This is a genomic window from Salinimicrobium tongyeongense, assembly GCF_026109735.1.
GTDB classification, from domain to species: domain Bacteria; phylum Bacteroidota; class Bacteroidia; order Flavobacteriales; family Flavobacteriaceae; genus Salinimicrobium; species Salinimicrobium tongyeongense.
This window is the reverse complement of record NZ_CP069620.1, coordinates 1,669,953-1,727,623: the sequence shown is the minus strand read 5'-3', so window position 1 is coordinate 1,727,623 and position 57,671 is coordinate 1,669,953. Positions and strand designations below refer to the sequence as shown.

Here is a 57,671-nt window from a genome sequence, read left to right as displayed (position 1 = left end):
TCTGCAGGTGGAAGAAAGCCAGACCTTTACAGACTTGATAAAGATATGTTCTACGTCATGGGAATCCAGCTGGAAAGATCCAGGCTCAAAATTGCCATTTTTGACAACCACAACAAAAAAGTAGCCGACTTTAAAGATCTTTTTGAGCTCGAAACCGGGGACGGACTGGTTGATCACATTTTTGAAGAAGCAAATAAACTTATAGAAACTTCGGGCATAGACCTGGATAAGCTCCTTGGGATAGGGATAAGTATGCCCGGGTTGGTGTCTTCAAAAGAAGGACGGAATTTTACCTATTTTATCAAGGAAGAGGAGTCTGAATCTCTTGAAGACATCCTGGAACGAAAGTTCAACAAGCCTATTTTTATTCTGAACGATGCCAAGAGTGCCTGTGTGGCAGAATCTAATTTTGGGATGGCCACCAACAGGGATAATGTACTGGTGATCTCTATGGACTGGGGAATTGGACTGGGTGTTATCATTGACGGAAAGGTTTATGAGGGTTCATCGGGCTTTGCAGGGGAGTTTGGTCATATTCCCCTCGTTGATGACGGGCAGTTGTGCCATTGCGGTAAAAGAGGCTGCCTGGAGACAGTGGCTTCAGGGCTGGCTTTAACAAGAATGGCCCAGGAAGGAATAAAAGCCGGGGAAAGCACAAGTTTGAACCTCCTTTCCGAAGAAGACCTGAAAAACCTACAACCCGAAAAGATCATTGAAGCAGCCAATATGGGCGATCAATTTTCTATAAATATACTTTCAAAAGTGGGCATTAACCTGGGAAAAGGCCTGGCCATCCTCATCCAGCTCTTCAACCCAGAACTTATCATTCTGGAAGGAAAGTTTGCGAAGGCCAGCCAGTTCATCACCATTCCTATACAACAATCCATAAACACTTATTGTATGGCGCAGTTGAGGGAAAAGACCAAAATCTCTCTTTCCAACCTGGGTGATGATTCGGTGCTCCTGGGATCTGTGGCTACAGTGATGGAAAATATTTTCGGGAAACAAATTAGCCTGATAAACAATAGTTAAACTGAACCAACATACTACAATTTTACCTCTACAAATATTATGGCAAGATTAAATCTTCTTGAAGAAACACGTTTTGAAAAAGTACCCGTAAGTGTCTATGAAAATGCACAGATTGCCTCCCTTAAAGTGGCCGACCGCATTGCCAACCTCATAAAAAGAAAGCAGGACAGGGAAGAAATGGCTGTTCTAGGGCTGGCCACAGGGGCCACTCCTGTACAGGTTTACGAAGAGCTGGTGCGCCGTCACAAAGAAGACGGGTTAAGCTTCCAGAATGTCATCACCTTTAACCTGGACGAATATTACCCCATGAACCCCGAATCACGTCAAAGCTACGTGACGTTTATGAACGAGAACCTTTTTGATCATATTGATATCAAAAAGGAAAACATACATATTCCCGACGGCACCCTCGAAAAAGAGGAGATCGCCGATTTCTGTATCGATTATGAGAACCAGATAGAAGCTCTGGGCGGTTTGGATCTACAAATCCTGGGAATTGGTAGAACCGGGCATATTGGTTTTAATGAACCAGGGTCGGCACCTAATTCGGGTACCAGGCTTGTAACGCTAGACGACCTTACCAGGCGTGATGCCTCTCGGGATTTTGGGGGAAAAGAAAACGTTCCTACCAAAGCCATTACGATGGGAATTGGAACCATTTTCAAAGCCAAGGAAATTATCCTGATGGCCTGGAACAGGAAAAAAGCATCTATCATTAAAAAAGCTGTGGAAGGGGAAATTTCAGGCGAAGTTCCTGCTACCTATCTTCAGCTTTCAGACAATACCGAATTTGTGCTCGATCATGATGCCGCTGCCGAACTAACCCGCTTCAACACTCCGTGGCTTGTAAAAGACTGCAGCTGGGATGATGATCTTATCAGGAAAGCGGTGATATGGCTTTCAGCAGAAGTTAATAAACCAATCCTGAAGCTTACCGATGAAGATTATAATACCCACGGCATGGCACAGCTGGCTACAGAGAAGGGGCCGGCGTACAATATCAACATCAACGTATTCAATCAGCTGCAACACACTATCACCGGCTGGCCCGGTGGAAAACCCAATGCCGATGATTCACAACGCCCCGAACGAGCTGAACCCGCTCAAAAACGTGCACTTATCTTTTCACCCCACCCAGATGATGATGTGATCTCCATGGGAGGAACTTTCATTAGGCTGGTAGATCAGGAGCATGATGTGCATGTGGCTTATCAAACCTCCGGAAATACCGCAGTGTGGGATACCGATGTTTTACGCTATGTGGAATTTGCGATCGACTTCAATAAAAGTATAGGTGAAGACAGCAGCAAACTGGAAAAGATCTATGATGAAATGCGGAATTTCCTGAAAACGAAGCAGCCAAACCAGCTCGACCTTCCTGAAATAAGGAATGTAAAAGGCTTCATCCGTAAAACTGAAGCTATTGCCGGTGCACGTTATGCCGGCCTGGCCGATGGAAATATCCACTTTATGGCCCTGCCTTTCTATGAAACCGGAAAAACCGTGAAGAACCCTCCCACAGATGAAGATGTGAGAATTACCATGGACTTGCTGAAGAAAGTAAAACCACACCAGGTTTTTGCAGCAGGAGATTTTGCCGATCCACACGGCACCCACCTGGTATGTTTCAATATTGTGGTAGAAGCCTTAAAGCGACTAAAAGAAACTGAAGACTGGGTCAAAGATACCTGGCTATGGTTATACCGTGGGGCCTGGCACGAATTTGAAACTCATGAAGTACAAATGGCAGTTCCTTTATCCCCGCAGGAAGTGGAAAGAAAACGGAATGCTATCTTTCAGCATCAGTCGCAGAAAGACCGTCCTGTATTCCCCGGAGATGACGAAAGGGAGTTCTGGCAAAGAGCCGAAGACAGAAACCGTGAGACCGCCAGGGCCTATCATAAACTAGGTTTGGCAAATTACGAAGCAATGGAAGCCTTTGTTAAGTGGCAGTTTTAAAATGAAGCAAAAAGAGAGTCCGTAATAAAAAAAAATTATCATGGACTCTCTTTTTACTCAAATTAAATTGAGCTTCTTTATAAGTAAGTTTTACTTTTCATTTCTCTGTTTTCTAAATTTTCATATTTAAGATAAGTAAATCCGGGATGGATACAGAAAGAGCCAACTTCCCCTTTTTTATTAAGGGCAATAAATGCTACCTGGAAATTCTTATAATCAGGATTCTTTTTGATTATTCTATCCATAGCAATCTCACAAGCTTCCTGAGGACTTTTCCCTGAACGCATAAGTTCAACTATGAGAAAAGTACTTACATTCTTAAGGATCTCTTCTCCAAGACCTGTGGCCACTGCTCCTCCTACTTCATTATCAATAAAAAGACCTGAACCAATAATGGGCGAATCTCCCACCCTACCTCTCATTTTGTAAGCCAGGCCAGAAGTAGTACAGGCTCCTGCTATATCTCCCTTTTCATCAAGACAAAGCATCCCAATAGTATCGTGATTCTCGATATTTATTATTGGTCTATACTCCTTTTGTTCAAGCCATTTTTCCCAATTAGCTTCTGATTCAGGTGTTAAAAGATTTACTGGTTCAAAGCCTTGTTTTATTGCAAATTGATATGCTCCTTCACCAACCAGCATATTGTGCGGAGTCTCTTCCATAACTTTTCGTGCTACAGAGACAGGATGTTCAATATTCTCAAGAAAACAAACACTTCCAAAATTTCCATTAGGCGCCATGATACAGGCATCAAGTGTCACGTTTCCATCCCTGTCTGGCGCTCCTCCCTTTCCAACAGTTTGATTTTTAATATTTGACTCCTCAACACGTACTCCCTGTTCTACAGCATCAAGGGCAGATGCGCCTTTGCTCAACAACTCTCCTGCAGTGCGATTAGCCTCGGCAAAATTCCAGGTGGTAACACTAATGGGTCCTGATGCTGTTTTATTTTCAAAAAGAGGCAGGTCCATAAATACATTTGCGTTGATTAATGGCAGACCAACACCGGCTGCACTAACTTTTGTTAGGAAATTTCTCCTTTTCATAATGTTCACTTAGGTAAATATTTACTGATCATATTATAGTAACAATCTTACTAATTTAATCTTAGTTTTAAGTATTTTATTCTTTCACGCTCATAGGTGTATGTAATGTGTATATCCCCATTATTATCCTGTATAATGGCAGGATAACTATATTCTCCTTTAACTTCGTCTTCAAGTTTTAGAATAGGCCTCCAATTCTCTCCATTCGATGATATTGCTACGTATAGCTTATTACGTCCATTGTGCCAGTCTTTACCACTCTTCAAAGGATTGTATACCAATAAATGATGACCGTTAGCTAAGGTGACAGCATCAACTCCTGAATTAGGATTAGCAATAGATGTTTTTTCCAGTTTTGTCCAGCTCTCTCCAAGATCTTTGCTCAAACTCTCCATTAGAACATCCTGATCACTTCGGAAAAAGGCTTTTAATACGCCATTATATTGAATAATAGCAGGTTGTATTGTTTTGAAATCAGAAATTGAATCTATAGGTACTTTTCGCCAGGTTTCCCCGTCGTCTTCAGATATTTCTACATGTGATTGCCAGGTTTCCCCATCTGAGCTCTCCACACTGGAAGGGCTTATAATCCTACTACCGATCTGAAGGGGTTTATTTCTAATAGGCCCCAGAATATTATCGGGGAGCCTCAACGGAAGTGTCCATGTTTTACCGTCATCTTGTGAAACTTTGTACATGCCCCACCACTGTGAAGGGGAAGGCCCAATTTTGTAAAACAGAAACAATTTTTTTGAATCTGATTTGAAAAGAACCGGATTCCAGGTGGGATAGTTGAGGGAATCATTCACTATTCCATCTGCTACTTTACGGGGTAATGACCATCCCGAGCTTGATTTAACACTGGTGTAGATACTCACTTCAGGATGCCGTTCATATTCTCCCCCAAACCAGGCAGCAATAATTTCACCATTTTCCAATACTTCTATAGTTGAAGCATGACATTGAGGGAAGTCAGCCCTCTCAAAAATAAATTCCTCTTCTAAAATAGTAAGTGAATTATTTTTATTCTGAGCCCACATACCCGTAGATATTAGCAGAAAAAAAAGCTTAAAAGTGAAAAATAAAGTTTCATTAATAACAATAAATTTAATCATTATAATTATTGGTTTTTCTTCAAGATTTCCTATAGTTAATCAATTGTAATTGGCTTTCGCTCTAATTAGTTAATATATATCCTGAATATTAAATTCTGAGATTTTCCAGGAGCAACATAATTTCTGTTTCAGAAGAAAATTTAATTAATTCACTAAGGAGTTCCTTACATTCCAATGCTGTAATCTTCCCCAGGATGATAATATTGCTTTTTTTAAATCTGAAGATATTAGAAAAATTATTAATTAAATGAAAACGTCAATGCTGCAGTTGTTCCATTATATTTTGCAGGTAAATTGACAAAAACTTCTTTATTTCTAACTTCCCATTTTACTTCTTCTCCAGTTTCTAAAAGTTTCAAATTGCTGCCTTTTTTAGGTAAGTTCCCTTTCCAGGAAATAGATCTAGGGATTTTTGTTCCTTTTTCCAACAGAACAATGGCATATTTTTTATCATCTTTCTGGGTGAAATAGGTAGTACCGTCGTTGTAAAAATCCATAGAACGGGTGCTATAAATAGCTTCTCCGTTCTTTTCAAGCCACTCCCCAATCTCCTCCATAATAGCAACTGCGTCAAGGGGTAAAGTTCCATCAGATTTTGGTCCAACTCCCAATAACATATTACCACCCTTTGCTACTACTTCTATTAGATTATGGATCACCTCATGAGATGTTTTAAAATTATCATTAGGAACATAACCCCAATTATCGCCAAGTGGCAGGCAACTCTCCCACGGATAATTAAGTTTTACATCTGGAATTTTCCGCTCTGGGGTTTGATAGTTTTCATAAGGTCCATGAACTGTACGATCTGCAAAGATAATTCCCGGCTGGGCCTTTCTGGCCATTGCAGCAATCTTATCCATATCTATATCCTGACTCCATTCCGGAATAGGTGCCCCCCAAGCCCTCACTTCATCGTTAACCGTTTCCTTTGGCCTAACCCATCCTCCATCAAGCCACAAAACATCAATAGATCCATAATCGGTCATTAGCTCATAGAGCTGATCAAAAGTAAAATCTTTAAACTTGTTCCATCTCCAGGGATACCTGTTGATATCGTAATTATTATTTCGGTTGGGAGTGGCATATTTATCCCACCAATAATATTGGGAATGCCAATCGGGCTTGGAGAAATAAGCACCAATCATAAAATCTTTTTTCCGGAAAGCTTCAAAAATGTGCTTTGTAACGTTCGCTTTGGGATGATTTTTAAAAGGCCCGGCAGTTATTTTATAATCTGTTTGTCGAGTATCAAACATATTGAAACCGTCATGATGTTTGGTAGTAAACACCAGATACTTCATTCCTGCAGACTCAGCCGCTTCGGCCCATTGATCAGGGTTAAAATTCACAGGATTAAAAACCTTTTCTAGATTCCAGTACCACTTCTTGTAGTCGTTATAAGCAATTGTACTATCCCTTTCTATCCAGTCTTCAGAACAAATTGACCATGACTCAATGATACCTGGTACAGAGTATATTCCCCAGTGAATCAAAATTCCGAACTTTTGATCACGCCAATTTTCCAGTTTAGCTTTTACTAAAGGATCTACAGGGGCCTGGTACTCTGAAGACCGCTGGTGCACATTATCTTTCTGTGCGTAGCCAGAATAGGATAATGAGGTACACACCAATCCTAGTATTATTGTCTTTATAGTTCTATTTTTCATATCCTAAACAATTATAATTCTATAACTTTATTGACTTGGTAATCTCGAATTCCTCTTTTAAACGAATATCTTGAGAAGAGGAACCAATCATAATTTCAAAAGTTCCTGCTTCCACTGTTCGCTGATTTTGAACATTAAGAAGAGCCAGGTCATTTACAGATAACTGTAGCTTAACAGTTTTGCTTTCTCCCGGAGCAATAGAGATTTTTTGAAAATCCTTTAACTGGCGGGAAGGAGTGACCACGCTAGTCACCACATCATTGACGTATAATTGAACTACCTCTTCTCCGGTCACTGCTCCAGTATTCTTCACCTGTAACTGCACGTCAACAATGGTTTGGAGCTCTTTTTCCTGAACATTCACACTCAACGCTGAATATTCAAAGTCAGCATAGCTAAGGCCATGACCAAATGGATAAAGTGGCTGAGCGTCTATTTCAACATAATCCTGATGCTGTGGAACAAGGTGATTATAATAGACTGGCAATTGACCTACAGATTTTGGAACTGATACTGGTAATTTACCAGAAGGATTGTAATCTCCAAAAAGTACATCGGCTATGGCATTACCACCCTCCTGGCCGGGGTACCATGCTTCCAGGATAGCCGGGATATTTTCGGCGGGCCAGTTTAAAAGCAAAGGCCTGCCTTTTATGGTAATTAAAACTGTGGGTGTACCCGTAGATTTTACAGCCTTGAGAAGTTCTAACTGTTTTCCCATTACCTGTAAGGTAGCTCTATCATAGCCTTCCCCACTTTCCATATCACTAATAATACCCTGATCATCCTCTACTACTGCAGCACCGGTTTCAATGTATTTAGTCTTAAAATCACGTGCACTGGAGCCACCCAATACCACTATTGCGACTTCTGCATTTTTTGCGACTTTTACCGCGGCTTCAATATCAGTTTGTGTGGTGTCTCGAATAGCCGTTCCTTTTACATAAGTTACCTGCGCCCCGGGGAGTTTATTTTTGATACCCTTAAATACTGTCACAATATTATCCTCTGGTTGAGGCGCGGTATAATCTCCTAACTGGTTATATATATTATGCGCATTAGGACCTATTACGGCCACCTTTTTTACATTTTTGTTGAGAGGGAGAATTTTGCCTTCATTCTTCAGTAAAATAAGAGATTGCTGTGCTACCTTCCTTGCCAAGGCTTTGTGCTTTTCGTTTCTTACTTTTTTTCCAACATTTAAAGTGTCAACAAAAGGATTTTCAAAGAGACCCATCCTGAATTTCAAAGCGAGAACCCGACTTACTGCAGAATCTACTACTGAAACTGAAACCTGATTATTCTTTACCGCCTCAATTAAAGCTGCTTCAAACCCATTACCTCCTAAATCTACGTCTACACCTGCATTAATTGCCATTGCTGCAGCATCTTGAGGAGATTTAGCCACGTTGTGACTACCTACCAAGCCTTCAATGCTTCCCAGGTCTGAAACTACAAACCCATCAAATCCCCACTTTTCCTTTAAGGTCTGGTCCAGAAGTTTATCGTGAGCCGTACTTGGTATGCCGTCAATGGAGCTATAGGCAGTCATTACAGAAAGTGCTCCTGCCTTTACTGCCTGTTCAAAGGGATATAAATAATTCTGAAGATCTCTGTCTCCAATGATCACCGCAGCACCATTGTGCCCCCCTTGAGAAACACCATATGCCGCAAAATGCTTTAAAGTAGAAATGACCTTCTTACCACTAGAAATATCTTCCCCCTGAAAACCTTTTACCACCGCAATGCCAAGTTGTGCATTTAAATAAGGATCTTCCCCAAAGGTTTCTTCAACCCGAGACCATCTTGGTTCACGGGCCAAATCGAGAATAGGTCCGTACCCAATATGTGCTCCCTGTGCCCGAGTTTCAAGTGCGATAGCAGAAGCCATTTCATAAAGCAAGTCTGGATTCCAGGTGCTTCCCTGCCCAATGGCCGAAGGAAAGACGGTTGTGCCAATAGCCATGTGACCGTGCATACATTCTTCTGCCAAAAAAACGGGAATTCCAAGGCGACTGTTCTCAATGACATACCTTTGCAATTCATTTGTAAGCCTGGCTGCAAGCAGAGGGTTTAACCCATTCTCCAGGTTTTTTTTTGTCCAGGGGTCAGCTCGAAGTGTTCCCCATAGTGAACCAATTTTTCGATCTTTTACTGCGTCTTTAAATTCCTGGCTTACTTCTACCGTATGGTCATTAACTTTTTGATACATGGGCCATCCCAAAAGTGTGGATAACTGCCCTACTTTTTCGTCCAGGGTCATTCTCTTTAAAAGATCGTTTACTCTTTCATCAACACTCCTTGAAGGATCTTTATATATTGACATTGTTTTTACCTGCTGTGCATTTATAGCAGCCACGGGAAAAAAAATACACAAGAAAAAAACTGTGATGGTAATGTAGGAAAAAGAAAATCTCATTGGGAGTTCAATTTTATAAATGGTAAATATTTATACCTCTCTCTTAAAACCTGAGATCTCTAAAATAGTAAATTCAAAGAAGGTTTTTTCTAAAAAAAGAAGGGTGATTTGTAGGTTTTAAAGCATATCTAATAGAAAGGAATTGCAGAAGGCATTCTTCTACAATTCCTTTTAAAGTGATCATTTATTCTCTCCAATAGAAGTCTCCGCCTTCAACATTCCATGAATTATCAAAAAACCCACTATACTTAAGTCCCGAAATACCATTTTTCATCATTGTATCATCAAAAATCATAACATCAGGAAAAAAGGTGCCATTTTCAAGGTAGTCATTTGCATATGCCCCTTTCATTCCTCTCTCACCTGTTGCAGTTATCACACCTACACTAGCTATATCACTATCTCTTCTTGGGAAAATAAAATAAGCACCCCATTGTTCCCCAGAAAAGGTTTTATCTCCAACCTGAAGCTTATTTTTTGTGACCTGAATGGGAGAGTCTTTTAAGAGCCTGTTCCAGGCAGCATTATTGCTTTTATTTCCATAAAGAATCACGTTCCTGTCACTGTATTTATCAGCCCTAAAATCTACATCCCTTACTAACTCAACATTGCCGTTTGCCCTGTAATAGAACTTTTCTGCATCAAATTTTGCTCTATTGTAGTACCATTCATTCTCCTCCTTTGAGCCTTTTGTTGCAAAAACGAAAACCATGTTATTTCTGAAAGCATCCTTGAATCCGCCGTACCGGTGTGGTCCTTTTTCTGCAACTGAAGGTGTTGAAGCAATCTCCCAAACACCTGCATTCTTTCTAAAAAAGGCATTTTTTGTTGATGTTTTGATGGGGAGAATTTCATTGTCAATACTCAAAGTGTCAAGTGAAGAGACACCCATCTCCTTAAAATTCAGTTTTAAAACTTCTACGTTCTCTGTCTCTAAAGACACCTTACCGTCTTCTTTATCAAACCTAAAAGAGCTAATCTCAAAAGGTTTTTCCTGTTGATAAATAGTGATAAAATGAGAAGTTGCAGAAACGCCGGGAGAACCGGTAGAAAATTCAATTTCATCTATTTCTTCCGGAGATTCTATTTTTCGTGCCTTAAAGAAATCGAAAATAAGAGGCCAATCTACACTGTGATCTCCATACCAGTGGGTTCCATCTGGATATTCATAATAAGCAAAATCATTGTGAAATTTCCCTAAACGTTCGCGCATTTCGCGAGCAATAAAAGTAGGTACTACCGAATCTGCTTCTCCGTGAAGCACATAAATTCCGAAGTGAAGATAATTGTTTTCCAGCTTCAGGGTTCTACTTGGATTTCCAGCTCTTCTAACCATGGAATCCATTAACCGGTCAGATTCCTTTTCATAGCCAGCAGATATACCTTTAAGGAATTCAGATTTACTCATACCGAACCTTTCAAAGTATTCTTCAGGTCTTTCTGCAGCCCTTTTAATAAAACTGTGCCTGTACTCGAGTAAATCTGGGTATCCCGCAGCAGGTGCGATGGCCGCAAACCTATCTGGATATGTAACACCCAAATACCATGTGCCGTGTCCCCCCATTGAATGGCCAGTTAGGTAAGTATGCTGCGGATCTGTCTTAAATAGCTCCTCGGCATGCTCCAGTACTTCCAGTGCATCCAAGCGCCCCCAATCTTCCCATGCGAAACCAAAGGGCCTCCGATTGGTAGGAGCCACCAAATGGCCCCAGTCTTTTTGTTTATAGGCGTTGGCTTGATTAACAGCTTCTACTGAAGCACCATGAACAGAAAGAAATAAAGCCTGTTGTTCTTTATCTTTTGTAAGTGATGGAGCAACACTATAGTACTGCACACTTCCATCAATATCACTAATGAAGGTCTTTTTATGATGGGCATGTTTTGATTTTATTGCCAATTCAAGATTTTTAGAATCTATTATTTTCCCTCTCCTATCCTTTAACTGGATAACTACCCTAAACGTATCACCTGCAGGAAGAATTTCGGGAACAGGAATGCTAAAAGGCACCTTTCTCACATTTAAGGGAGAAACAGAGGGTACATTAGTTTCATTTTCATTAGACCCTGCAATTGTTACTATCTTAGCGTCCTTGAGCCACGAATCATTGCTGTTCATAATCCTGATTGCACCTATTAAAGCTTCTTTGTCTTCTCTCTGAACATCTGGCAGAGTCATGTCTCTTGTGGTAAACTGTACCGGTTGGTTGGGCTTTAATAGTCTTGCACGCATATGAGAAAACCTGCCTCCGGTTAAAATAAATTCATTTTTCCCTTTCTGAAGTTTTACGGGAATAAGACTCCAACCGAAATCATAATGATCTCCTTCGTGAGGCAGACCATTAATTAAGGCTGCTGTATGCCCAGAAGCTTCGAATATCACTGTCTTTTCTGAATCTGAATCATACTCCAGGTAGAGATAGCCATTTCTAAAGCCATCATTATCGAATTCACTGTTTTCACTTACCTTAATTCTTTCCCATTTAGCCGCCTTAGTGTCAACATCAGCAAAAGCTTCTTCTCCTTCAGAGATAACCATGGTTTTATCCTGAAGTAAATTTGCAAAAAATGGATCACTTAGAACTGATTTTGCTTCACCAGGAAGTCTCTTCCTCGAAAGGATTAAACCTTCCTTAAAGAGATGGATTACCTCTCCTTCATTGATATCTTCAACTTTTTCTTTTCCAAAATATTCTACAATATTACCCTGTCTTTTCTGGGCAGATAAATGACTCACCGAAAGAAGTAAGCTGAAGAATATAAGTAATTTGGTTATTTTCATTTCGTTTATTTTTGAATTAAAAAAAGGGAACCTCTAAATAGAAATTCCCTTTTAATGATAATCTGGTTTTCAAATATTCTCTTGGTAATATTGCTAATTCAAACACTAGTAGATATTTGCAACTAGATTGATCCTGTTTGAGTTTTATTGTTTAGGACCTGCACCATAATCAGGGTTTGGTTCATCAAACCAAATTCTTTCCTCATTAAGAATAAGTGGATTAACCGATCCTGGAGTGAAGCCCTGACTAATGTATGCAGCCTCTGTATTCTCAAAGTTCTTGTTGTCTTCAGTAGGTATTTCTACACTAAATCTACGGGGGATAACCAATTCCGTTCCACCTGCAACAAGAGGATCCCATGGGAAGATGTTACTATTCCTTACCGGAATACCTGACCTTCTCACAGTAGTCCAGAGATCACCAGGAGTAGCTGCAAAATTGATGTACTGTTGAATATAGATTTTTTCAAGTCCATCAGAGCTTAAATCGTAGGCAGGTTGATCCAGTAAGGCCTGAATTTCACCATCTCTCAGAGCTGTACTTCCCTCAGATGCAAGCTCGGAATCCAAATAAACGGGATCTTCATCATAATAAGGATAACGGTTGTTTTGTGCCATTAGATCCAGTCTTCTTACAGATAATTCCACACCTTTATCAAAATATTCCTGAGCTGAACCGGAAATATTTGCTCCAAGTAATTTAAATTCTGCCAGGTAAAACATAGTCTCTGCCGATGATCCTAAAATAACTTTCAATGAAGGGAAATTGTCAACAACCTCCAGAATACGTCCTCCAGGCTTAGTAGGGTAGGTGAAGTTAATAGCGGTACGTACTAATCTCTCATTGAAATTTGAAGTTGAAGCATACACTTTTTCTACACCATCAACGCCAATTCTATTATTAACGCTTTGATTAAAATAAAAATCATTGTCGCCATCTATAGTTGCATCAGGCGCAAGAGGAACCCCGTGGTATCGAACCCATGGTTCACCCGGTCCAGACCATCCAGCAAAATCACCATTTGAATCAGTTTCAACATATTCTGCGACATAAGGCGGTAATGGCTTACCGGCATCTAAAAATGCCTGTACGACTTCACCATTAAAGGAGTTCTTTTCAAAAAGTACTCTTAACCTCGGATCCTTATTCTCAAGCAGAAAATCAATAAAATTCTCTGCTCCCATTCCTACACCTACGCCTTCCCCGGTACCAAAGTAATCAACACCTTTGTGGTAAAGAAAATCATCTGAAAGTTGATCCATATATCCTGCGGGAGAATTGACAACTTCCTCTACTATTTCTATCGCTTTAGCCCTATCTTTATTTACAAGTCTTGCAGCGATCTTTAATTTAAGAAGATTGGCAAACTGAGCCCATTTTTTATAATCACCTCCATAAATAAGATCCTGATCTCCCACATCGAATTGATCCTCTGCCATAAGGTCAACAATAGCAGTATCGAGCTCATCAAGCCAAATATTAAACAATTCGGATTGCAAATCATAGACAGGAGTTAACAAAGGAGGAGTAGTGTATGGAGCCATTCCAGCCTCACTATAAATTATTGCACCGTAATGGTCTGTAAGTGTCATAGCAGGAAGAATCTGGATAGGATAAGTCATGGCTCTCATGGCTCGTCTTTCTTCTTGCTCATCAGGAGCCATAGCATCAATTCTTGCTCGAATTTCTCTCACTGTAGGAATTAGGGAAGAGTAAATATTATGGTCACCTTTGGGGCCCATCTCCACTACCTGCTCTGTATTCCCGGAATTCACTCCTCCTGTCACCACTTGTGACCACGGATAAGTGTAATCAAAGGCATTGTAGAACCATGTAGTATAATCGTTTTCATACATCTGCTCAATAGCCTGAGTCATTGAAAGCGTCAACTCTGGCTCAGCAACCTGGGATGGATCACTATTCAAGTCTGCAAAATCTTCTTTCTCACATCCTACCGTAAAGATGAGTGCAGAAAATAAAGCTAATTTAATTGTATTTTTCATAAATCATGATTTTTAAAAGTCAATAGAAACTGTCATGGAGTAAGAGGCTGTGTACGGAGTAAAAGATCTCTCCAAAAATGAAGCAGAACTCGTTGTTCCTCTAAATCCTTCAGGATGAATATCATTTGGCAATGAATTGTGTAAGTAGCCAAGATTATGTCCATTAATTCCAATATACAGATTTTGTGCTTTGATTTTATCACTGATATTAGATGGAAAATTATAACCAATACTAATGTTTCTTAAAGCGATATACTCTAATTCTGTAAACCAGTCATCATTAACTACCCCAGAACTCCAGGCATTATTAAAGTAATGATAGTAGCCCGCGTGAGTAGGTTCAACATAGCCCTGATCATAAGCTTCCTGAAATGTCATCCCGCCTACATTAACAATTGTTCCATCAGGTGCAGTGACCGACTGGTCAGGACCAAAAACTCCTTCAGGAATAATACCATCTTCAAATACCTGTCCTTGAGTATCAGCATATTCAGATGTCCATGTTACACCGCCATATTCAGGAGCTCGTCCATCAAGCGATTCTTCTAAATATCCATAAGCTGTACCATATTTACTAGAGTAAGAAGCAATATGACCACCAAAACGAGCATCTAACAGCACGGATAATGTAAGCCCTTTATAAGAAAATTCATTGCTCCATGAACCTTCAAAGTCAGGCTGAATTTTACCAATCTCTTCAACAACACCACTACGTGTATAAACCGCTCCACGGTTAGCATCACTATATTTTAAGATAGGCATTCCATTTCTGGGATCGTCTATAGGATTCCCATTTGCATCAGTAGACTGCCATAACTTTTTAGAACTATCAGACATTAATACTCCGTATTCACCACCTTCAAATGCAACAGAACCTATTCGATAGTTCCCATAGTTAGTATAACCTCCTAATACTTTATATTCTCCGTAATCTTCATGTAACTCGGTAACTTTTGTAGTGTTATCCCAATAGTTAAAAGTAGATCTCCACCTAAAGTTTTCTGTTCTAATTGGATCCACAGTCAAACTAAGTTCCAATCCATAATTCTTAAGTGTTCCTACGTTGGTAAACAGATTATTATAGCCTGATTCCCTTGGAATTGGAACAGAACCAATTTGATTTTTGATAGTCTCATCATAATAGGCAACGTCTAAACCTATACGATTTTCAAGGAACCTAAGATCTGCACCTATTTCAAATGAATTTTTTCTTTCTGGCTCAATGCTCCTATCCACTAAGGTAGTAGAAATATTATTCCAGGGAACAAAATTCCCATTTTCCATTTCAAAGCTACCTATTTGGTATCCAGGGTTAATCAGGTATGGATCTGTATCACTACCTACTTGTGCCCAAGAAGCTCTCAATTTTCCGAAAGTAACCCATTCAGGCATTTCAAAGGTCTGATCAAATATCCACGATGTAGAAACGGAAGGATAGAAATACGAGTTATTTCCTGTACCATCTGTATAAACGAGAGCCGAAGACCAGTCATTTCTACCTGTTATATCAAGAAAAACCTGATCCTGATATCCAAAACTAGTAAGGAAGTACAACGAATTAATTTGTTTAGTTCCAAATACACTTGCAAATCCTATTGGATCTCTTTTAGAGTTATCAATAAAGAAATTACCAGGGAAAACAAGTCCACCATCTGTTCTCACATTACTTTGTGATTTTTCCTGATCCCAAATCTCTCCTCCGAGTAAAACCTGGGCAGAGAAATCTTCATTGATCTGGGTATTTGCATTTAAGGTAATCTTACCTGTTCTGCTCACGTTTCTTGTATGGTTCAACTCGTATCCCCCACCTTCATTTGCCAAACCACTTCCTAAATTTTTATTTTCGAACCGGGTGGTATAGTAATTCATATTTCCTTCTACAGCAAGAGTAAGCCAGTCAGTAAGAGAAGCCGACAAACTTACTACAGGACGAACAACAGTCTCTTCTTGCACAGCATTTGCAGTATTAAAAGAGAACCACAAACCTGCATTGGGTGCATAAGCATACTCGTCACCATAATCAGAATTAGGAATTCCGCCATGTTCAGCCTGCCAATATCTTCTCTGAGAATATTTACTAGTATTATAAATTCTTTCAAAACCACCCGTTGCAAAAATTTCAGAAAAATCATTTCTTGCATTTTTAGACGCAGATTGGGTAAATGTAACAGAACCATTAGCTTTTAACCACGGGGCTACTTCATAACTAGCTCTAAAAGCTAAAGTGTTTCGATCAAAACTATTGTTAGGTAGAACGCCTGTTCTATAACTGTAAGAATCTGATAAGTAGAACGTCGCTTTTTCATTCCCACCTTTTATAGCAAAGTGGGTATTACTGTTCCACCCAGTGTCGTACGCATCTTTCATGTTATCCTCATTAGCCACGTAAGGAATCAGATTGCCGTCATAATCTTCGATCATCACACTACTATCAAACCTTGGCCCGTAACTAAGCCCACCACCTGCATGATTAATTAAAGTGGGATTTCCATCAGTATTATAATAGAATTCAGGGCTAAACCTGTAGTAATCCCCATTTGAATCCTGTCTTCCATAACCCACATATCCGGGAAGTGTTCCTGGACCAAATTCATTCTGTAACGCCGGTTGCCTGTATACATCTTCAATACCGACTGTTTGGCTTACGGTGACACCTAATCCTCGAACACCAGAACCATCTTTTGTTTGAATTATTACCACCCCGTTAATACCGCGAGAACCATACAAAGCTGTCGCAGCTGCACCCTTTAGCACCGATACACTTTCATAGTTGTCAGGGTTTAGGTTTTTAAGAATATTTCCGTAGTCATTCGCACTTGCAGACCAATCTGCCGCTTCATCAGCAACTGAATTTTCAAGAATAACTCCGTCTATTACGAAGATTGGCTGGTTATTGTTTGAATTTAAAGAAGAAATCCCCCGAATTTGGATTTTGGAATTTCCAAATAATCCTCCATCTGAAGATCCGATGCTTACACCAGCAACCTTCCCCTGTAGCCCTCTTACAGGACTCACAGTGTTGGTTTTACTAATTTCATCTCCTTCCACTTCACTCATTGCATAGCCGAGTTTCTTAGTCTCCCTCTTGATTCCCAGAGCAGTTACCACTACCTCATCCAGGGCTTGAACATCTGCTGTTAATTGAACATCTATAGTACTTTGTTGCCCAACAGTAATTTCTCTAGTGGTAAATCCTACCATAGAGAAAACAAGAACAGCATCAGAAGGAACGTCAATCATGTAATTCCCATCCATATCTGTTACTGCACCATTCATGGTACCTTTTTCCACAACTGTTACACCCGGAAGTGGCATTCCATTCTGAGCGTCTGTAATAGTTCCAGATATTGTCTGATCCTGCGCTACCATATTCTGACTAAAAAGCCCGAGCGCAAAACCAAACAAGATAAATAATTTGATTTTCATGGTTTGTTGTAATTTGATTAAATAATGTCTACAAGATGAAGTAAATATACTGCAAATGTTACAGGAGTGTTAAGGGAAAAATCGAATTTCGACGAATAGCAGCGGTGGATAGCTCAACAACTTCCTGGGTTCGAAAACGATATAGATTTACACATTTTAAACGGTTTTCAATGCATTTCAATTAATGATGCCTCTATTAATTTTGAGTGAGAAATAAACATTTTTTTATTTTTTTCTCCGTCTATTAAAACATATTTTAGAGGTTCTCCAGCCTTAATAAAAGATTTTATCACAACTTCATGATTATCTTTCAGGTGAAGAGTTACTTTTTTAAACTTAGGTGCAAAGAGTGTATAGGCCGGATCTGCCGGGGTCACTGGATAAAAGCCCATCATGGCATAAATTACCCAGGCACTCATTGTACCTGTATCATCGTTTCCAGGTAGTCCTGCAGGCGCATTAGAATAGTACCTACCAAGTAAATCATTAATCCTTTTCTGTGCTTTATCATTTTCTCCCATTATAAAGTTGTAAAGAAAAGGGTAAGCAAAATCAGGTTCATTTGCCATATCGTAATGACCTGCATCAAATATATAATCCAGTTGTTGAATGAAATTTTCTCCACCTCCTTTTAGCTTGATCATTCCCCAGATATCATGCGGCACCATATAAACATATTGCCAGGCATTCCCTTCAATATATCCTACATTTTTAGTGAAATTTGCACCGGCATTGGGGTCAAAAGGTTCATACCAATCTCCATTAGCTCTTTTTGGTCTTAACAGTCCGGTTTTACTGTCATACAATTTTCTGTAAGACAGTGAGCGTTTATAAAATTTTTTATAGTCCTCTTTTTTTCCAAGGGCTTTGGCTAGTTGTGCAATAGCAAAATCAGATATATTATATTCCTGGGTCGTTGAAACAGGTCCTGCTATTCCACTCTCAACACTTAAATATCCTTTTTCTACATACTCAGCATTTCCAGGACGAAGAGGATTGTTTTCTGTAACTGTAGCCCCTTTGAGCATAGCTTGGTAAGCCTTTTCTACATCAAAATTTCTAAGACCGCGCAGGTAAGAATCAGCAATAACTACAGAAGCAGGATCTCCAACCATTGTAAAGGTCTCTGTAGAATTTAATTCCCATTTTGGCAACCATCCATTCTCATCATACATCGCTAACATGCTATTGATCATTTCCGTCTGTTCCCCGGGATAAAGCAGGGTCATTAATTGATGGTAATTCCTGTAAGTATCCCATAATGAAAACACGGTATATCGGCTACCTTCGGTTTGTCCTATTTTCCCAGTTGCTATTTCAGGATACTCTCCATTGACATCACTGATTATATTTGGATGAATTTGGGTGTGATATAAAGCTGTATAGAATACCGTTTTGTCTTCAGCACTTCCCCCTTCCACTTCAGCCACCGAAAGTTTTTCATTCCACGCATCTCTTGTTTCTTCATATATTTCATTAAAGCTTCGATTCCCAACTTCCTTCTGAAGGTTCTCTCTGGCATTTTCAATACTCACATATGATACCGACACTTTTAATTCAACTTCTGTTGGCTGCTGGAAATCATATGAAAAATATGCTCCAATACTGTCCCCTACAACTTCGCGTGTAAAACCTTTTTTAATTCTTACCTTATCATTATAAGTCATCCATTGTGCTTCCACCCCCTCATAGTTATAAGGGTTCTTCCACGCACCGAATTCCTTTGAAGGTTTAGATAGTTGTGCGACAAAATATACCGGATAAGAAGCTTCAGGATTGTTATAACAAAAAGAACCTACTGTTCTCACCCCTTCTACCTCACTTGGGGAGTTTATTTTTAACATTCCGCCCTGTTCATTTGTTAGCCCCAAACCTAGATTGATTAAGATATTAGCCTTTCCTTTTGGAAAAGAATATTTGCTAACTCCTACCCTTGTAGATGCTGTTACTTCTGCTTTTATTTGATATTTATCCAGTTCTACAGCATAATATCCCGCTTTAGCGGTTTCGTTCTTGTAAGTTGTACCATAGGTTTCATGGTTTGTCTCAACATCACCTGTGGTAGGCATGGCCAGTATAACCCCAAGATCGGGACAACCAACCCCACTAAGGTTCACATGACTAAACCCGGTCAAAAAAACATTTTCATGAACATAAGGGTTCGATAACCACTGGCTATCCTTCTCGAGTTTGTTAGTGCCGCCAGCCACATTAAATGGGGAAACACTTGCCATTCCCCGTGGCGCAATGGCTCCCGGATTGGTAGCTCCATAATTGGAAGTTCCTATAAAAGGGTTAACAAATTCCACCGGCTCCTGAGAAAGGAGAATTTGTAATGAAAATAAACTAAGAACAAAAAAAAATCGGATTTTCATAGTAGGGTTATTTTTTCGGACTCATGGAATAAGGTAAAGCATTCTCATGCTGCCCAAAGCTTTTGTTTGGTGAATCACTCATTTTAAATTTAATTTCTCCACCTGGGAGGATATCTTTTAAACTTAGATAAGTCTTGTGGTATTCTTCCCCATTAAGCTTTAGAGAGTCGATGTAAAAATTAGAACCTGAATTATCTTCTGCAGAAATGGTAAAGACATTCCCGTTCTCCAGGTGAAGCTTTGCCTTTTGGAATAACGGGCTACCAAAAACATATTGATCTGTTCCGGGGGTAACAGGGTAAAATCCAAGAGAGCTGAAAACATACCAAGCCGATGTTTGTCCGTTATCCTCATCGCCACTATATCCATCGGGAGTTGGAGAATATAACCTTGTAAGGACTTCCCTTATCTTTTCCTGAGCTTTCCAGGATTCCCCCGCAAAATTATAAAGGTATATCATATGCTGAATAGGTTGATTCCCGTGAGCATAATTCCCCATATTCACGATTTGCATCTCTCTTATTTCATGAATTGTAAATCCATAATAGGAATCGTCAAAATCTGGGGGCATACTAAATACCGTATCTAGCATTGTTGTAAATTCTTTTTCTCCACCCATCAAATTAACGAGCCCCTGGACATCATGAAAAACAGACCAGGTATAGTGAAGACTATTACCTTCTGTAAAGGCATCTCCCCATTTTAACGGATTGAATGGCTTCTGAAATTTACCGTCCTTGTTTTTCCCTCGCATTAGGTTAGTTTCAGGATCAAATAGGTTTTTATAATTTTTTGCCTGCTCATAAAATCTACGGGAGGTTTTTTTATCTCCTCGTTTTTTTGCAAATTTTGCAATTGTCCAATCGGCATAGGCGTATTCTAAAGTTCTTGCGGCATTCTCATTAATTCCCACATCATAAGGGACATAACCCAGTTTATTATAAAAATTCAGTCCCTCTCTTCCCACTGAAGATTCCGGACGTCCTTCTTCAATATTTGCATTTTTAAGAATGGCTTCATACAATACATCTACATCTTCATCATAAACATTTCCTTTGAGAAAAGCATCGGCTATAATAGGAGCTGAATTAGAGCCTATCATTACATTTCGGTGTCCAGGGCTCGCCCATTCCGGTAACCATCCCGATTCTTTATAAGTATTAGCCAACCCTGCCATAAACTTCTTATTCATCTCGGGGTACATCAAATTAAAGAAGGGGAACACCGCTCTAAAAGTATCCCAGAAACCATTATCTGTAAACATGTAACCCGGCAAAATTTTCCCATTATACGGGCTGTAATGAACCACCTCGTTATTCTCGTCTATTTCATAGAATTTTCTGGGAAATAGAAGAACCCGATATAAACTTGAATAAAATGTTCTTTTATGATCAATATTATCATCCTCAATCTCTATTCGGCCCAATTCTTTATTCCATATAGCTTCGGCTTCTTCTTTAATATCTTTAAAGCTTTTCCCTGCTAATTCATTATCAAGGTTACGTTGGGCCTGCTCGAAACTTATAAAAGAGGAAGCTACTTTAACATTAACTTTTTCTCCCTTCTCAGTTTTAAACCCAACAATTGCCCCCACATGCTGCCCCTCTTTTTCAGTAGCACCTAAATCAAGCGTCCATTCATCTCCCCATGTGTGGGTGATTTGAAAATCCTTATCAAATTCTGCCACAAAATAGTTATGGAAATTATCAGGTACGCCACCGTGATTGTTTCTGGCATATCCAATTATTTTTCGTTCTTCAGGAATAATTTTCACCATTGATCCTTTTAAAAAAGCATCAAGCAGTATGTAAGAACTATCGGCCTTTGGAAAAGTGAACTGAAAATGTGCTCCTCTAACTGTAGGTGCAACTTCAACCGTAACATCATAATCAGCTAAATAAACACTGTAGTAATGAGGTTTGGCAATTTCGGCTTTATGGGAAAACCATGAAGCTCTTTCATCTTCCTTATATTGGAGGTCACCTGTCACTGCCATAAGAGAAAAGGCTGCATAATCATTCAACCATGGGCTGGGTTGATGTGTTTGCTTTATGCCACGAATCTTATAATCATCATAATTATAGGTCCATCCATCTCCCATTTTAGCTGTTTGGGGCGTCCAGAAATTCATTCCCCACGGAAGAGCAATTGCAGGATATGTATTCCCATTGGAAAGTTCAAAGGCTGAATCTGTTCCCATAAGCGTATTTACATACTGCACAGGCTCCTGCCCCAGGGAAAGGTTGAAAGAAAAAAGAGCAAGTAATAATCCCAGTTTTTTCATTATTTCAATTTTTCTGGTTGAAAATAAATTTAATTTTCTTCGTAGGTGATATAGGCCGAAACCAGCCAGTGATTCAATTTATCCCCGTCAATTGGAGTACCATCAATAGAAATTGTTAGTTGATTTTGCCCTTTTTGAAGGTTTCCTATATTTTTTACCATGGGAGATACCTTTGATCCTGGGCACCAGTTAGACCTGGAAAGATCTGAAGATGCCAATCGTTCTTTTATTTCTATGTACTCTTTCTCTCTATTTTCATTGTAAGCAAAAGCTGTGTCTTTTCTTACCCAAACCCCCGATGTTGGATTAAAGCGCCTGAAAGAAGCACAATCGTCCCTCCAGGGAATGGTATCAATTAAAATTTTGTTATTAATCCTTACAGTATTATTCAGTTTTATAAACTCATCCCCTCCACTGTGGCCACCATGGCCTGTGGTGATATAATGAAGCTTTGCATTTTTGACATTTTTGGGAAGTTCAAAATCTACTGTAAGATCTTCTTCGGAAAAGAGGTCTGGATGGGTTTGTGAAGCATAATAAACAGTATTTACCAAGGGCAGTACTTTTTTCTTCTTTGCGGCCCTTCCTGAATACTCCAGTTCAACATCAACGAGATATCCTTCCGAAGTCCAGGTGTCTATCCACACTCCAACAATAAACTCACCGGTTACCGCTGTAGATAGGTGGGAAATATCTTCTGTCCATTTTACTTCCTCTTCCCATTTAGGCACATAAACCGGCCTATTGTATTTAATCCTGGGATTTTTTTGTTCATCACTGTAATGCCCTACCCCAAAAGGAGTCATAAACCTAAGTAACTCAAGGGATGGAATATATTCTCCTCCTTTTTTGATCCCCTGATAACCTGATACTCCCCCAGCCTCCGGAAATTTCGCTTTACCTTCAGCAATATCGATAATATTAATCTTTTTAGGGTTTGTGATTACAAAAAGTGAACCCGACTTATCCCAGGTATCTCCGGCAGAACGAAGCCTCATATGAACAAATACATCAGTTCCTTTTTCAAAATCAGGCGCTTTAATTTTTTTATAAATTATTCGCCCATCCTGTAAGCGGATATTATGAATGGTATCTCCGGCAATACCTGTGAAATTTACAGGCTGGTTTTTAAAGACTTCTACTATTTTAGTCTTCTGTCCATATACAGAGAAGCTTAGAAGAATTATCACAACCCGAATAAGACTTTTCATGTTTTTCATTTCGTATTTTCTAATTCTAAAATTGGTTAATAAAAAAACTTTTATTGATGCTTTATTTTACTCTACTATGATTTCATCAACAAACAACCATGCGTTTCCTCCCCGGGGAGTCTTGCCAAGGTTTGCGGCCTTCACTTTAATGTACCTTGTCTCCTGTTCATCAAAGTCCAGTACAAAATCTTTCAATTGAGGTATGCCACTATGGCTAAATTCTCTTTCTATTTTACCTACGCTGGTATAGTCCTTACCATTTTTTGAAATTAGTGCTTCCACCTTTACAGGAAAATAAATTCCAGATCCTTGGTTCTCCATAGAACCTACAGTAATCTTGTTCACCGGTACTTCTCTCTGCATATCAATCACCACCTCCATATCATCTACCAGCCACGCCTGCCACTGTTTATCATGAAAGTTTAAACTGCCACGAATTACGTTTACCATGCCTATTTTTTTTGCACCTTGGTAACTATCGTGATAAACAGGATTATAACTTACATTTTTGCCCACTGCCTTATGAAAATGAAAAGTTTTTTCGAAGGTTTGACCTTTTTGCTTTCCATTCTCAAAAACTCCCGCCTTTATTGTTGTTGTCTCAGAAAGCTCAAAAGGTTCCTGATATATTTTTGAGTCTGCTCCGGGATCATCTCCATTTAGGGTATATCTTATTTCTGAATCTGGAAATTCATTCTGAAGTTTGACTTTTACCACATTGCTGGTCAGGTCAACTTCAGTATCTGCCGTGACAGAAAAAGAACTTCTGGCATAGTTTATTCCCTGATAATCGTAACGGGGAAGGATGTTTTCTTTTAAACGATCTGAAAAACCGACCCAATCAAGTTTTTCTTTGGGGCTCCAAAGCACTTCAGATAAAGCGACTAACCTTGGAAAAATCATATATTCCGATTGCTCATTTGTCGTAATAAATTCTGCCCACAAATTGGCCTGTCCTCCCAACACGTGCTTTTTTTGATCAACAGTCATAGAATCTACAACCGGGTCAAAACTATATACCTTGCTTAAGGGTGTGTAACCGCTAAATGCTACAGGTTCAGTATCAGGAACTCCCTGGTAGAAGTTAAAATAAACATGACTTCCCGGCGTCATCACCACATCGTGGCCCTGTTCTGAAGCTTCCCAGCCTCCCTGTGTACCACGCCAGCTCATAACAGTAGCACCTGGAGCCAGCCCTCCTTCAAGAATTTCGTCCCAACCAATAAGGGTTCGGCCGTGAGAGCTTATAAAACGCTCCATTCTTTTGATAAAGTAACTCTGTAGCTCCCTTTCATCCTTAAGACCTTCTTCTGCCATTCTTCGCTGACAGTTTTCACAGGTCGTCCAGTTGGTTTTGGTTGCTTCATCACCACCCACATGTATATATTTTGAAGGGAACAATTCCATTACTTCTAAAAGAACATTTTCAAGAAATTCAAAAGTAGATTCTTTACCGGGGCAATAGATGTCGGTAATTGGCCATACCCCTCCCGGAGGTACCATAATCTCGTTGCCATGACAAGAAAGTTGGGGGTACGCAGCAATAGCACTCATAACATGGGCGGGCATTTCAATTTCGGGAACCACATTAATTCCCTTAGTCCCTGCATAAGCAACAAGTTCTTTGATTTCTTCCTGGGTGTAGAAACCACCCAAAGTAGCTTCTTCCCCTAATTCGGGCGTAGGCCTCGCATCCCAGTGCTTATCCTCATGATCAACCCTCCAGGCACCAACTTCAGTAAGTTTTGGGTATTCTTTAATTTCAATTCTCCAGCCCTGATCATCTACCAGATGGAAATGGAAAGTATTAAGCTTAAGATATGCCATCCTATCAATAACATCAAAGATGTATTCCTTTTCAAAAAAATGCCTGGAGACATCAAGCATTAAACCCCGCCATACAAATCGCGGCTCATCATCAATTGTGATTACGGGAACCTGCCAAGCTACACTTTCTAATAACTTACTACTTTCAAGTTCAACAGGAAGCAATTGCTGCAAACTGGCAACAGCATGGGTAAACCCAGCTGTAGTGCTGGCTTTGATAGAGATTTTATCTTCGAGTACTTCAAGCTGGTAAGCTTCTCCTTTAAATTTTTCATCAAGAATAAATTGCACAAAGTTTGTTGAAGGTGCCACTTTTTCCATATCTAAATCAAGCCCTGCCGCTTGTGCAAGTTTATTCCTGAGCGGACTTATGTAATTCTCCTCCTCCTCGCTGCTCACTACCAAAGTGGTGTTCTTGTCAAAACTAAAAAATCCCTCTCCTAACTTCATTTGAGCCGGAGTTGGAACTATTTTAATTTCTTTTTCAGTAAATAATCTTTCCTGATTGGATGTATTGCATGCAAACAAGGTTAATAAAAAGACTAAAAAGATGAGGGGTCTTGTCGAGTTCATGATACTACTACTTAAAGTTTTTTTGTGATGGTTTAATTTTAAAAATACCCGAATATTCTTTTCCGTTTAAAAGGTATTGATCCATAGGCAGCCTACCCCAGCTATTAATACTCCCCAATCCCATCTGGGCAGTATCTATTGTGAGAAAGGTTAAATCTCTGGGTTGAATCTCTTCGGCGTGACGTTGATCTTTTTGCACACCGTCATCAAGATCTTCGGTAAGAAAATGTAAAGCAGTAAAATTGAAGTTCTCTTTTCCCTCCAGTCTTAAAATGACATTTTCGCCAGACATTTCCAGCCATCGCACTTCAGACTTATTCCCTGTTTCCTGGGGGCGTATGTAAGGGTAATATTGTTCACTTACCGTTTGCTCATAAACCCCAAAACGAGCTGAGGTTTGGCGGTCCTGGTAATTTTCTATCGGTCCCAACCCATAATAGCTTATCGACTCGAAATCTCCCGGCAGCACCATCTTCATTCCTACTTTGAACAGCATTGGAATTTCTTCAGAATCTCCTTTTTTGAGGTGATAATCAACGAGAATTTCTCCTTCGCCGTTGATCTCATAATTTATAGTCATTTCTGACAAAACTTCCTTTAAATTGTACTTGGCAGTAACTATAATATTTTTCCCCGAAGGTTTGTATGTCCAGTTTATAAGTTCCGGATTTTCCATTGCTTCTTTCCACGGTCTTAATTTTTGCTGAAGCCCCGCACCCATATCATTATCTGTTGGTGCCCGCCAGAAGTTGGGTCTCAATTCAAAACCTTCTTTTAAAATCTTATTTCCTTTATACTCATAACCGGTCAAAAATCCTGTAGATCTGTCAAACATATACTTAGCGTCAGGTGATATAAAATTAACCTGCTCCTTGTTCTTTTCTGGTTTTAATGTTTCGGTACCGGCAATTTTCACTGCCTGTTCATATTCACCGCCAAGATAAAGTTGCTCTTGCGCAATCACATGACCTTTTTCAAGAAGTCCTGAATCATGAAGTAGTACGTAGTCGATGTTTAAAAACAGCTCTCCTGTTTCTTTATCTGGTATCTCAAGATCAAGACTAAAGTTGTTTTTTTCCTGAGGCTGCACATTTAGTTCAAGTACCTCGCCTGTTGAAATAACTTTTCCATCTGCCAAAACCTCCCATTGTAGTTTAACATCATCAAGCTCCTTAAAGAACCTTTCATTATAAATAGAAATCTGTCCTTGCTTAGGGTCTAAAAGGTTGGTATGTATATCCTGATACACCTTTTTAACTTCGTATGCATGTGGGTTAGGGTCTCTTTCGGGGGAAAACACTCCATTATTCAAAAAGTTATTAGCACTTGGCACATCCTCGGGACCAAAGTCACCTCCGTAGGCTAATATCCTCGTTCCATCTTCAAGGGTTTTGTAGATTGACTGGTCTACCATGTCCCAAATAAAGCCTCCCTGAAAATGATCGTGAGTACGAATAAAATCCCAGTAATCTTTTAAGCCTCCTATAGAGTTACCCATGGCGTGAGCATACTCACACATAATATACGGCCTGTCGGGATTAGGATTTTTTGAATGGTAACTTTGCATTTCTTCTACAGACGGATACATAGGGGCAATAATATCTGTATTCCATTCTGCCCGTAATTGGGCTTTATCCATATAGGGTAATATTGCCCGCTCGTGTTGGATGGGACGGGAATCATCGCGCATTTTAATCCAGTTATAGCCATTATAGAAATTAATTCCGTTTCCTGCTTCATTCCCCATACTCCATATAATAACTGAAGGCTGGTTCTTGTCACGCTCTACCATTCTTTGAAGGCGTTGAAGATGTGCCTCCCCCCAACTTGGGACGTTTGCCAATGTCCTGGTAAGATCATACCCCATCCCGTGAGATTCAATATTAGCCTCGTCTACAACATACAACCCATACTTATTACATAATTCATAGATATATTCGTCATTTGGATAATGAGCAGTACGTACAGCATTAAAATTAAATTTTTTTAGAATTTTAATATCCTGCTCCATACGTTCCCTGGTCATCGTTTGACCATAAACAGGATCTGTATCATGACGGTTTACCCCTTTTAAAAGAATTTTCTTTCCGTTGACCAATAAGTGACCATCTTTTATCTCTATTTCCCGAAAACCTACATCCTGCTTAATAACTTCGAGTAAATTTTCTTTCCTGTCTTTTAGAAGAAAATATAACTGGTAAAGACTTGGTGTTTCTGCAGTCCATTTCTTAGGATCTTCAACAAAAACTTCAAAATTAACGTTACTTATCCACTCTCGCACTTCGCGTTTTTCGGAAGCAATTAATTTTGACCCGTCCCTTAACTGCACCTCAAGGTAATCTTTGTTTTTTCGCGGAACATCAGAAAGTTGAATATTCACTTTAAGATTTGCATTACGGTAATCTTCATCTAATGTTGTACGTACAGTGTAATCATTAAGGTGTACAGGATTTCGGGCATAGAGATAACTATCCCTGGTAATACCACTCATTCTCCAGTAATCCTGATCTTCAAGATATGATCCATCACTCCACCTCATTACCTTAAGAACAACAAGATTTTCCCCAGGCGTTACAAATTCTGAAATTTTGAATTCCTGTGGTAGTTTGGAATCTTCACCGTAACCTACATACTTGCCATTCACCCAAACTTCCAGGTTTGATTTGGCGGCCCCAATGTGAAGAAATATTTCTTTATCCTTCCATGCATCATTAACGCTAATTGTGCGACGATAAACACCAGTGGGATTATATTCTGTGGGAACTATAGGCGGATTAATATCAATGAGGTTGTGAAATTCATACAGCTCATTGGTATAAATAGGATAACCATACCCATGCACTTCCCAGTTTGCCGGAATTTGAAAAGTGTCCCACTTGGAAGTGTTTAATCCTTGTGAGAAAAAATTCTCGGGGAGCTTAGAAGGATTTTCAGCCCATTTAAATTTCCATTCTCCATTTAAATTCAAATAATTTGCAGATTTTTTCCAATCATTTATTTTTGCAAGCTCCTCGTTTTCATATACATGATACGAGCTTCGCATAGGTTCTCTGTTGATTTCATTAACGAATTCGTTTTCGTAGTTTTCTTTAGAATTCTGTGCCCAGACATGGGAACCAAATGAGAGTGTACAAGCAAGTAAAATTTGTATTACAATACGGGGTCTTGAAAATGGCATTTTGAGGGCTTTTAGGGTGAGTAATATTTTATTTTTTATACATAGCACTAACGATAAACTTTATTAGCTTGTGGTACATTTTTGACATTGAAATTCTTATCTTCAGGTTTAGCACTCATATAGAACTCCAGAAGACCTCCCGCAGTTATTTCTGAATGGGTAATATAGGTTCTGTTGAGTTTCTTTCCGTTAAGTTTAACCGCTTTTACATACACTTTATCATTATCAAAATCTTTTGCTTTGATAATGAATTCTTTTCCGCCGGGAAGTTTAACTACAGCTTCTTTAAAAAGGGGGCTTCCCAGTTCATAAATTCCCTGTGCAGGATTAACCGGGTAGAAGCCCATGGCGCTAAAAATAAACCACGAAGACATTTGACCACAGTCTTCATTCCCACAATGCCCGTTGGGCTCGTTACGATATTGGGTATTGAGGATTTGCCTTATTAATTTTTGTCCTTCAGAAGGTCTATCTGTATAATTGTACAAATAAGCAACATGGTGGCTAGGTTCGTTACCATGGGCGTACTGGCCAATCATTCCAGTACTAAAAATTGGTAATACGTCGTTTGTTGTAGGGTGGAAGTTAAACATAGAATCCAATTTCTGGATAAAACGCTCCGTGCCACCTGTTGCTTTTTTTAAACTATTGATGTCATGGGGTACAAACCAGAAATACTGCCATGCATTACTTTCACTAAAGAACCTGGAGTATTCCTTGGGAAGGAAAGGAGATATAAAATTGTTTTTTTTATCTTTTGGTCTAAAGAAACTGCTCTCCTGGTCGTATAGATTTTTCCAATTTTTTGATCGCTCTAAAAAATACTCATAGTCTTCTGCTTTTCCTAGGTCTTTGGCAAACATGGCGATGCACCAGTCATCATAAGCATATTCAAGGGTCTTGGAAACCGACCAATCTTCATTCTCATCTCCTGCCGGCACGTACCCATATTTACGATAGACATCTATGCTCCGGTCATTGGCCATAGCACTTGCCTTACAGGCTTCATAAGCCAAATCTGCATCAAAACTAAAACCCTTAAAATAGGCATCTACAACTACCGGAACTGCATGATACCCCAGCATCATATTAGTTTCATTTCCCTGCATAGACCATACAGGTAATAAACCGGTCTCTTTGTAATGTGCAAGAAGAGAATTGATGAAATGAGGAACCTTTTCCTGTTGGATTATGGTATATAAAGGATGGGCAGCCCTAAAAGTATCCCACAGTGAAAAGGTATCGTATCTATCAAAATCTTTTGAATTTTCTATTTGATGATTAGGAGCTTTGTAATTACCTGAAGGATCACTTAGCAATGTTGGTGCAAGCATAGAGTGATACATCATGGTGTAGAACACCGCCTTCTTATTCTCATCAGGAGTTTCAATTTTTATTTTTTGAAGTTCTGATTCCCAAATTTTTCCAGCCGCTTTCTTGTAGGTATCAAAATTAAAGTGAGGTGCTTCCTCCTTTATAGATTTGTAAGCCCCCTCTATACCGGCTGTAGAAAATCCTGTTTTGATAACAACCTGTTCATTGCTCTGGGTACTGTAGTGAACTTCTACACGGGTATTTGCATCTTCAACGGGATTACCTGTTCTTTGCTCATTCTGAAAAAGATCAAAGGCTTTAAAAGGCTTCGAAAATTTCATTACAAAGTAAACTCGTTGATCTTCAGCCCAACCGGTAGATTTTCTATAACCTTCTATAAGAGAATCGTTAACCACGTTAAAATAAGTCTCTGTAGGTCTGTCCCAGTTTATAGAGTATCCTAAATCTATATGAATCGTTGTATTTTTATCTTCAGGAAAAGTGTAGCGGTGAATACCTGTTCTTCTTGTTGCGGTTAGCTCGGCAGTAATGCCATAATCCAGAAGCTCTACATTGTAATATCCAGGAGATGCTTCTTCCTGTTGATGGCTAAATTTAGAAAAAGGTTTAAAATTATTCTCTTCGATCCTTTCATTAAACCTGCTATTCACCGGCATTACAAGAATATCATAAAGATCTCCCGCTCCGGTACCTGAAAGGTGCATATGAGAAAATCCACTAATAATGGAATCCTGATAAAAATATCCGGCGATTCGATCCCATCCCGGAATCCCGATATCCGGACTTAACTGAACCATTCCGAAGGGAACAGTTGCCCCGGGATATGTATTTCCCGGGCCATCTGTTCCTATAAAAGGATTTACATATTCTACCAATCTCTTTTCCTGAGCAAATGAATTCAGAGAAAGAAAAATCAGGATTAAAGGCAATAGTCTGTACATTTTAATTATCTCTTGATTCTTTTATAGCTTTCAAGTGGTCATCTGTCAAAGCTCCTCCATCAAAAAAGGAAACTCCCCTTGCTCCGTTTGCTTTAGCCAACTCAATTGCTTCTGAAACTTCTTCTCCACTCAATGGAGGCACATAAATTCCTGTATGTAGCTGTGTGTTTCGTCCCTCCAGGTCTTTAACACCCTGCCTTGTAGCAAAGCCTATCCAGTCAAGTTCTTCATTGTAGAAATTTTGATAGATCATTGGAAGTACCATATCTACATTCCATTTATCCCAGCGTTGACGTACCATATGATCTGCCATTTCGGGGTAAGGAAAAACAGCTGCAGTAAGCTTAAGGTTATTTTCTTTGGCAATTTTATAAGCGTCGTCTACAACGGCTTTAATTTTATTAAGACGGAATTGTTTCCATTCCATATCAATAGCGGGATTTTCGAACTCTCTTGGATTTTTGTGATGTTCTTTTTCAAATTCGGCCACACAAACGTCGCAGTAACAGAAATCGAATTCGGCCAATTCCTCATTTTGTTCCAAATCATATTTTGGAAGCAGTCCAATAGGTAGAAAGATATCCGGGAAACGAATATAATCGAGGTGGATACTTTCTATTCCTTCCACTTTTGCAAGACCCTCTACCAGACTTAGAACATGCTCTCTGGAATCTTTTCTGGTAGGACATAACCACTGATAATAATCTACGTAGGGGCGCGTATCATAATTTGATTTTCCATCCCTGCTCACCACATACCATTCAGGATGTTGTTGGGCAACGGCATCTCCTGGTCGGTTCATAGTAAACATCCAGGCATGTACCTCGAGACCTTCATTCTTGGCCAGAGGAACCAAATGTCTTAAAACCTCAGGATCTGTCTCTGTGTTGATGAGTACCGCATCTATACCATTTTCCTTATATTTTTTAAATTCCTGGGTGTATTCTGCATCAGTTTTATCAGAATTTGCGGTAATCCAGGTCCAGTATTTAAAATCCTCCTGTTTAAGATCTATGGCATCAACAGATGCCTTAATATCTTGTTGAGCTTCAGATTTATTCACACACGATACAAGTGAAGTCGTTAACAAAAGGAAAAGTACACTGAGCTTTTTCATTATTTTTGATTTTTAAAGTTTTACAAATTTACCATCCTCTTTGATTAAAAGGATATCATCTGAATAAGGACTTTTTACAGATATATTCCAGCCACTTAAATGTTGTTCATAAGTGGGATTAAAGTGGAAACCATTTAAAGATGGTAGCGAAGTAGAAAGAGCTTTGAGATTGGGTGCCCACTTACCATTTTTCTGGAAGTAATTTTTTTGTTTACGGTAAAGATTGTATAACCACCATTTAATATGTTCCTCTTCAGGAATAACAAACTCATCAACCTCACCTACGGCTTTCTCCGAGAAATATACATATCCCCATTTCTCCGGTTCATGCATATTGATGACATGTTGAGGAGACCATACCCAGTTATATTCGGGTAAGTAATTTCCCTCCTTGTCTTTTTTCCTTGAGTAGGTATTGTCCTGAATCTCATGATCCCAGTTGACCCTGGAAAAATTTATTCTCCAAAACTCATTTTTGGGAATTCCTGTATGAGTATTTGCTTCAGTAAGAACATCCCATGGAATAGCCACCTCTACACTCCAAAAGGCATCTTCATCTGTAGGATTGTTTAGACTTCCTTTAATAAAAACAGCCGATTTTAGACCTTGTATATCCCAGCTGTCCACGATGTGACCAGGTTCACGATAGGGCTTTGAAATAAAAAGATCCCACACAGTATTCAACGCATTTACTTCAAATTCTAGATAATTATGGGTATCACCATCGGGATCTATAAATATCTCAAAATCATTATTGTAGAAAATAACCGTATCCCTTTGTTTTAAAGTTCCCCAAATATGGGGTTCTTCCATTTTTGCATAGAAGTAGAGGTAGGTATCGTCGTACAACATTTTCATTCGGGTCTGGAATTTGGGTTTCTTATATCCCTCTATATCTACAAATTCATCACTAAAAACAGCTTCATTCCATGATTTTTCATCAGCCTTACCATCAATATGAATAGCATCTATTGTTTCATATGCAATGTAAGACTTTGGAACTCCACCTGTTTGTGAAAAATTTATATACGACAAAAGCAAAAAAATTAGTAAAAGCAAATATCGACTTTTCATTTTATAAGCTATTGGTTTTTATAAAGTCAATAATTTCAGATATTTTTCCGAAGGCAAGAGCAGTAACTGTATCGGCTGCTCCGTAATAAAGTGCAAGTTTGTCTTCTTCTGTAGAATGTAAAGCTGCGCATGGAAACAAGACGTTTGGCACATCGCCTGTTAGCTCATAGATTTCTGAAGGTGCAAGAAGATATGGCTGGGTTCTAAACTTCACTTTGTCGGGTTGCTCTTCATCTAAAATTGCCGCACCTACAGAATACCTGAAGCCGTTACATGTGTTTATTACCCCGTGATAAAATAGAAGCCATCCTTCTTCTGTAAGAATGGGAACTGGACCGGCTCCTATTTTGGTACACTGCCATGCACTTTGCTCAAATGGTGACACTTTCATAACACACCTATGCTCCCCCCAGTACTTCATGTCTGGGCTGTAGCTAATATAAATATCTCCAAAAGGGGTATGACTATTATCGCTGGGGCGACTCAACATTGCGTACTTTCCGTTTATTTTCTTCGGAAAAAGAACCCCATTACGATTAAACGGAAGGAAAGCATTTTCACACTGAAAAAATTCCTTAAAATCAAAAGTGTAGCCTATCCCTATAGTAGGACCATGATAACCATTACACCAGGTAATCCAGTATCTGTCTTCAATAAATGTAACCCTTGGGTCATATTTGTAATCGGAATCAATCATGTCGGTATTCCCCGGATTGAAATGAATAGGTTCATGTTCAATATCCCAGGTAAGTCCATCTTTACTAAATCCGGCAAATATGTTCATTTGAACCGATTTATTATCACAACGAAAAACTCCAGCATAGCCGTCTTTAAAGGGAACCACTGCACTATTAAAGATACTATTTGAACTGGGTATGGCATACCTGCCAATTATTGGGTTCTCATTGTACCGCCACATAACGTTTTGTGCACCTGCCGGCTTTTCTTGCCAGGGGATAATAGTATTTGAGTTCATGTTCATTCTTTGTATTTTTTAATTTTGTCCAACCAGGTAAACTTGAGAATAATAGTGGTTACTAGAAAAACAGCTAAAGATGTTAACGCCTTTGGATAATCTCTCACCACAAAAAAAATGGGCATTAGAATCATTGAAGATTGCCAGATTATACCAATGATACAATTAAGCATATCAAGGTTAAAATCTTTATTTTTTTCAATATTTACTCCCTCTGCTCGAATCGTACTCCTTACAGGTTTCCACCACCCCCACGGCCTTACATTGGTATAAAATTCATTTAACGTTTTAGAATCGGTAGGTTTGCTCAAAATTGTTCCAAATATACAGCCTGCCAAAGAAACCAGGAATATTATCGGGAAGAGATAAATTGCCGGGATATGAGCTGACTCAAATAAAACAGAACCAGGTGTAAAGTTATCTTTATTAAAATCGAGCAAGAACTGTAAAGTTGCTATAATTAGCCCGGAGAGCATCCCCCAAAAATATCCCCAGCCATTAAATCGCCACCATATCCATTTCAGAAAATTGGAAGCCACATAACCCCCATATAATGCACTTGTTATCCAGAGCGTTATAGAATTTATGGACTCTGCAAAAAAACCCATTATCACCCCCAATACTACTACTAAGAAAGAGGATAAGTGGGATACCTTGACATAATGATTATCTGTAGCATTAGGCTTGTAATATTTCTTATAAATGTCATTTACAATATAAGCAGGCCCGGCGTTAACAAAGGCTGAAAATGTAGACATAAATGCGGCCAAAAGGCCTGCCAGGAGCAATCCTCTTATTCCAACAGGAATATGATTATTGATTACCTGCGGAAGTAGAATTTCCAAATCATTACCATTAATGCCGTCCGAACCCGCCAATTGAGGAGCAATAAAAACCAATGCCAGTACAACTATACCACTAATAAGCAGATATCGCGGCACAAAAAGCACCAGATTTGTAAACCCACTCATGTAAGCAGCGTCCTTTACAGTTCTTGTAGAAAGAATACGCTGCATATCGTAACTTGGGGTAGGTCCTGCAACACTGGCAAAGAAACCTTTAAAAAGAGTCATCCCAATAAAAGCCCCAAACATTTTGTAACCCTGGGTATCTATAAGATGGTTAAAGCTCTCTTCCTTCCCATTCCAAAAGGTTTCCAGCTGCCAGCCAAAAAATATATTTTTCCATTCTTCAGGAATAATTGCTGTAATCTGGGTATCTGTTAAAGAGATGAAAGTATATACGGTAACTAAAATTCCTGCCACTACCATAATCAAATATTGCAGTACCTCGGTAGCCACAACAGAGAACATACCACCCTTTATGGTATATATTGTTGTAAGCAAAATTATGATTAATGCATAGCATTGTTCCGAAGCTAATATTTCATATCCACTCAAATTAATAGCCATATCCCAGGGTAGAATTACAGTCATGAACTTTCCTACTCCTTCAAAAAAATAGGCAATAAAACCTATGGCAGCCACAACGGCAAAGACTGCGACAATAAAATGTGAAGCCCGTCCTGCTTTATCATCTCCAAACCGGGTGAGAATCCATTCTGATCCTGTCATAACTTTTGAACGCCTTATCCAAACGGCGAGGAACATCATTATAAACACTTGGTTCCATACCGGCCACATCCACATGAACATAAAACTTTTGACACCATATAAGAAGAGTATCCCTACCATCCAGGCCGTTCCTGAAACATCAAACATTCCAGACCCATTACTTAGCCCGAGGTAATACCATTTTATTGATTTTCCTCCAAGAAAATAAGAATCCAGCCCTTTAGAAGCTTTTTTGGAAACGTAAATTCCTACTCCCAGCGTTACTGCTATATAGAGTAAAATTATACTTACATCAAGAGTCGCCATTAGTTTGCCGTTGTATTACTAATTCCCCAACTGCGGTTAGGCTCCGGTCCCATCTTAAAGTATAATTCCCCACCTTGTAAAATTTCTTCATGTGTTATGAAAGTACGGTTCAACTCTGTACCGTTTAATTGGGCAGATTGGATGTAAATGTTTTCATCGGATACATCCTCTGCTATAATTTTAAAATTTTTGCCATTCTGAAGTTCGATAACCGATTCTTCAAACAATGGACTACCTATTTCATATTCCGCTGAAACAGGATTTAGGGGATAAATTCCCATTGAGCTTAGAACAAACCAGGCTGACATTTGCCCCGCATCTTCGTTCCCACTTAAACCATCTGGCTGTGCACTATACTGAGACATGAGGATTTCCCTCACCCAAAACTGGGTTCGCCAGGGCTGGTTAGCTTTATTAAATAAATAAGCAATATGATGACTTGGTTCATTACCATGGGCATATTGCCCGATAAGACCCGAAATATCAGCTGAAACATTATCTCCGGTGATTTCAGAACTTTCGGTGAAAAGCTGCTCTAACCTGTTCAGAAAATTTTCTCTGCCATGAAGATCTATAAAAGCCTCCGGTTCATGCAATACGAACCAGCTATGCTGCCATGCGTTTCCTTCAGTATAATCGGTGTTTTCCCTGTGGTTTGAGAATTTTGGATCAAAAGGTTCATTCCAGCCACCATCTTTGGTTTTACCTCTCATAAAACCTGTTTCAGGATCAAATAATTCTTGATATGATTTTGCTCTATTTGAAAAGTACTTAAAATCTTCCTCTTTACCGAGCGCCTTTGCCATTTGAGCGACTGCCCAGTCATCGTACGCATATTCAAGAGTAATAGTGACTGACTCGTCCAGAAGGTTATATGGTATAAAGCCATATTCTTTGTATAAATGTAATCCCCGTTCATCTTGCATCATCGTATTCTTCATTGCTTCATAAGCGAACTCTACATCAAAATCTCTTATTCCCTTAAAATAGGCTTCAGCTATTACCGGAACTGAATGATATCCTGTCATCGTATTGGTTTCATTGCCATACAGCGTCCACACAGGAAGAATATTTTCAGTTTTATAGTATTCGAGAAGGGACCTGATCATATCCGGCACCTTTTCAGGGTCGGTTAGGGTGAGTAGTGGATGTTGTGCCCTAAAAGTATCCCACAAAGAAAAAGTGGAATAGGCAGTATAATCTCCTGCTTTAATGATTTCATCATTTTCTTTCCTGAACTCACCATTCTTATCACTAAAAGTTACCGGAGCCAGTTTTGTATGGTAAAGTGCGCTGTAAAATATTGTTTTTAAAGAATCAACCGGAGTTTGAATTTTAATGGTTTCCAAAGCTTTAGCCCATTGTGTGGTTGCTTCCTCTTTCCTTTTATCAAAATTGAAATCGTTCACATCCAAATTCTCTTTTGCATTTTCAATACTTACCGATGATAATGCCAATTTCACCTGAAGGTTGGTTCCTGTTTCAGAATCAAAGAAAAATTGCGCAGCGGTTTTGACACCGTTAGCATTATGGTTATCAACAACTTTCCCATCTGCCAGGAAATTAGCGTCAACAATAGGTTTAGAAAATTCTGCTACAAAAAAAACTTTTTGATTATTGGCCCAACCGGTACTGTATCTATACCCGCTAATAGTAGTGGGGTTTTCAAATTCAATAGAAGATTCTGTAGGCCGGTCCCAGTTAACTGCAAAACCCAAATCTACTACTACCGTTTGTTCATCTCCCTCTCTAAAAATGTATTTTTGGTAGCCAGTTCTTTTAGAAGCTGTTAAAGAAACATCTACATTATGATCATCAAGAAACACATTGTAGAACCCGGGAGAAGTCTCTTCATTTGAATGGTCAAATTTGGACAAGTAGGGAATGTCACTTCTCGATTTTACCGTTATAGCTAAATCGATTTCTTTGTTGACCGGCATAAAGAGTAGATCTCCCAGGTCTCCAATACCTGTTCCGCTTAAATTTAAATGGGTAAAGCCTACTATTGTATCATCTGAATAATGATATCCCGAGCACCAGTCCCAGTCACTAATCCCATTATTCGGACTTAGCTGTATCATTCCAAAAGGAGTAGTGGCTCCAGGATACGTATGGCCATGCCCTCCGGTTCCAATAAAAGGGTCTACATAAGAAATGACTGATTTTGCCTGTTCTTCTTTACGGGTATGATCTCTATTTTTACAAGACCAGAATGCACATAAAAGCAAGAAATATAGAGGGAGGGAAAGCTTCTTCATTTGAGATAAAATTTGGGGGAACTACAACATTTCCTTAACAAATATCAAGATTTATTTATATATTCCAGACCCAAAAAAGGGAAATTAGACCAACAGCATTTTTGGAAAGCTTAACAGCCTGAAATCTGCATTTATGATACTACAAAAGCATTTTGACAAGGTCTTTAGCAGTACCTCCGGCTATTATAAAATAGGACCAGAACATCATATATTGTTTTGGATGTTTTACTTCCTTTTCAATGTATTGAGATGGGGTAGCTATTATGATGATTATCTTTTATCGTTGAAGGGTAATATCATTGGTTTTCCCATCCATATGTTACTGAGCTATATCACTATATATATCTTTATTCCGAAATTTATAGAAAAACGTAGGTTTTTCACTTTTGCAGTTTCACTCATTGCTTCCATTTTTTTAATGGTGCGGGTGAAATTTGACCTTACTTCTCTTTTAGTGAGTACTAACGTATGGCCGGAAGGACCTGTAGAAACTACCACATTTACATTCAATTATGTCATAACGATGATGTTAGGCGAGTTTTATGTAATTTCTTTTGTTACAGCTCTAAAAATAACTATAGACTGGATGCAGGAAAGTAAAAGGGTAGCCAAGCTTCAAAAAACTCAACTGGAAACCGAATTAAAATTTCTTCGGTCCCAAATTTCACCTCACTTTTTCTTCAATACATTAAATAATATTTATTCTCTTTCGCTAGAAAAATCTGTTAAGGCCTCAGAAACTATCTTGAAGCTGTCAGAACTAATGCGTTATCTCCTGTACGAAACCACTGAAAATAAACAGGATCTGCAAAAAGAGATCATATGTATTCAGAATTATCTGGACCTTGAAAAAATACGGTATGGAGATCTACTACAAATCAAAATGTCTATTACAGGAGATATTGCAGGAAAAAAAGTTTCCTCTATGCTCCTAATTCCATTTATTGAAAATGCTATAAAACACGGGGCTAATAAGACAATAGGCAAAACCAATATAATTATTACTTTCACTATTCAGCAAGATTTTCTACATTTTAAAATCGTGAACACGCTACCACCTCAGTCTCCTAAATCTCAAATCAAACAACCTGGGGGGATTGGAATTGCAAATGTGAGAAAGAGATTAGAACTCGCATACCGTAAGGATGAATATGAACTTCAGAATTATGAAGAAAAGAACAGGTATATCGTAGAACTTAAATTGAAACTCCGATGAACTTAAAATGTATAATAATTGACGATGAGCCATTAGCCATAAATGTCATTAAAAACCATCTCTCCCAATTCAAAGATGTAAGTATTTCAGCTACTTTTAACAATGCAGTGGAAAGCTTGAAATATCTTGAAAGTTCTGAAGTAGACCTTCTGTTTCTGGATATTAATATGCCTGTTTTAGACGGCTATAGTCTTCTAAAGAGCCTAAGCAGGAAACCCATGGTGATTATCACTACAGCTCATGCCGAATTTGCAGTACAAAGCTACGAACTTGAGGTGCTCGATTATTTGGTTAAACCTATATCCTTTCCCCGCTTTGTAAAAGCCATGAATAAAGCTTTAAAAAGGAATCAAACCATCAGGACCGTAGAAACCACCAGTGAAAAAGATCACATCTTTATTAAAATGGATAAAAAGTTAATGAAGAAGATCTACCTGGATGATATTAAGATAGTAGAGAGCCTAAAAGATTATATTAGAATTATTAGCACCAGTGGCAAATACATTGTTCATCAAACATTAAGTAATTTCACTGAAAGTCTACCTGCTGATAAATTTATTAGAATTCACAGATCATTCACTATTTCCATTGATAAGGTTGAGGCTATTGAAGGAAATTGCTTGCAGATTGATGGGAATAAATATACTATTGGTCGAAGCTATTTGAACGATGTAAAAGAAACGCTTCTTAAAACTTCCTAAAAAGGAAATGTATAAAACCGAAAAAAATAAATGAAAATATAAGATTTGCATTCTTGTGCTGAAAAAGAACTTAATAATGGCATATTTGACTCCCTTTTAAGAAGCCTGATACTGGCTGATTAAAGAAAATATTACCAGTACTTGTTATCCAGGTATAAGTGTAAGTTTCCAGTGGAACTAATTAAAAAATATTTTTTAATTAGTCTTCAAACCCCAATTCTTATTAGGTTCTTTACCCATTTTGAAAATTAATTCTCCTCCATTAGTTATTTCTGAATGAGATATTGTTGTTCTGTCAAAATGTTTCCCATTTAATGTGGCCGACTGGATATAACGGTTCTCATTAGACACATTCTCGGCTTTTATAGTGAATGTATTTCCATCTTTCAACTGAATTACCGATTGCTCAAAAACAGGGCTTCCAATTTCGTATTCTGCAGCAGCAGGGTTAAAGGGATATAATCCCATAGAACTAAAGACGTACCAGGCAGACATTTGCCCGGCATCTTCATTCCCGCTCAAACCATCAGGTTGGGTAGAATATTGGGTTGATAATATTTCCCTTACCCAAAATTGTGTTAGCCAGGGTTTACCTGCTTTGTTGAATAAATATGCAATATGATGGCTTGGCTCATTCCCATGAGCGTATTGACCAATAAGTCCCGAAATATCTGCTGAAGCATTTTCTCCCTTTATTTCTGAATCTTCAGTAAAAAGTTGCTCCAGTTTACTGCTGAAATTCTCTGCTCCGCCGTGAAGTTCAATTAGCTCCTGGGGTTCATGTAAAACAAACCAACTATGCTGCCATGCATTACCTTCAGTATAATCTGTATTCTCCATGTGACTGGAAAATTTTGGATCAAAAGGAGTACTCCAGGTTTCACCGTCTTCAGCTTTTCCTCTCATAAAACCTGTTTCAGGATCAAACATTTTTTCATAGGCTTTAGCGCGATTAGAGAAATATCTGTAATCGTCGAGTTTATCCAAAGCTTTTGCCATTTGTGCAATACACCAGTCATTGTATGCATACTCTAGGGTATAGGTCACAGATTCATCAAGTTCATGAAATGGTATATATCCGCGTTCTTTATAAAACTTCAGGCCTCTCTGATCTTGCATCATGGTTTTTTTCATTGCTGTATAGGCTTGCTCAACGTCAAAATCTCTTATTCCCTTAAAATAAGCCTCTGCAATAACCGGGATAGAGTGATAGCCTGTCATTGTATTTGTTTCGTTGCCATAGAGAGTCCAAACCGGAAGCGCTCCTTCAACTTTATAATAAGCAAGCATCGATTTTATAATATCCGAAACCTTCTCGGGGTTGGTTAAAGTTAAGAGTGGTTGCTGCGCCCTAAAAGTGTCCCATAATGAAAGAGTTGTATAAGTAGTAAAGTTTTCGGCCTTTAAAATACTATCATTGGAGGCACGAAATTCACCATTCTTATCACTGAATATAACTGGTGCCATTTTAGTGTGATACAAGGCAGTATAGAAAATTGTCTTAAGAGAATCCTCTTCCGTCTCCACTTTAATACCTTTTAAAGCATCTTCCCACAATGCAGCAGCCTCATTTTTGGCAAGGTCAAAATCGATTTTTTCATTATTCAGATTCTGTCTCGCATTCTCTATGCTCACCGAAGACAGCGCCAATTTTACCTGCAGTTCATTAGCTTTATCTAAATTAAAAAATAACTGGGTAGCAGTTTTAGCCCCTTCCGCGCTATTCTCATTTACTTCCTGGCCATCACTAACTAATGATTTTGAAACAATTGGACTGGAAAATTTTGCAACAAAAAATACTTTTTGATTCTTTGCCCACCCGGTACTGTGTCTATATCCGCTCATAGTGTAATCGTCTTCAATCGTTATTTTGGTTTCCAACGGACTGTCCCAGTTAATGGCAAATCCAAGATCAACTATTATCGATTGATCTCCTGCATGGCTGTATTTATATTTTTGATAACCTGTTCTCACAGAAGCTGTCAACTCCACCTCAACCTCAGGATCTTCAAGAAAAACCCTGTAGTAACCAGGAGATGCCTCTTCTTTTGAATGGCTAAAAACAGATTTGTACGGAATATCATCCCTTGTTTCAACCGGGATGGTTAAATCGATCTTCCTGTTGGCAGGCATAAAAAGCAAATCGGCCAGATCTCCAATTCCGGTGCCACTAAGGTGCAAATGACTAAAGCCAACTATAACCGTATCTGAAATATGATATCCCGAAGACCAGTCCCAACCCTGTTTCCCATTATCTGGACTTAGCTGAATCATTCCAAAAGGTACAGTGGCTCCGGGATATGTGTGACCATGCCCTCCTGTTCCTATAAATGGATCTACAAATACTGATGCTTCCTCTTCAGTCAATAAATTCTCCTTAAGGTGACGATTACAGGAACATAAAAAGATAAAACTAAAACTAACTAAATAAAGAATATTTTTATTCATGGTATGTGTAAGAATTCTCTTCTCAAAAATTGCAAATTTAAAGAACATTTTATCCTTCTTCTAAAAATATATAAAGAGGATGAATAAAATTTAATCAGCTTAACATATCTTAATTTCTGTTTTTATAAGTAGGAATTGAAAATCATCCATTACTCTTGAAGAAATAATTTAACCCGCTTAGCGCCTTGAGCTCCTGTCACCAGTGTCTGTTCAATATCGGCTGTTTTTGAAGGACCAGCGAGGAAAAGTCCATAGGTGTAATCTATCTGTTCAACCTTATCGTAAGCCTGGTGCATATTTGAAACCAGTTGCTCTTTAGATAACAGAATCACCAATTCTTCAGGAAGAAAGGCGAGTAATCTTGAGGGGAGCACCTCATCGTCCAACCACAACGCAGCATTTTCGGCAACTCCAAAATGAGCCTGACAGACGAAAATATCTGGAACATTTTCAGTTTCAAAAGGCTTTTCTTCATCCAATAGAATTGGGAAGCGAATAGCATGAGACTCAATTGAAGACTGCACTTTTTTACTCTCGGCACAAGATGTGAGCAGTTCCATAAGATCAATTTTTGTGGCATCAAACACCTCCATACCCGCTAATGTTGCCATTTCAACAAAAGTCTGAAGTATGTTATCTTCCCCGGAAGAAAATAGGATCTGAGGTAAATCTATATCAATAGAATTCGCTGATTTCAGGCTGTTAAGGATTCTTTCTCTACTCTTCATGGTTTGATCTTTTATACCATTCTCTAAAAGTCTCTTTTGGCAGATCGGTAAATTTTCTTCCTTTATTCCAGGGATTGTAAGACGATTTTAGTACAAATGATGAAATTTTAAGACGTGCACATTTGCCTGCCATTTTATAAACTGTTTTATTCTTCAGCAGCTCAGTACTAGCTTTAAAACCAAGCGTCTTCTCTACTGCCTGTGAAGTTTCTTTGGTGAGCTTTTGCCTCCATTTATAAAGCAAACCTGCCAAATCAATTTTTACGGGACAAACATGGTTACAGGAGCCACAAAGAGTTGAAGCAAACGGCAGATCTTTGTTCTTCTCTTTATTGTAAAATGGTGCCAATACAGAGCCTATCGGCCCGGGGACGGTATGGTGATATGAATGACCTCCCGAACGGCGATAAACAGGGCATGTATTCATACAGGCTCCACATCTTATGCACTTCAAGGCTTCTCTGAAACCTTCATCCTTATAGATTTCAGTTCTTAAGTTATTTACTATAATTATATACTCCTTAGTGTATTGCCGGGGATTTTTATAATGAGAAGTATATATTGTAATAGGCTGCCCCACTGCCGATCTTGCCAGCAATCTTGTAAAAACAGAAAGTTCCTTGAGGCCCGGCAAAATTTTCTCAATACCCATACAATGGATGATCACCTTTTTACTGTGCACTCCTAAATCGGCGTTACCTTCATTGGTACAAACCACAACACTTCCGTTTGTGGCAATTCCGAAGTTTACACCTGTAACAGCTGCTTCAGCTTTAATAAAATCTCTGCGTAGAGAATTTCTTGCTTCTTCTGCAAGATAAGACGGGTCTGAATTTCCTACTTCAGTATTTAAGAACTGATGGAAAGTCTTTCCTACCTCCTCTTTTCTTAAATGTACTGCAGGCACTACAATATGGCTGGGTTGTTCTTGACGAAGCTGGACTATACGCTCACCAAGATCTGTATCTACCACCTCAAAACCCTGCTTCTCCAGGTGGTGGTTGAGACCACATTCTTCGGTAAGCATAGATTTACTTTTCACAACAGAGGTAACATTATTCTCTCTAAGAATTTTGGTAACCAATACATTCACTTCCTGGCCGTCCCACGCCCACTTAACTTTCATTCCATTTTGTGATGCCTGCTGCTCAAACTTTTCCAGGTAATGGGGTAAACGTGAAAGAGTATGTCTTTTTATTTCTGAAGCGGCTTGTCTTAGCTGTTCCCATTCGCGCAATTGATCTTTTGCATAATCCCGCTTCTTTCTAAGAAACCACAGCGTATCATTATGCCAGTCAGCATCTTTTCGATGAGATAAAAACTCTTTGCTTAGGTTGGCATGTAAGGTTTTCATAGACTGGAATTTAAAATCTCTGTAATGTGCACAATTTTTACAACAGATTCATTTTCTTTAAAAACACCTTCCAGGTGCATAAAACATGACATATCTGTTGCAGTTAAATACTCTACTTTTTCATGTAGAACGTTCTTTAATTTATCTTCTCCCATTCTTACAGACACTGCATTTTCAAAGACTGAAAAACTTCCACCAAAACCGCAACATTCATCAGACTGAGCAGGTATTACCAGGTGTAAACCTTCAACCTTATTTAAAAGATTTTCGATTTTTGAAAATGCTGTTCCTCCTAATTCTGAAGCTTTTGCGAGTTGTAGACCTCTAAGGCCATGACAGGATTTATGTAATGCCACCCTATGTGGAAAATAGCTCTGAACGACAAAATTCGTTTTTACATCATGCAAAAACTCTGTTATTTCTTTAAATTTTTGAAGTTTGTCTTGTTCCAGTTCTTCTTTTAATAGATGGTGTGTGAGATGGTAAATACAACTTGCAGATGGGGCAACTACATAATCTACATTAGGCAGGGCTTCCAAAAATGGACTTGCATAATTTTTATTTGTCGTGTAGTGTTCGTAACCACTATTGGCCATTGGTTGTCCACAACACAGAATGTCCTCTAAAAAGATAACTTCACAACCCGATTTTTGAAGTAATTCCAGACTTGCTCTTCCAACTGTTGGATAAAGTTGGTCAATATAGCAAGGCACAAATAACCCTACTCTCATACTACTGTGGTAAAGAAAAAATTTTGTTCATTAAAACCCATTTTTGACCAGGCTGTGCTGATGGTATCTTTTTCTGATACTTCCACATCAATTCTTCCCAACGTTGGACCTTCTCGTTTTTCGCATCCATTTTTGCTTTTTCTTCAAAAGAAAATTCCGGAGTAGTATCAATGATCATAACCAAACTAGTCTCAAGATTGAAGATTTCCATATGGAGAATACCACTTTTCTTGATGCTGTCAACAATTTCAGGCCACACTTTTTTATGATGATCTACATACTCCTTTTTCAGAATAGGATCATCTTTAAGTTCACAGGTAAGAACATATCTTTTCATAAACTTAATTTAGACGTTGTTGATATATATATCTTCCATAAAGCCCGACGATAATAAAACAAACAGTAGGTAGAATGAAAGAGAAATTGATCTCTGGCACACCCAAAATATTAATATCGTTATATCCTGCCCCTCCCATATCAAGAATAAGTCCCTGACAACTTGGCATTAAGGCACCACCAACTATGGCCATTACTAAAAAAGCAGCACCGAACTTGGCATCTTCTCCACGACCTTCTAAAGCAATGCCGTAAATAGTGGGAAACATTATAGACATAAAAAAAGATATTCCTGTAAGTGCATATAATCCTATATGACCTGAAATAATGATGGTCATAGCACTACAGAGAATAGCTCCAAGCGCAAACAGGAACAATAGTTTACCTGCGTGAAAGTATCTAAGTAAGCCTGTTCCAATCCACCTGCCTACAAGAAATAGAACGAGCGCAAAAATGGCATAATTCACTGCTTTGTTATTTGGAATTCCTATTGATTCTGCGTACTGATAAATATATGTCCAGCACATAATTTGTGCCCCTACGTAAAATGCCTGAGCAAACACTCCTCCATAAAATTTTGGATGTTTAAAAAGCCTTTTTAAAGACTTGCCCACAGGTACCCGGGATTCTTTATTTTCATCTTTAGGCATTTTTACCAAGAGGATGAGAACAAAAAATATAATTACCACAATTCCCAGAAGTACATACGGATTTCGAATGACTTCCAGATCTGAGATTCGTATTAACTCACGTGCATCTTCAGGCAATGTGCTGTAGATCCCTTCTCCCTGTTCATTCAAATCATCTGATTCCAAAGCATTCAGAATAAAATTTTGAGCTACGATTAATCCTCCTAAAGCTCCCAATGGATTAAATGCTTGTGAGAGATTCAACCTTTGCGTAGCAGTCTCTTCTGCACCCATAGATAAAATATAAGGATTGGCTGTGGTCTCAAGAAAAGCCAACCCAAACGTGAGAACGTAAAGTGCTGTGAGAAAGAAATAGTATTCCTGAAAGGCAGCAGCAGGAAAAAAAAGTAATGCTCCACAAGCATAAAGTGCAAGCCCCAGTAGTATACCTTTTTTATAAGAATACCTGTTAACAAAAATAGCTGCAGGTAGTGCCATGGTAAAATATCCGCCATAAAATGCCAATTGCACCAATGAAGCCTGAAAGTTATTTAGTTCTAGTATCTTTTTAAAAGCTGAAACCATAGGGTTTGTTATATCATTAGCGAAGCCCCACAGAGCAAATAAGAAAGTGATTAGAATGAAAGGAAGTAGAATTTTCCTTGAAATTACTGGTGCCTGAGTTTTATTCATCACGGCACATTAAGTTAAAGACCTGTCCAGGTGTACATACCCGCCATCCACGAACAGAAACTGTCCTGTGGTATGAGAAGATCTTTTAGATAAAAGAAAAACAGCAAGATCTGCAACCTCTTCAGCAGTGGTCATACGTTTCCCTAACGGTATTTTTGAGGTAATACTTTTCAACTTACTCTCGGGATCATCGAAAGAACTCAGCCAATTTTTATACAAAGGGGTGAGAACTTCTGCAGGTAAAATAGCATTTACTCGAATGTCAAAAGGTAAAAGCTCTGCAGCCCATTCTCTTGTAAGCGCTAATTGGGCACCTTTAGCAGCTGCATAACCCGAGGTGTTACCCTGGCCTGTGAGAGCTACTTTTGAACTAATGTTAATGATATTACCCTTAGAAGCTTTTAAATAAGGTAGGCAAAAATGCGCCATTTCATAATAGTGATTCAAATTGTTGAATACTGATTTTGTAAAGCTCTCTGGATTACCATTTTCAAGACCTATACCATCATTTGCCCCGGCATTGTTCACCAATGCATCTATTTTCCCATACCTCTCTTTTACAGTTAGCACAAGCTCTTTACAAGTACCCTTATGATTGAGATCTCCCTGTAAAAAAAAGGCTTTTTGGCCTTTATTTAATAGCTCAGATTCCAGCAGTTCTCCTACTTCTTTATTTCTCCCAATAAAAACCGGAATGCCTCCTTCGAAAGCTAAGCTTCTGGAGATAGCTCCTCCAATTCCCTGCGTTCCACCGGTTATCAATATCACTTTATTTGTAAGGCCTAAGTCCATATTATTTCTGATTTACTGTTATTACACTTAGTTCTCCAATAGAAATAGCACCGCTGTCATCTGTATTTTTTATACTTTTAAGCTTGATGTATCTTGCTTTAATAGGTTGAAAACTTACCTTTTGCTCAATAGGGTTGTTACGAATGTTGCCAAATTCACCTGAAGCTGTTCTAATCCATTTTTTATTGTCTACACTAACTTCAAATACATAATTGGAGATAGTTCCAAAGGACCATTTATTATGAGATGGCTGGTAAATAAAACCTTGAAGAAGATAATTCTTACCTAAATCAACAACCACTTCCTGCGGCAGCTCCTTATTTTTTTTTGCTGTCCACCATGTATTTTTATCTTCATCAATAATTTTGGAAGCCTCTTCAATATCACCGGAAGTAACATCTATAACTTTCCATTTAGTTTTCGGGATATCAAAATTCACCTTTTTTGATTCACTGTATTTTCCGCTTACGGGGTCATAAGCAATTGCGTTCAAGGTAATTGGTTGGCCTCCGGCAATAACTTCAGTGTACCTGTAAGAATTATGATTGGGTTCTGTTCCGTCTAGAGTATAATAGATATGCACATTTTCATCGGGAACCTGCAGGGTAATCACTCCTTTTTTTGATCTGGTAACTTCAGGAGCTACCAACAATGCGGGAGCATTATACACTTCAATATTCGATATTAAAGGACTGGATTTGGAATCCAGGATATTTAGTCTTAGAGCAGATGCTTTAATTGGGTCAAACCTCAAAATTCTTTTATAGCCTATGGTTGTTTGGCGATCTATTTCATGCCATTCCCCATTAACCAGGCCTTCTATAGTGAAAGATTTTACCCTCTGTCCAAGAGGAATATACTCCTGTACCAGGAATCTATTAAAAACAACATCTTTACCAAAATCTAACGTAAGAGAACTTTTAATTTCGTTTTTACCAGGAGACCAGTAGGTTCCCTTCTTACCGTCTATGGTGTTTTTTGCAGAAAATTTTGGGTTATTATTTCTTACTTTACTTGCACTCACTTCTAAATTCTGAGCCAGATTATTTTCAAAATCTTCATCCAGCTTTTCCCTGAGTTTTATCAACTGCTTTACATCGTTTTCATGAATTAGCCCTCTCCTGTCTACCGGAATATTTAAAAGAAGGGAGGCATTTCGCCCTACAGATCCGTAATAGATGTCCAGCAAATGTGGAAGAGATTTTACCAAGTGATCCTCCTTCGGATGATAGTACCAACCCGGCCTAATAGAAACATCAGCCTCTCCTGGTACCCAATGGGTACCATCGACATGCCCGTACTGCAATTCTTTATGTTTACCCGATCCTGCATATAATTCGGCTTTACGAATTAGGGACCAATTTGTTTTACCCGCTATACCTTCTTCATTCCCTATCCATCTAATATCTGGGCCATTATCTCCAAAAATCACAGCATCTGGCTGATGCGTTCTAACTATGGAATATACCTTATCCCATTGATAGTAACTTCTATGATCTATTTTCCGGTTTTCATTGGCACCTCCGTAATATCCCGTACCACCGTTTGCACCATCAAACCATATTTCAAAAAGGGTTCCGTAATTAGTGACTAGTTCTTCCAATTGTTTGTGAAATACGTCAACATATTCCTCTTTACCATATTGTGCATGATTCCTGTCCCATGGAGAAAGATAGACACCAAATTTTAGATCAAATTCTTCACAAACTTCTGCAAGTTCTTTTATAAGATCTCCCTCTCCACTTTTCCATGGGGAGTTTTTTACAGAATGTTCTGTCGTTTCTGAAGGCCAGAGACAAAACCCGTCATGATGTTTTGCAGTTATTATTATTCCCTTCATACCAGCCTCCTTTACCACTTTTGCCCACTGCCGCACATCTAATTCTGTGGGATTAAATTGTTCAGGTGATTCTCCTCCTTCTCCCCATTCACGGTTTGTAAAGGTGTTCATATTGAAATGAATAAAAGCGTAATATTCCATTTCCTGCCAGTTTAACTGACGTTGGGAAGGAAGAGGGCCCACAGGTTCAGGTATCTCCTGTGCCTGTAAAAGATTAATAAACAAAAAGAAATAGCCTATAAGACTCAATCGATGTAGTAAATTCATGTTTAAATAAGTTTTACAACCTTCTTTTCTTTTGATAAGTGCTATTTTTTATTTGAAGTTTAGCGTTAAGCCGCACTTTTTTTCCTTCAGGTAAGTCAACTTTTACCTCTCTTCCCGCATATACAATCTTCTGAAGTCTGTTTTCATTCGCCTTTAGAATTAACTCCTTTAACTTTCCGTTTTTCCATATAATATCAACCTCAGTATTGCCCCTTGCCTTTAATCCTGAAATACTCCCATCTTTCCAGGCTTCGGGAAGCGCAGGAAGTATCCTCAAAAAACCTTCATGTGACTGAAGCAGCATTTCGGCAATTCCCGCTGTAAACCCAAAATTCCCGTCAATTTGAAAAGGAGGATGCAAATCGAATAGATTCTTTGCCAGGGATATCTGCATGAATTTATCAACATTACTTTTTGCTGATTCTCCATCTAGTAAGCGTGCATCAAAATTAATCATCCATGCCCGGCTCCAGCCTGTACCGGCACCACCATGTTTTAATCTAAAATCAATAGAATTTCTTGCTGCAGCAAAAGCATGTGGGGTTGCGTGGGTAATATCATTACCCGGATGAAGTGCATACAGGTGAGAAAGATGTCTATGTCCCTTTTCTGTTTCTTCATAGGCTTCATTCCACTCTAGGAGTCGATTATCTGGCCCCACCACAATCCCGGGAAAAAGTGACTTATTTTTCTCCCGAACCTCTGCGATAAAATCATCTTCAATATTTAATATCTCTGCGGCTGTCAATACATTGTCAAAGACCTCACCTATAATTTGATGGCCCATAGCACTTCCAAATGAAACTGCCGCTTTTTTCCCTTCTTCATTTATATAAGAGTTTTCGGGTGAGGTTTCTGGAAATGAAACCCACTTCTTAGATTTTTTATCCCATACCAGCCAGTCCAGATAAAATTCCGCAAAAGACTTAATGGCAGGATATGCCCGCTCCTCCAAAAATTCCCTATCGCGGGTAAAGTTATAATGTTCCCAATAATGTTGAGCCAACCAGCCTCCTCCATGAATCCAGCTGCCCCAGTAAGGTTGTTCTGCTCGCATGTAAGCCGAAGCCCAAAGATCTGTCGCCTGATGCGCTACAGCTCCTCTCTCTATACCATACTGTTCCCTGGCGGTAATTCGGCCTCTCTCAATAAGCCTATCAGTAAAATCGAATAATGGCTGATGAAACTCACTTAGGTTAGTCACTTCGGCGGGCCAGTAGTTCATTTGTAAATTAACATTAAGATGATAATCTGCATTCCACGGTGCCGCAAGGTTCTCGTTCCACAATCCCTGGAGATTTGCCGGGTTGGTCCCCGGTCTAGAAGATGAGATCAAAAGGTACCTCCCAAATTGAAACAGATCTGATACCAGGTCTAGATCTTCATCTCCCTTCGCTAAGTTTTGCAGCCGAAGGTCTGTTGGTAAGTTGCTGCTTTTCTCTTTACCCAGTTGGAGTTGAACCCTGTTAAAATATTTTTGATGTTCCTGTACATGTCTTTGGTAAAGTTTTTCATACCCTACTCCCAATAAACGATCTAAAACTTCCCTGTTTCTATTTTGAAAATCTTTGGTGTAAAATGAAGTATTTGCAACAAGTTTAATTGTGGCTTTTTTCACCCCTTGTAAAATAAGGGTTCCATCTTTTGGTGTCACTGTTCCCCCTTCATGATCTGTTTTCAATACAGTTTCAAATTGGACTCCATAATCTAAGGGTGCTGGTTGAGAATGTACCCTCCCACCGTATTGTGTCACCACACCTTTCATTGCAATTTCAGAAGAATTGGGGTTGCTTATACTCACTGTGGGACGCCCCTCATCTTCCGGGCGATCTAACCTCAAAGTTAAATTCATCCCACTTTCTGCATTCGTTCCTAATTCAACAATAAGTACATCATCTGGTGCGCTGGTAAATACCTTTTGATAATATGCTGAACCCTCTGAAGTATAGCTGATCACCACCTCAGCCGTATTTAGATTTAAAAGACGCTTATAATTTTCTACAGTCCCACGTTCGTGAAAATCGATGTACAGATCTCCTAAAGTTTGGTAAGATCGAACTATACCCTTATATGAAAACCGCTCTACAATCTCTTTATCTGCCTTTTCAATATGGCCCTCTTCAATAAGATCTCGAATATATTGCAAATCTTCTGGATTACCTTTAGCATTTCCCCAGTCAGGCCCTCCCGGCCACATGGAGTCTTCATTTAACTGAATCCTTTCATTTTTTGGATCTCCAAAGACCATGGCTCCTATTCTACCATTTCCTATAGGTAATGCCTCCAACCACTCGCTTGCAGGGGTATCATACCACAGTATATGCTTGGGAATTGAATCTGTCAAGTTTTGAGCGTTCGCTTCTTTCATAGATAACCAGAAGCTTAGAACTACCAAAACAGAAAAAATAATCTTTCTCCTCATAAATGATAAAATTTTTCTGCATTTATACCCATTAGCTTTTTAAATAAACCATTTTCCTGAGTATAGAAATAATCCTCCACTATTTCCAGCGTATCTGCATAACTTCCGGCAGCGAGACATACCGGCCAATCGGACCCATACATCAATCTGTTCTCACCAAAAGCTTCGCTTACTACATCAAAAAAAGGATTAAAATTGTTCTTTAGCCACTTAAAGTCCTCTGTCTCAGTTAAAAATCCTGATACTTTACAATAGACATTCTTATAACTACTTAATAATTTTATATTCTCTATCCAATCATAGGAGAGACCCTTACTAACTTGAGGTTTAGCCATATGATCCAGCACAAAGGGTTGGGCAGGAAATTCTTTTACAAGTTGGATAACTTCCGGCAGTTGATGTTCAAGTACAAGTAGATCGAAAGTAAGATTGAATTTAGACAAAAGAGAAATTCCCCTTTTAAAAAGAGGGTTTAGGATAAAATCGGGCTTTTCTTTTTGAAGTGTATATCTTATTCCTTTAAATAAGGAGTTTTGAGAAAAAAAAGACAATCGTTCTTCACAGCTTTCGGCCGTAAGATCTACCCATCCCACCACGCCTTTAATGAAATCATTATGAGCTGCAAGATCCAGTAAAAACTGAGATTCTGCTTCAGTGTCATTTGCCTGTACAGCAATACAACCATCAAATTTGTTCTGCCGAAGTAAAGGCTCCAAGTCTTTAGGAAAGAAATCCCTCCTTATACCGGACATATCATCGGTAATCCAACTCTCCCGATGTGGATTATAGGACCAAAAGTGTTGATGACTGTCAATTTTCATTATTTATTCTTTGTAGGCTCTGGCAGTTTGCTTTGATGTTCCCAAGCCTTCAATTCCCAATTCTACAACATCTCCGGGTCTTAGGTATCTTTGAGGTTTAAAACCCATTCCTACACCAAATGGAGTACCTGTTGAAATAATGTCTCCGGGCAAAAGCGTCATATACTGACTAACGTAGCTCACAACCTGAGGAATGTCAAATACAAAATCTGACGTATTACTTTTTTGCACTATTTCGCCATTCAACTTTAACCACAAATCAAGGCGGTGTGGATCTTCAATTTCATCTTTAGTTACTAAATATGGCCCGATGGGTGCAAAGGTATCACAGCTCTTCCCTTTTACCCATTGGCCACCGCGCTCAAGCTGATATTCCCTTTCACTATAATCATTGTGAAGTACATATCCTGCAACATAATTCATGGCATCTGCTTCATCTACATAAGAAGCTTTTTTTCCAATCACTACCCCCAGTTCCACTTCCCAATCTGTTTTAGTGCTTCCTTTAGGGATAATTAAGTCATCATTAGGCCCCACAATGGCACTTGTAGCTTTAAAGAATATTACTGGTTCTTTGGGAACCTCCATTCCACTTTCGGCAGCATGTTTTGCATAGTTTAAACCTATACATACAATTTTAGAAGGTTTTAAAACAGGAGGTCCAAGCCTCACATCACCTGCTACTTCTTTACAGTTTTCAGCATTTTCTGTGATCCAGGCTTGAAGGTTTGCGAGGCCGTCATTTTTAAAAAAATCTTCAGTATAGTCTGCACAGAAATTTGAAACGTCTATTCGTTTCCCACTATGAAGTTGTACTCCAGGTTTTTCTTTTCCGGCTTCACCAAATCTTATTAGTTTCATTTAAAATATTTTAATAATTATCTATTTTGAATGTCCATGCATCATGGGAGGGTAATTCATTATATTTAATTCCGCTGGTGTTAATAAACATTTTATTGTTTTCGTAGCTCCAGTCAAGTTCTCTTTCAAGACCAAGCATTTTCACTGTAGCTCCAGATTTTGGCTTTGGAATATTTAATTGTAAAGAATCATCAGGCCATTCAAAACTAATTGCATACAGGGAATTGTTCTTTTTAGTGTAAGCAATGTGTGTTTTTAATGAAGTGTATTTTCCCTGTAACCCTCGCTGAGTCTTTTCCTGATCTAAGTACAAAGCGCCACCAGGAATAATCTCTTTCTCATCTCCTTTACTGCTCCAGGACAGTGTAACCTTTGCATTCTGCTTCTTTTCTCTGTAATTCAATACCAGTTTATAAGGTTTGCCGGCCTTTAAATTAACTACAGCATTTTCCGAATAGCTGGTATTTGCGTTCATAACTTCAGCTTCTTTGTCTGGAGCTGTATAATTGTTATTTATAATTGTTTTTTCATCAAGCTCAAGAATTGCTTCATCATCTGCATCTAACTCAATATTATATTTGCCATTTTTGGGAGCAACAAGATAGCCTTCCCACCTCACGGAAAAATCATCTTCTCTAATTCCTTTTAATGGCGAATTACGCACCCAATTAAAATTGATCACCTCATCTATTCGGGAAATTTGCACCTCTTTCTCTTCTTCAATAATATCAAATGATTCTGCTCCATAAATTGCCTCGCCGTTTATCTCGAGCCAGTTTCCTAGTTGTACAAGTCGCTCCTGCTGTATTAATGGAATTTGACCATCGGCTCCAGGACCAACATTTAAGATCATTCCTCCTCCATTTGCTACAGCCTGAACAAATTTCTCAACAAGTTCCTTTGAGGTACCATATGCCTCCAGGTCTTCATTTCGGTTGAGTCCAAAAGAACGTCCTATACCCCTAACTTCAGCCCATGGCCTGGAGGTTTCTTTGATTCCTGCACTATACTCAGGGGTAAGAAAACCCACATCGAGTCCGCTTCCCCACCGGTTGTTTACAATTGCTTCCTCTCCAACAAGATTATAATACCAGTTAATAAGCTCTGCAGAGTGCCATTGTTTGGCAGAATTATACCATTCTCCGTCAGCAAATATTAAAGAAGGTTTATATGTGCTTACAAGCTCTTTAAATTGAGGTATCATATAATTTTCAACATAAGTATTTATACTGTCGTGAGGATCACTGTACCACCTATGCAACGGATGATTCCACTCTGGTAAAGAATAATACAATCCCATTTTAAGCCCCGAATCTCTAACTGCTTCTGTAACTTCTCCAACAATGTCCCTTTTGGGACCTGTATCTACACTATTCCAGTTACGGTTATACTTACTTGGCCAAAGGGCGTACCCATCATGATGTTTAGAGACTAACACAACATATTTAGCTCCCGCTCTGTTAAATAAATCTGCCCATTCTTCAGGATCAAATAGCTCGGCCTTAAATTCATTGGTAAGATCATTATAGCTAAAATCGCTTCCATAGGTGTTCTTTAAAAAATTAGTACGTAAGCTGTCGTTCATTTGTAAACCACGCAGGTACCATTCAGAATAACTTTCCTTTCCACCATAAGCCGGAACCGAATACAATCCCCAGTGAATAAAAATTCCTAGTTTGGCATCCTGAAACCAGTTTGGGAAATCTCTGGCTTCAATTGCCCTTTTTGCCTCTTCATGTGTGGTTTGAGCTATAACTGAGCTAAAAAATAATAAGCTTAAAAAAGTAAGTATTCTTTTCATTTATCCATTAAGTTTAATATACCCTCCATCAATAGGGAAATTCGTTCCGGTGATAAAAGAAGCTTCATCAGAACATAAATAAACTGCTAAGCCGGCTACCTCATCGGGAGTTCCCATTCTTCCCAGGGGTTGACTTTTAGAAAGTTTATCAAAAATTTCAGCTTCTTTTCCTTGATAATTTTGAGCTATGAATCCATCCACAAACGGGGTATGAATACGCGCCGGCGAAATACAGTTACATCGAATTCCAAAGTCAATGTAATCTTTGGCGATAGAATAAGTCATTGTTAAAGCAGCTCCTTTTGACATTGAATATGCAAACCTGTCTGATATACCTACCACCGATGCTATACTTGCCATGTTGATAATGCACCCGCCACCATTTCTTTTCATATAAGGTACAACTGCATACAGGCAGTTATAGACTCCTTTAATATTCACCTGGTAAAGCCTATCTAGATCTTCTTCGGTTGTGGTTTCAACATTCCCAACGTGAGCCACACCTGCATTGTTGATAAGAATATGGATAGGTTGAGTTTTCCCTATCTTTTCAACAACTTTTATTACCTCTCCCTGTTTTGAAACGTCACATTGATGAAACTCGGCTTTACCTCCATTATTTTTAATTCCATTTACGGTTTTACCCCCTTCCTCTTCTCTATATTCAAGAACGTGTATCCTGACACCCTGGGCCGCAAAGGTTTCTGAGATTGCCTTTCCTATCCCGCTACCACCTCCGGTAATTATTGCTGTTTTCCCCTTAAGGTTAAATAACTTCATAACATTAAAATTCTAGATGTTCTACTGTCATTAAAAATACCTTTTCCTAATCTTGTTTTGTCTTATAGTGAAACTCCACGTTTCCATGGAATGAAGTCGTCCTGACCTAATATATCTGCACAGGTCTTCTTTGTTCCACTTGCAACTTCTACTATTAATTCCAGCAGTTCTTCTGATAGATCTTCTAACGAAGCACCCTCTGAAATTATCCTTCCAGCGTCAAAATCTATTATATCAGTAATTTTTTTTGGGAGTGCAGAATTAGAAGAAATTTTCAAAACCGGGCATATAGGATTACCCGTGGGAGTTCCAAGACCTGTAGAGAACAGAATCAGGTTTGCTCCCGAACCGCAAAGACCAGTGGTTGACTCTACATCATTTCCTGGGGTACATAGAAGATTCAAGCCTGGTTTTACAGCGTATTCCGTATAATCAAGAACATCTGTAACTGCTGCTCTGCCACCTTTAGTTGCTGCCCCTGCCGATTTTATGGCATCTGTTATAAGGCCATCTTTAATATTACCTGGTGAAGGGTTCATATCAAAGCCAGAACCTACCTCTTTTGCCCTTGTATTGTAAGCTTCCATTAGATTTATAAACTTTTCGGCGGTTTCCCTGGTTTCGCAGCGATTTATAATATCCTGCTCTACACCGCACAATTCAGGAAATTCAGATAATATTCCCTTACCTCCAAGAGCTCCTATTTTATCTGAAACATTACCTATTAAAGGATTTGCCGTAATTCCTGAAAATCCGTCAGACCCACCAC

36 protein-coding genes (2 of these 36 cut by a window edge) are annotated in these 57,671 nt (G+C 38.9%); 4 read left to right on the top strand and 32 right to left on the bottom strand.

The genetic code is table 11. The annotated features are described in order from the left end of the window. Both JRG66_RS07635 and nagB read left to right on the top strand, forming a co-directional pair. A protein-coding gene (locus JRG66_RS07635) for an ROK family protein (RefSeq protein WP_265165347.1) crosses the window boundary here: on the top strand, positions 1-1,032 show its 3' portion. It extends 39 nt beyond the left edge of the window; the window shows 1,032 of its 1,071 coding nt (coding positions 40-1,071); its start codon lies beyond the left edge, outside the window; the stop codon is at positions 1,030-1,032. A 39-nt stretch (positions 1,033-1,071) separates the two neighbouring features. Next, a complete protein-coding gene (nagB, locus tag JRG66_RS07630) occupies positions 1,072-2,991 on the top strand; it encodes a glucosamine-6-phosphate deaminase (RefSeq protein ID WP_265165346.1) in 1,920 nt (639 codons plus the stop codon). Positions 2,992-3,068: 77 nt separating this feature from the next. Here the strand turns inward: nagB and JRG66_RS07625 are convergent, their stop codons facing one another. From JRG66_RS07625 to JRG66_RS07540, 18 genes are all read right to left on the bottom strand, one after another. Next, positions 3,069-4,040: a glycosylasparaginase gene (locus JRG66_RS07625; protein ID WP_265165345.1), complete on the bottom strand. Its 972-nt coding sequence runs from the start codon at positions 4,038-4,040 to the stop codon at positions 3,069-3,071. 50 nt (positions 4,041-4,090) lie between these two features. Next, a complete protein-coding gene (locus tag JRG66_RS07620; RefSeq protein ID WP_265165344.1) occupies positions 4,091-5,155 on the bottom strand; it encodes a sialidase family protein in 1,065 nt (354 codons plus the stop codon). 239 nt (positions 5,156-5,394) lie between these two features. Continuing rightward, positions 5,395-6,825 carry an alpha-L-fucosidase gene (locus tag JRG66_RS07615; protein ID WP_265165342.1) on the bottom strand — a complete coding sequence of 477 codons (1,431 nt, stop codon included), beginning with the start codon at positions 6,823-6,825 and terminating at the stop codon, positions 5,395-5,397. Positions 6,826-6,844: 19 nt separating this feature from the next. Continuing rightward, on the bottom strand, positions 6,845-9,151 hold the full coding sequence (locus tag JRG66_RS07610; RefSeq protein ID WP_265165341.1) for a glycoside hydrolase family 3 N-terminal domain-containing protein: 2,307 nt from the start codon (positions 9,149-9,151) through the stop codon (positions 6,845-6,847). A gap of 277 nt (positions 9,152-9,428) precedes the next feature. Next, positions 9,429-12,023, bottom strand: coding sequence for a carboxylesterase family protein (locus JRG66_RS07605; RefSeq protein ID WP_265165340.1), 2,595 nt, complete (start codon positions 12,021-12,023; stop codon positions 9,429-9,431). A gap of 144 nt (positions 12,024-12,167) precedes the next feature. Beyond that, positions 12,168-14,027, bottom strand: coding sequence for a SusD/RagB family nutrient-binding outer membrane lipoprotein (locus tag JRG66_RS07600; RefSeq protein WP_265165338.1), 1,860 nt, complete (start codon positions 14,025-14,027; stop codon positions 12,168-12,170). A 12-nt stretch (positions 14,028-14,039) separates the two neighbouring features. Beyond that, on the bottom strand, positions 14,040-17,453 hold the full coding sequence (locus JRG66_RS07595) for a SusC/RagA family TonB-linked outer membrane protein (protein ID WP_265165337.1): 3,414 nt from the start codon (positions 17,451-17,453) through the stop codon (positions 14,040-14,042). A gap of 167 nt (positions 17,454-17,620) precedes the next feature. Beyond that, positions 17,621-19,828 carry a GH92 family glycosyl hydrolase gene (locus tag JRG66_RS07590; protein WP_265165335.1) on the bottom strand — a complete coding sequence of 736 codons (2,208 nt, stop codon included), beginning with the start codon at positions 19,826-19,828 and terminating at the stop codon, positions 17,621-17,623. A gap of 7 nt (positions 19,829-19,835) precedes the next feature. After that, entirely contained in the window at positions 19,836-22,112 is a 2,277-nt protein-coding gene (locus JRG66_RS07585; protein WP_265165334.1) for a GH92 family glycosyl hydrolase, read from the bottom strand. A gap of 29 nt (positions 22,113-22,141) precedes the next feature. Beyond that, on the bottom strand, positions 22,142-23,323 hold the full coding sequence (locus tag JRG66_RS07580; RefSeq protein ID WP_265165333.1) for a PNGase F N-terminal domain-containing protein: 1,182 nt from the start codon (positions 23,321-23,323) through the stop codon (positions 22,142-22,144). Positions 23,324-23,389: 66 nt separating this feature from the next. Then, positions 23,390-25,723, bottom strand: a complete 2,334-nt coding sequence (locus JRG66_RS07575) for a beta-N-acetylhexosaminidase (RefSeq protein ID WP_265165332.1) — start codon at positions 25,721-25,723, stop codon at positions 23,390-23,392. Positions 25,724-25,730: 7 nt separating this feature from the next. Continuing rightward, complete coding sequence (gene lacZ, locus JRG66_RS07570; protein WP_503827432.1) at positions 25,731-28,901, bottom strand: beta-galactosidase, LacZ type; 3,171 nt, start codon at positions 28,899-28,901, stop codon at positions 25,731-25,733. A 47-nt stretch (positions 28,902-28,948) separates the two neighbouring features. Further along, complete coding sequence (locus JRG66_RS07565) at positions 28,949-31,177, bottom strand: GH92 family glycosyl hydrolase (RefSeq protein WP_265165329.1); 2,229 nt, start codon at positions 31,175-31,177, stop codon at positions 28,949-28,951. 1 nt (position 31,178) lies between these two features. Beyond that, positions 31,179-32,294, bottom strand: coding sequence for a putative glycoside hydrolase (locus JRG66_RS07560; RefSeq protein ID WP_265165328.1), 1,116 nt, complete (start codon positions 32,292-32,294; stop codon positions 31,179-31,181). A gap of 12 nt (positions 32,295-32,306) precedes the next feature. Beyond that, the gene (locus JRG66_RS07555) at positions 32,307-33,368 is read right to left on the bottom strand and encodes a carbohydrate-binding family 9-like protein (protein ID WP_265165326.1); all 1,062 of its coding nucleotides are present in this window, start codon (positions 33,366-33,368) and stop codon (positions 32,307-32,309) included. A gap of 1 nt (position 33,369) precedes the next feature. Then, on the bottom strand, positions 33,370-34,344 hold the full coding sequence (locus tag JRG66_RS07550; protein WP_265165324.1) for a glycoside hydrolase family 130 protein: 975 nt from the start codon (positions 34,342-34,344) through the stop codon (positions 33,370-33,372). Between the two features lie 2 nt (positions 34,345-34,346). Beyond that, complete coding sequence (locus JRG66_RS07545; RefSeq protein WP_265165322.1) at positions 34,347-36,224, bottom strand: sodium:solute symporter family protein; 1,878 nt, start codon at positions 36,222-36,224, stop codon at positions 34,347-34,349. Then, positions 36,224-38,482, bottom strand: a complete 2,259-nt coding sequence (locus JRG66_RS07540) for a GH92 family glycosyl hydrolase (protein ID WP_265165321.1) — start codon at positions 38,480-38,482, stop codon at positions 36,224-36,226. Before JRG66_RS07540 ends, JRG66_RS07545 begins: the two co-directional genes overlap by 1 nt. 133 nt (positions 38,483-38,615) lie before the next feature. Between JRG66_RS07540 and JRG66_RS07535 the strand changes: the two genes are divergently transcribed. Next, complete coding sequence (locus JRG66_RS07535) at positions 38,616-39,698, top strand: sensor histidine kinase (RefSeq protein ID WP_265165320.1); 1,083 nt, start codon at positions 38,616-38,618, stop codon at positions 39,696-39,698. After that, on the top strand, positions 39,695-40,399 hold the full coding sequence (locus JRG66_RS07530) for a LytR/AlgR family response regulator transcription factor (protein WP_265165319.1): 705 nt from the start codon (positions 39,695-39,697) through the stop codon (positions 40,397-40,399). Before JRG66_RS07535 ends, JRG66_RS07530 begins: the two co-directional genes overlap by 4 nt. Positions 40,400-40,594: 195 nt before the next feature. Here JRG66_RS07530 and JRG66_RS07525 read toward each other — a convergent pair whose 3' ends face one another. The 14 genes from JRG66_RS07525 to JRG66_RS07460 form a co-directional block, all read right to left on the bottom strand. Continuing rightward, positions 40,595-42,847 carry a GH92 family glycosyl hydrolase gene (locus tag JRG66_RS07525; protein ID WP_265165318.1) on the bottom strand — a complete coding sequence of 751 codons (2,253 nt, stop codon included), beginning with the start codon at positions 42,845-42,847 and terminating at the stop codon, positions 40,595-40,597. 149 nt (positions 42,848-42,996) lie between these two features. After that, the gene (locus JRG66_RS07520; protein WP_265165317.1) at positions 42,997-43,575 is read right to left on the bottom strand and encodes a LutC/YkgG family protein; all 579 of its coding nucleotides are present in this window, start codon (positions 43,573-43,575) and stop codon (positions 42,997-42,999) included. Next, the gene (locus tag JRG66_RS07515) at positions 43,565-44,929 is read right to left on the bottom strand and encodes a lactate utilization protein B (RefSeq protein WP_265165316.1); all 1,365 of its coding nucleotides are present in this window, start codon (positions 44,927-44,929) and stop codon (positions 43,565-43,567) included. Before JRG66_RS07515 ends, JRG66_RS07520 begins: the two co-directional genes overlap by 11 nt. After that, a complete protein-coding gene (locus JRG66_RS07510) occupies positions 44,926-45,660 on the bottom strand; it encodes a (Fe-S)-binding protein (RefSeq protein WP_265165314.1) in 735 nt (244 codons plus the stop codon). The genes JRG66_RS07515 and JRG66_RS07510 overlap by 4 nt, the downstream gene beginning before the upstream one ends. A 1-nt stretch (position 45,661) precedes the next feature. Further along, positions 45,662-45,997: an L-rhamnose mutarotase gene (locus JRG66_RS07505; RefSeq protein ID WP_265165312.1), complete on the bottom strand. Its 336-nt coding sequence runs from the start codon at positions 45,995-45,997 to the stop codon at positions 45,662-45,664. A gap of 4 nt (positions 45,998-46,001) precedes the next feature. Continuing rightward, a complete protein-coding gene (gene fucP / locus JRG66_RS07500; protein WP_265165311.1) occupies positions 46,002-47,318 on the bottom strand; it encodes an L-fucose:H+ symporter permease in 1,317 nt (438 codons plus the stop codon). Between the two features lie 9 nt (positions 47,319-47,327). Then, positions 47,328-48,110, bottom strand: a complete 783-nt coding sequence (locus JRG66_RS07495; RefSeq protein ID WP_265165310.1) for an L-fucose dehydrogenase — start codon at positions 48,108-48,110, stop codon at positions 47,328-47,330. A gap of 1 nt (position 48,111) precedes the next feature. Further along, positions 48,112-50,091: an alpha-L-fucosidase gene (locus JRG66_RS07490; protein WP_371875345.1), complete on the bottom strand. Its 1,980-nt coding sequence runs from the start codon at positions 50,089-50,091 to the stop codon at positions 48,112-48,114. A 139-nt stretch (positions 50,092-50,230) separates the two neighbouring features. Beyond that, positions 50,231-52,639: a glycoside hydrolase family 95 protein gene (locus JRG66_RS07485; protein WP_265165307.1), complete on the bottom strand. Its 2,409-nt coding sequence runs from the start codon at positions 52,637-52,639 to the stop codon at positions 50,231-50,233. Next, positions 52,636-53,460, bottom strand: coding sequence for an amidohydrolase family protein (locus tag JRG66_RS07480; RefSeq protein WP_265165305.1), 825 nt, complete (start codon positions 53,458-53,460; stop codon positions 52,636-52,638). The genes JRG66_RS07485 and JRG66_RS07480 overlap by 4 nt, the downstream gene beginning before the upstream one ends. 3 nt (positions 53,461-53,463) lie before the next feature. Then, on the bottom strand, positions 53,464-54,321 hold the full coding sequence (locus tag JRG66_RS07475) for a fumarylacetoacetate hydrolase family protein (protein ID WP_265165303.1): 858 nt from the start codon (positions 54,319-54,321) through the stop codon (positions 53,464-53,466). A 10-nt stretch (positions 54,322-54,331) separates the two neighbouring features. Continuing rightward, positions 54,332-56,122, bottom strand: coding sequence for an alpha-L-fucosidase (locus JRG66_RS07470; protein ID WP_265165302.1), 1,791 nt, complete (start codon positions 56,120-56,122; stop codon positions 54,332-54,334). Then, the gene (locus JRG66_RS07465; RefSeq protein ID WP_265165301.1) at positions 56,123-56,902 is read right to left on the bottom strand and encodes an SDR family NAD(P)-dependent oxidoreductase; all 780 of its coding nucleotides are present in this window, start codon (positions 56,900-56,902) and stop codon (positions 56,123-56,125) included. It lies immediately after the preceding gene. Between the two features lie 62 nt (positions 56,903-56,964). Continuing rightward, positions 56,965-57,671: the end of a UxaA family hydrolase gene (locus tag JRG66_RS07460; RefSeq protein ID WP_265165300.1), read on the bottom strand. The gene runs 907 nt beyond the window's last position; the window shows 707 of its 1,614 coding nt (coding positions 908-1,614); its start codon lies beyond the right edge, outside the window — the gene reads right to left on this strand; it ends in the stop codon at positions 56,965-56,967.

What these genes read in the sequence shown, in the direction of transcription:
- JRG66_RS07605 (WP_265165340.1), bottom strand. Translation starts at nt 12,023, where the DNA reads ATGAAAATAACCAAATTACTTATATTCTTCAGCTTACTTCTTTCGGTG.
- JRG66_RS07600 (WP_265165338.1), bottom strand. Translation starts at nt 14,027, where the DNA reads ATGAAAAATACAATTAAATTAGCTTTATTTTCTGCACTCATCTTTACG.
- JRG66_RS07505 (WP_265165312.1), bottom strand. Translation starts at nt 45,997, where the DNA reads ATGAAAAGATATGTTCTTACCTGTGAACTTAAAGATGATCCTATTCTG.
- JRG66_RS07520 (WP_265165317.1), bottom strand. Translation starts at nt 43,575, where the DNA reads ATGAAGAGTAGAGAAAGAATCCTTAACAGCCTGAAATCAGCGAATTCT.
- nagB (WP_265165346.1), top strand. Translation starts at nt 1,072, where the DNA reads ATGGCAAGATTAAATCTTCTTGAAGAAACACGTTTTGAAAAAGTACCC.
- JRG66_RS07465 (WP_265165301.1), bottom strand. Translation starts at nt 56,902, where the DNA reads ATGAAGTTATTTAACCTTAAGGGGAAAACAGCAATAATTACCGGAGGT.
- JRG66_RS07545 (WP_265165322.1), bottom strand. Translation starts at nt 36,224, where the DNA reads ATGGCGACTCTTGATGTAAGTATAATTTTACTCTATATAGCAGTAACG.
- JRG66_RS07485 (WP_265165307.1), bottom strand. Translation starts at nt 52,639, where the DNA reads ATGAGGAGAAAGATTATTTTTTCTGTTTTGGTAGTTCTAAGCTTCTGG.
- JRG66_RS07575 (WP_265165332.1), bottom strand. Translation starts at nt 25,723, where the DNA reads ATGAACTCGACAAGACCCCTCATCTTTTTAGTCTTTTTATTAACCTTG.
- lacZ (WP_503827432.1), bottom strand. Translation starts at nt 28,901, where the DNA reads ATGCCATTTTCAAGACCCCGTATTGTAATACAAATTTTACTTGCTTGT.
- JRG66_RS07615 (WP_265165342.1), bottom strand. Translation starts at nt 6,825, where the DNA reads ATGAAAAATAGAACTATAAAGACAATAATACTAGGATTGGTGTGTACC.
- JRG66_RS07560 (WP_265165328.1), bottom strand. Translation starts at nt 32,294, where the DNA reads ATGAAAAAGCTCAGTGTACTTTTCCTTTTGTTAACGACTTCACTTGTA.
- JRG66_RS07525 (WP_265165318.1), bottom strand. Translation starts at nt 42,847, where the DNA reads ATGAATAAAAATATTCTTTATTTAGTTAGTTTTAGTTTTATCTTTTTA.
- JRG66_RS07620 (WP_265165344.1), bottom strand. Translation starts at nt 5,155, where the DNA reads ATGATTAAATTTATTGTTATTAATGAAACTTTATTTTTCACTTTTAAG.
- JRG66_RS07475 (WP_265165303.1), bottom strand. Translation starts at nt 54,321, where the DNA reads ATGAAACTAATAAGATTTGGTGAAGCCGGAAAAGAAAAACCTGGAGTA.
- JRG66_RS07555 (WP_265165326.1), bottom strand. Translation starts at nt 33,368, where the DNA reads ATGAAAAGTCGATATTTGCTTTTACTAATTTTTTTGCTTTTGTCGTAT.
- JRG66_RS07595 (WP_265165337.1), bottom strand. Translation starts at nt 17,453, where the DNA reads ATGAAAATCAAATTATTTATCTTGTTTGGTTTTGCGCTCGGGCTTTTT.
- JRG66_RS07580 (WP_265165333.1), bottom strand. Translation starts at nt 23,323, where the DNA reads ATGAAAAGTCTTATTCGGGTTGTGATAATTCTTCTAAGCTTCTCTGTA.
- JRG66_RS07550 (WP_265165324.1), bottom strand. Translation starts at nt 34,344, where the DNA reads ATGAACTCAAATACTATTATCCCCTGGCAAGAAAAGCCGGCAGGTGCA.
- JRG66_RS07565 (WP_265165329.1), bottom strand. Translation starts at nt 31,177, where the DNA reads ATGTACAGACTATTGCCTTTAATCCTGATTTTTCTTTCTCTGAATTCA.
- JRG66_RS07510 (WP_265165314.1), bottom strand. Translation starts at nt 45,660, where the DNA reads ATGAGAGTAGGGTTATTTGTGCCTTGCTATATTGACCAACTTTATCCA.
- JRG66_RS07470 (WP_265165302.1), bottom strand. Translation starts at nt 56,122, where the DNA reads ATGAAAAGAATACTTACTTTTTTAAGCTTATTATTTTTTAGCTCAGTT.
- JRG66_RS07585 (WP_265165334.1), bottom strand. Translation starts at nt 22,112, where the DNA reads ATGAAAAAACTGGGATTATTACTTGCTCTTTTTTCTTTCAACCTTTCC.
- JRG66_RS07495 (WP_265165310.1), bottom strand. Translation starts at nt 48,110, where the DNA reads ATGGACTTAGGCCTTACAAATAAAGTGATATTGATAACCGGTGGAACG.
- JRG66_RS07540 (WP_265165321.1), bottom strand. Translation starts at nt 38,482, where the DNA reads ATGAAGAAGCTTTCCCTCCCTCTATATTTCTTGCTTTTATGTGCATTC.
- JRG66_RS07490 (WP_371875345.1), bottom strand. Translation starts at nt 50,091, where the DNA reads ATGGAATATTACGCTTTTATTCATTTCAATATGAACACCTTTACAAAC.
- JRG66_RS07590 (WP_265165335.1), bottom strand. Translation starts at nt 19,828, where the DNA reads ATGAAAATCCGATTTTTTTTTGTTCTTAGTTTATTTTCATTACAAATT.
- JRG66_RS07625 (WP_265165345.1), bottom strand. Translation starts at nt 4,040, where the DNA reads ATGAAAAGGAGAAATTTCCTAACAAAAGTTAGTGCAGCCGGTGTTGGT.
- fucP (WP_265165311.1), bottom strand. Translation starts at nt 47,318, where the DNA reads ATGAATAAAACTCAGGCACCAGTAATTTCAAGGAAAATTCTACTTCCT.
- JRG66_RS07515 (WP_265165316.1), bottom strand. Translation starts at nt 44,929, where the DNA reads ATGAAAACCTTACATGCCAACCTAAGCAAAGAGTTTTTATCTCATCGA.
- JRG66_RS07610 (WP_265165341.1), bottom strand. Translation starts at nt 9,151, where the DNA reads ATGTCAATATATAAAGATCCTTCAAGGAGTGTTGATGAAAGAGTAAAC.
- JRG66_RS07530 (WP_265165319.1), top strand. Translation starts at nt 39,695, where the DNA reads ATGAACTTAAAATGTATAATAATTGACGATGAGCCATTAGCCATAAAT.
- JRG66_RS07535 (WP_265165320.1), top strand. Translation starts at nt 38,616, where the DNA reads ATGATACTACAAAAGCATTTTGACAAGGTCTTTAGCAGTACCTCCGGC.
- JRG66_RS07480 (WP_265165305.1), bottom strand. Translation starts at nt 53,460, where the DNA reads ATGAAAATTGACAGTCATCAACACTTTTGGTCCTATAATCCACATCGG.